Annotated in this window: 37 protein-coding genes, 1 tRNA gene, 1 rRNA gene and 1 pseudogene; 27 read left to right on the top strand and 13 right to left on the bottom strand. The window is 60.7% G+C overall.

Features of this window, described 5'->3' with window-relative positions; genetic code table 11:
- Positions 1 to 666 (bottom strand): 16S ribosomal RNA (locus tag AC2FNJ_RS14885); the annotation flags it as partial.
- A 915-nt stretch (positions 667 to 1,581) separates the two neighbouring features.
- On the opposite strand from AC2FNJ_RS14885, the gene AC2FNJ_RS14880 reads away from it, so the two are divergent.
- Complete coding sequence (locus AC2FNJ_RS14880; protein WP_496765321.1) at positions 1,582 to 2,502, top strand: lipid A-modifier LpxR family protein; 921 nt, start codon at positions 1,582 to 1,584, stop codon at positions 2,500 to 2,502.
- A gap of 513 nt (positions 2,503 to 3,015) precedes the next feature.
- Here the strand turns inward: AC2FNJ_RS14880 and AC2FNJ_RS14875 are convergent.
- Together AC2FNJ_RS14875 and AC2FNJ_RS14870 are read right to left on the bottom strand one after the other, a co-directional pair.
- A complete protein-coding gene (locus AC2FNJ_RS14875; protein WP_496765319.1) occupies positions 3,016 to 3,378 on the bottom strand; it encodes a hypothetical protein in 363 nt (120 codons plus the stop codon).
- Positions 3,379 to 3,400: 22 nt separating this feature from the next.
- Positions 3,401 to 8,272, bottom strand: a complete 4,872-nt coding sequence (locus AC2FNJ_RS14870; RefSeq protein ID WP_496765317.1) for a DEAD/DEAH box helicase — start codon at positions 8,270 to 8,272, stop codon at positions 3,401 to 3,403.
- 254 nt (positions 8,273 to 8,526) lie between these two features.
- Between AC2FNJ_RS14870 and AC2FNJ_RS14865 the strand changes: the two genes are divergently transcribed.
- The 5 genes and pseudogenes from AC2FNJ_RS14865 to AC2FNJ_RS14845 all read left to right on the top strand — a co-directional run bounded on the left by AC2FNJ_RS14865 (position 8,527) and on the right by AC2FNJ_RS14845 (position 14,093).
- The gene (locus tag AC2FNJ_RS14865; protein WP_496765315.1) at positions 8,527 to 9,690 is read left to right on the top strand and encodes a tyrosine-type recombinase/integrase; all 1,164 of its coding nucleotides are present in this window, start codon (positions 8,527 to 8,529) and stop codon (positions 9,688 to 9,690) included.
- Positions 9,691 to 10,091: 401 nt separating this feature from the next.
- Positions 10,092 to 10,295 carry a helix-turn-helix transcriptional regulator gene (locus AC2FNJ_RS14860; RefSeq protein ID WP_496765313.1) on the top strand — a complete coding sequence of 68 codons (204 nt, stop codon included), beginning with the start codon at positions 10,092 to 10,094 and terminating at the stop codon, positions 10,293 to 10,295.
- Complete coding sequence (locus tag AC2FNJ_RS14855) at positions 10,288 to 12,585, top strand: virulence-associated E family protein (RefSeq protein WP_496765311.1); 2,298 nt, start codon at positions 10,288 to 10,290, stop codon at positions 12,583 to 12,585. The genes AC2FNJ_RS14860 and AC2FNJ_RS14855 overlap by 8 nt, the downstream gene beginning before the upstream one ends.
- Before the next feature lie 432 nt (positions 12,586 to 13,017).
- Entirely contained in the window at positions 13,018 to 13,452 is a 435-nt protein-coding gene (locus tag AC2FNJ_RS14850; protein WP_496765309.1) for a hypothetical protein, read from the top strand.
- Positions 13,453 to 14,093: pseudogene (locus AC2FNJ_RS14845) on the top strand (TIR domain-containing protein). It begins immediately after the preceding gene.
- Positions 14,094 to 14,164: 71 nt separating this feature from the next.
- Here AC2FNJ_RS14845 and AC2FNJ_RS14840 read toward each other — a convergent pair.
- Positions 14,165 to 14,240 (bottom strand) — tRNA-Thr (locus AC2FNJ_RS14840).
- 385 nt (positions 14,241 to 14,625) lie between these two features.
- Here AC2FNJ_RS14840 and AC2FNJ_RS14835 point away from each other — a divergent pair.
- From AC2FNJ_RS14835 to AC2FNJ_RS14825, 3 genes are read left to right on the top strand one after another with little or no spacing between them, the layout of a single operon-like run.
- A complete protein-coding gene (locus AC2FNJ_RS14835; protein ID WP_496765307.1) occupies positions 14,626 to 16,155 on the top strand; it encodes a trimethylamine methyltransferase family protein in 1,530 nt (509 codons plus the stop codon).
- Between the two features lie 36 nt (positions 16,156 to 16,191).
- Complete coding sequence (locus tag AC2FNJ_RS14830) at positions 16,192 to 18,663, top strand: GcvT family protein (protein WP_496765305.1); 2,472 nt, start codon at positions 16,192 to 16,194, stop codon at positions 18,661 to 18,663.
- A 21-nt stretch (positions 18,664 to 18,684) separates the two neighbouring features.
- Positions 18,685 to 19,689, top strand: coding sequence for a GlxA family transcriptional regulator (locus tag AC2FNJ_RS14825; protein ID WP_496765303.1), 1,005 nt, complete (start codon positions 18,685 to 18,687; stop codon positions 19,687 to 19,689).
- Between the two features lie 19 nt (positions 19,690 to 19,708).
- Here the strand turns inward: AC2FNJ_RS14825 and AC2FNJ_RS14820 are convergent, their stop codons facing one another.
- The 3 genes from AC2FNJ_RS14820 to AC2FNJ_RS14810 form a co-directional block, all read right to left on the bottom strand.
- Positions 19,709 to 21,241, bottom strand: coding sequence for a heme biosynthesis protein HemY (locus AC2FNJ_RS14820; protein WP_496765301.1), 1,533 nt, complete (start codon positions 21,239 to 21,241; stop codon positions 19,709 to 19,711).
- A 10-nt stretch (positions 21,242 to 21,251) separates the two neighbouring features.
- On the bottom strand, positions 21,252 to 22,364 hold the full coding sequence (locus AC2FNJ_RS14815) for a COG4223 family protein (protein WP_496765299.1): 1,113 nt from the start codon (positions 22,362 to 22,364) through the stop codon (positions 21,252 to 21,254).
- 166 nt (positions 22,365 to 22,530) lie between these two features.
- Complete coding sequence (locus AC2FNJ_RS14810; RefSeq protein ID WP_496765322.1) at positions 22,531 to 23,211, bottom strand: uroporphyrinogen-III synthase; 681 nt, start codon at positions 23,209 to 23,211, stop codon at positions 22,531 to 22,533.
- 129 nt (positions 23,212 to 23,340) lie between these two features.
- Between AC2FNJ_RS14810 and tsaD the strand changes: the two genes are divergently transcribed.
- From tsaD to AC2FNJ_RS14780, 6 genes are all read left to right on the top strand, one after another.
- Positions 23,341 to 24,438, top strand: coding sequence for a tRNA (adenosine(37)-N6)-threonylcarbamoyltransferase complex transferase subunit TsaD (gene tsaD, locus AC2FNJ_RS14805; protein WP_496765297.1), 1,098 nt, complete (start codon positions 23,341 to 23,343; stop codon positions 24,436 to 24,438).
- Entirely contained in the window at positions 24,435 to 25,397 is a 963-nt protein-coding gene (locus AC2FNJ_RS14800) for an NAD(P)H-dependent glycerol-3-phosphate dehydrogenase (protein WP_496765295.1), read from the top strand. Before tsaD ends, AC2FNJ_RS14800 begins: the two co-directional genes overlap by 4 nt.
- 1 nt (position 25,398) lies before the next feature.
- Positions 25,399 to 25,668, top strand: coding sequence for a YciI family protein (locus tag AC2FNJ_RS14795; protein ID WP_496765293.1), 270 nt, complete (start codon positions 25,399 to 25,401; stop codon positions 25,666 to 25,668).
- Entirely contained in the window at positions 25,668 to 26,090 is a 423-nt protein-coding gene (locus AC2FNJ_RS14790) for an EVE domain-containing protein (protein ID WP_496765291.1), read from the top strand. The genes AC2FNJ_RS14795 and AC2FNJ_RS14790 overlap by 1 nt, the downstream gene beginning before the upstream one ends.
- A 39-nt stretch (positions 26,091 to 26,129) precedes the next feature.
- Positions 26,130 to 26,525 carry a DUF1761 domain-containing protein gene (locus tag AC2FNJ_RS14785; RefSeq protein WP_496765289.1) on the top strand — a complete coding sequence of 132 codons (396 nt, stop codon included), beginning with the start codon at positions 26,130 to 26,132 and terminating at the stop codon, positions 26,523 to 26,525.
- Between the two features lie 242 nt (positions 26,526 to 26,767).
- Positions 26,768 to 27,415: a DUF899 family protein gene (locus tag AC2FNJ_RS14780; RefSeq protein ID WP_496765287.1), complete on the top strand. Its 648-nt coding sequence runs from the start codon at positions 26,768 to 26,770 to the stop codon at positions 27,413 to 27,415.
- A 78-nt stretch (positions 27,416 to 27,493) separates the two neighbouring features.
- Here AC2FNJ_RS14780 and ahcY read toward each other — a convergent pair whose 3' ends face one another.
- Both ahcY and AC2FNJ_RS14770 read right to left on the bottom strand, forming a co-directional pair.
- Positions 27,494 to 28,888 carry an adenosylhomocysteinase gene (gene ahcY / locus AC2FNJ_RS14775; protein WP_496765285.1) on the bottom strand — a complete coding sequence of 465 codons (1,395 nt, stop codon included), beginning with the start codon at positions 28,886 to 28,888 and terminating at the stop codon, positions 27,494 to 27,496.
- Positions 28,889 to 29,025: 137 nt separating this feature from the next.
- Positions 29,026 to 29,340 (bottom strand): hypothetical protein, encoded by a 315-nt coding sequence (locus AC2FNJ_RS14770; protein ID WP_496765283.1) that lies wholly within the window; start codon positions 29,338 to 29,340, stop codon positions 29,026 to 29,028.
- Positions 29,341 to 29,547: 207 nt separating this feature from the next.
- Between AC2FNJ_RS14770 and AC2FNJ_RS14765 the strand changes: the two genes are divergently transcribed.
- Positions 29,548 to 30,141 (top strand): HD domain-containing protein, encoded by a 594-nt coding sequence (locus AC2FNJ_RS14765; RefSeq protein ID WP_496765281.1) that lies wholly within the window; start codon positions 29,548 to 29,550, stop codon positions 30,139 to 30,141.
- Positions 30,142 to 30,158: 17 nt separating this feature from the next.
- Here AC2FNJ_RS14765 and AC2FNJ_RS14760 read toward each other — a convergent pair whose 3' ends face one another.
- Together AC2FNJ_RS14760 and AC2FNJ_RS14755 are read right to left on the bottom strand one after the other, a co-directional pair.
- Positions 30,159 to 30,713, bottom strand: coding sequence for an ActR/PrrA/RegA family redox response regulator transcription factor (locus AC2FNJ_RS14760; protein ID WP_496765279.1), 555 nt, complete (start codon positions 30,711 to 30,713; stop codon positions 30,159 to 30,161).
- 84 nt (positions 30,714 to 30,797) lie between these two features.
- Complete coding sequence (locus AC2FNJ_RS14755) at positions 30,798 to 31,418, bottom strand: SCO family protein (protein WP_496765277.1); 621 nt, start codon at positions 31,416 to 31,418, stop codon at positions 30,798 to 30,800.
- 90 nt (positions 31,419 to 31,508) lie between these two features.
- On the opposite strand from AC2FNJ_RS14755, the gene regB reads away from it, so the two are divergent.
- The 9 genes from regB to AC2FNJ_RS14710 all read left to right on the top strand — a co-directional run bounded on the left by regB (position 31,509) and on the right by AC2FNJ_RS14710 (position 44,837).
- Positions 31,509 to 32,906 carry a sensor histidine kinase RegB gene (regB, locus tag AC2FNJ_RS14750; RefSeq protein ID WP_496765275.1) on the top strand — a complete coding sequence of 466 codons (1,398 nt, stop codon included), beginning with the start codon at positions 31,509 to 31,511 and terminating at the stop codon, positions 32,904 to 32,906.
- Between the two features lie 69 nt (positions 32,907 to 32,975).
- Positions 32,976 to 34,490, top strand: a complete 1,515-nt coding sequence (locus AC2FNJ_RS14745; RefSeq protein ID WP_496765273.1) for a PAS-domain containing protein — start codon at positions 32,976 to 32,978, stop codon at positions 34,488 to 34,490.
- Between the two features lie 41 nt (positions 34,491 to 34,531).
- Positions 34,532 to 35,005 (top strand): tRNA (adenosine(37)-N6)-threonylcarbamoyltransferase complex ATPase subunit type 1 TsaE, encoded by a 474-nt coding sequence (gene tsaE / locus AC2FNJ_RS14740; RefSeq protein WP_496765271.1) that lies wholly within the window; start codon positions 34,532 to 34,534, stop codon positions 35,003 to 35,005.
- Complete coding sequence (locus AC2FNJ_RS14735) at positions 35,002 to 36,006, top strand: aminoglycoside phosphotransferase family protein (RefSeq protein WP_496765270.1); 1,005 nt, start codon at positions 35,002 to 35,004, stop codon at positions 36,004 to 36,006. The genes tsaE and AC2FNJ_RS14735 overlap by 4 nt, the downstream gene beginning before the upstream one ends.
- Entirely contained in the window at positions 36,003 to 36,689 is a 687-nt protein-coding gene (locus AC2FNJ_RS14730; RefSeq protein ID WP_496765268.1) for a nucleotidyltransferase family protein, read from the top strand. Before AC2FNJ_RS14735 ends, AC2FNJ_RS14730 begins: the two co-directional genes overlap by 4 nt.
- On the top strand, positions 36,682 to 39,609 hold the full coding sequence (gene addB, locus AC2FNJ_RS14725) for a double-strand break repair protein AddB (RefSeq protein WP_496765267.1): 2,928 nt from the start codon (positions 36,682 to 36,684) through the stop codon (positions 39,607 to 39,609). The genes AC2FNJ_RS14730 and addB overlap by 8 nt, the downstream gene beginning before the upstream one ends.
- Positions 39,606 to 42,965, top strand: coding sequence for a double-strand break repair helicase AddA (addA, locus tag AC2FNJ_RS14720; RefSeq protein ID WP_496765265.1), 3,360 nt, complete (start codon positions 39,606 to 39,608; stop codon positions 42,963 to 42,965). The genes addB and addA overlap by 4 nt, the downstream gene beginning before the upstream one ends.
- A 60-nt stretch (positions 42,966 to 43,025) precedes the next feature.
- Entirely contained in the window at positions 43,026 to 43,346 is a 321-nt protein-coding gene (gene trxA / locus AC2FNJ_RS14715; RefSeq protein ID WP_496765263.1) for a thioredoxin, read from the top strand.
- A gap of 117 nt (positions 43,347 to 43,463) precedes the next feature.
- Positions 43,464 to 44,837, top strand: coding sequence for an MFS transporter (locus AC2FNJ_RS14710; RefSeq protein WP_496765261.1), 1,374 nt, complete (start codon positions 43,464 to 43,466; stop codon positions 44,835 to 44,837).
- 132 nt (positions 44,838 to 44,969) lie between these two features.
- On the opposite strand, the gene AC2FNJ_RS14705 is transcribed toward AC2FNJ_RS14710, so the two are convergent.
- On the bottom strand, positions 44,970 to 45,164 hold the full coding sequence (locus tag AC2FNJ_RS14705; protein ID WP_496765260.1) for a DUF1127 domain-containing protein: 195 nt from the start codon (positions 45,162 to 45,164) through the stop codon (positions 44,970 to 44,972).
- 196 nt (positions 45,165 to 45,360) lie between these two features.
- Between AC2FNJ_RS14705 and hslV the strand changes: the two genes are divergently transcribed.
- Positions 45,361 to 45,927: an ATP-dependent protease subunit HslV gene (hslV, locus tag AC2FNJ_RS14700; RefSeq protein WP_496765258.1), complete on the top strand. Its 567-nt coding sequence runs from the start codon at positions 45,361 to 45,363 to the stop codon at positions 45,925 to 45,927.
- Between the two features lie 9 nt (positions 45,928 to 45,936).
- On the opposite strand, the gene AC2FNJ_RS14695 is transcribed toward hslV, so the two are convergent.
- The gene (locus tag AC2FNJ_RS14695; RefSeq protein WP_496765256.1) at positions 45,937 to 47,178 is read right to left on the bottom strand and encodes an MFS transporter; all 1,242 of its coding nucleotides are present in this window, start codon (positions 47,176 to 47,178) and stop codon (positions 45,937 to 45,939) included.
- Between the two features lie 211 nt (positions 47,179 to 47,389).
- Here AC2FNJ_RS14695 and hslU point away from each other — a divergent pair.
- The coding region (gene hslU, locus AC2FNJ_RS14690; RefSeq protein WP_496765255.1) for an ATP-dependent protease ATPase subunit HslU at positions 47,390 to 48,305 on the top strand (916 nt) is incomplete at its 3' end.

Genomic DNA, 48,305 nt, shown 5'->3' with positions numbered 1-48,305 from the left:
ACTGGTGTTCCTCCGAATATCTACGAATTTCACCTCTACACTCGGAATTCCACTCACCTCTCTCGAACTCAAGACTGGGAGTTTTGGAGGCAGTTCCGGGGTTGAGCCCCGGGATTTCACCCCCAACTTTCCAGTCCGCCTACGCGCGCTTTACGCCCAGTAATTCCGAACAACGCTAACCCCCTCCGTATTACCGCGGCTGCTGGCACGGAGTTAGCCGGGGTTTCTTTACCTGCTACCGTCATTATCTTCACAGGCGAAAGAGCTTTACGACCCTAGGGCCTTCTTCACTCACGCGGCATGGCTGGATCAGGGTTGCCCCCATTGTCCAAGATTCCCCACTGCTGCCTCCCGTAGGAGTCTGGGCCGTGTCTCAGTCCCAGTGTTGCTGATCATCCTCTAAAACCAGCTATGGATCGTAGGCTTGGTAGGCCATTACCCCACCAACTACCTAATCCAACGCGGGCCGATCCTTTGGCGATAAATCTTTCCCCCGAAGGGCGCATACGGTATTACTCTCCGTTTCCAGAGGCTATTCCGTACCAAAGGGCACGTTCCCACGCGTTACTAACCCGTCCGCCGCTCGCCCCGAAGGGCGCGCTCGACTTGCATGTGTTAGGCCTGCCGCCAGCGTTCGTTCTGAGCCAGGATCAAACTCTCAAGTTGAAAGGCCGTTGCCGACCTGTCCTTGACGTTCGAACCTCTGCACATCTTCAGTGCGCTACCGCCTGTTCGGCCACTTGAGCGCGAACAAGCTTCCCCCAACCCGGCTAGGCCAAGGAACGCACCGAAAGTCATCTGTTTGTTGTGCTTCAGGTCTCCTAAGAAACCGAAAGCCACCCAAACAGTGAAGCTGACACTGGATCATCGGGCCGAAACCCTACCAGCGCGACATACAGACATTCAATCCGTCGAAACGAACCAAACCGCCCGCATATCTCTTCAGTCATCCAGCAATGTCAAAGAGCAAAAAAACACCCCAAGCCCAAAAACCAGACCGATACGCCAAATCCTCAGCGCACCCGCCCAACCCAAACTCAAGATGCCCGCCGTCTCTCCAGCGCGTCCCGCAGCCATAAAAGCCACTCCCAACCCAACTTCCATCGCGTCGGTGAAGGGCTATTTACGTACTCCGGCTGGGGCCTGCAACCCCCTTTTTCAAAAAAATCGCGGTGTCGCGAAATTTCTTTGGTATCTGCCTGTTTTCAACGAGTTATGGCCTTTTTCAATGGTTCTCCGCGCACTCCCGCCGGCGTTGCAATGCCGGAACCGACCACCAACGCGCCGACTCGCGGGGCCGGTTTGGTCTCTCCCAGGGCAAGTGGCGCGCCGGATCGCTCGAACACCGCCCGTGCAGAGCGATCGTACATCGGTCGATACCCGAAAGCATCAAGCGAACCTGCAACAGGCGCCTCGGAAAACGCAATCGACTCAACGCGTTCCGGGACATTGGCCCATTTGGCCACTAGAAACAGGTAAACGATCCAACGACCAGCAAAGGCCAGGAGAGGAATGAAACCGATTTCAAGTGCTGTTTTGATCCCGTCGTTTTGGACCGATGCATGCCGGAGCCTCCTTGCGATGGCTGTTTGCCTCGCCTTCGCCGCGCCGGAACCGGTCGCTGCTGATCCGAAACGGGCACAGGACGCAAAGGGAAGAACCCTTTTGGGCGTGGGTTGGATCTTTGACGACGACCTTATCGGAGACGGTTACGACCGCTGGCAGACCTCTTCCCTGACCCTCTCCTTTGTCACGGGATATACATGGCAGGGGAGCTTGCCGCAGGGATTCGGCGACCTGATCGAATGGCGCGGCACGATACAGATGATCTCGCCCGCGGACCTGATCGCACCAAGCGCCAATGACCGTCCCTACGCAGGGGTTCTGGGGATTGGCGCACATAGCCATTTCCAGCGCCGCGGCCTGGAGTACTCCGTGGGCGCAGAGCTGGTGGCGACCGGCGAGCAGACCGGCGTTGGCCAGCTGCAACAGTGGTTTCACAGGGTCATAGGGTCCGAGCCCCCATCGGATGAGGAACTCGACGACCAGATTCCCAACAATTTCTACCCCACCGCGGTCATCGAAATCGGCAGATCGTTTCAACCCGCGCCCGCAATCGGGTTCCGTCCTTTCACGGAGTTCCGGGCCGGCGACGAAACTCTCGCGCGCCTGGGCTTCGACCTGGTATTCGGCCGCATGGGTCAGAAGGAACTGCTGGTGCGCGACAAGGTCACCGGGCAACGCTACCGAACCGTGAAATTCGGGCCGCACGGGTTCAGTCTGGTTGTCGGTGCGGATGCCGCGTATGTCTGGGACAGCAACTTCATCCCGTCCAACCGGGGCGTCGTGGCCGAGAACCACCGAACCCGCGCGCGAGTCGGGCTGAACTGGCAGCAGGAACACTTCTCGATCTTCTACGGCGCGACCTACCTGAGCAAGGAGTTCACGAGCCAGTGGGAAGATCAGGTGGTTGGCTCATTCAACCTGCGGTTTTCGTTCTGAATCGGAGTTGACGACCTGCTGCTGCGACAACGGCCGAGACTCCCGAATTCCGTCGTTCCGAGATGCGAAGCCCGATAGCTTCCTGTCTGGAACGAGATCCCGAAACGAACCGGCTGGCCATGGTGCCGCAGAAGGGACTCGAACCCCCGACCCCATCATTACGAATTGTTTGGCGGTTTCTTTGGACCGTGTTGCACGAGGCCGCGCCACACCTCATAGGACCGTACAATACGTTGTTAAGAAACGCAATTTCTAACTCGCCGCCTTCCACAGTCCCGCACCCGTTCGTCGCCTATTGTACCCCTCTGCCCTACTAATCCCCTACAGATTTGGTTTTGCCCTACTAATTGCGCGCAACCGCGTTCGTTAGGGTGCCTAGCCCTGCTCCCGCTGGGCAAAGCCCACCACCCCGCCCCAAGCACGGCGGCGGCAGGCGCGGGCCGGGTAGGCGCTCTCCCTTGGAGGCCTCTCTGGACCAAGGGGGATTCATTTGGAGAAGCAGAACGCTTGGCTTTAGCCCCTACGACGTTCTATACGCCGTAGCTTCAAGACATGGAGAACTTTGCGCCTTGGGTGGTCGATGGCACGGGTCTCCTGACCTTCGATAATCCAGCGGCTAAGGTTCGGCTCCGCCTTCTGGGTGATCATGCTTTGCTTCTCCGCATCTTCCACACCGCGTTGCACGACAACGCGCACTTCGGTGCCGATCTCGAAGGCGTTTACCGAATGGTTGTGTATGTGGGCTTCGGCGTAATCGCCGGTCATGTTGTCTTTCCAGACAGAAAAGACGTGCGTGCCATCGTCCGCCTCCGCGTGCCACTGGGACCGACCGATGTTAGGCACGCCATGGAAGGAAAAGGCTTCGTGGCGACTCATTGGGCTGTCCTCTTTGCGCGCGTCATGCTTGCCCCTCATCAATATCGAGTTTGGGCAGGCTCCGAACGATCCGCATGGTTTCCAGCGAAACGGTGATGACCCTCTGGAACAATTCCAGCGGGTATTTCGGGTCACCGATGGTTTCGTTGGCGTAGTCGTTGGCATCGTTCACGATGCCGCTGGCCTTGTCGGTTTTGACCACCTGCCGTTCCATAACCCACTCCAAGGCAGGCTTCCCATTCACCACGTAGTCGTATGCCTCTAGCGGGATGTTCTGCATGGTGATGTTGTCGTTGTAGAGGACGGTGGTCTTGTCCTTTTCCTTGCCCTTGCCGCCAAACTTCATCTTCTTAACCCGGTAGAACTTGACTGGGTCGGCCTGAGCCTCGGGGATGAGGTCATGAGTGCCTTCCTTGAACGTAACCATGTACGGTTCGACGCTCTCGAAGTTCACATGCAGGTCACCCAGCGCGCGCCCCGCGTCTCGGAAGGCGGCGAAGTCGGCGAAGGCTTTGACCGCCGGAATGCGGGGAAGTTGCTTGACTAGGTTGTTCTTGAAGCGTTCGCGGTAGTCGGGCGAGTGCAACAGGCCGTAGATGTAATAGAATAGATCTTCCTTGCTGATTGGCTCGCCTGGATAGGCAGCTTGGAAATGCGCAAGACCGTCATCGGTTATACCATCTACCCGTTGAAGCCCATTAGCATCGGAAGGAGTAGCGCTGAAAAGATCGTTACAGTCTTCTCCTTCGAGATAGATATTCAGAGGGAAGAACTCACTACAGTCCATGCTTGCGAAATACAGCCCTGGCATCAGCGAACACATGATCACCGAGAAGTCGCCGCGGAAGCCCCTACTGGGCACCCCGATAGCTAGATTCTTGGTGTCTGGGGACGGAAAAAGCTGGGCGGTCCTATACGCGCTCCAGTTCAGAAAACCATCCGTATACAGCCAAGATTTGGTAAACGGCCTGAAGTCAGAAAGGAAAATGCGCTCTGGGTCTGGCTCATAATGCTTTCCGTTTTCGGCGGCTTTCCGAGTCTTTTGGCACCAGCTAAACTCGCGCGAGTCTGAGCCACTTGCGTCGTTGTCCTTTGCATACTTGTTGTAGGCTTCGGATGCGCGGTCGATAGTTTCCCAGAGCTCGCTCTTCGATGAATTGAAGCACCACGCATCTCGGGTCGTTTGCACACCGCGCGTGTGCATTGAGAATACAGTCGGCTCCGTTGCACCTTTCTCCGAAGATAATATGAAATTGTCAAAGCTGCGATCTACCTGATCCAGCCAGTCGTTGTTTTCGTCCGGTGTAATGGTCTTCCAGCTTTTGGCTTTCGAAATACCCTCAACCGAGCCAAAGTCGCGAATGATAGCCAATTTTTGCTTCTGATCCAGATAGTCGCCGATATCGTGGAAATGGATGTGCCCGTGTTCGGTGGCGTCTGGGTTCTTGACGAGGACAGAAATCGCAATGGGAGCTCGACTGCCTGAGCCAAAAATCTTGCCGCCTTCCTTGCGGGAAAGCTCGCCTGAAGTGCGTTGATTGCCCCGTAAATGGAAGATGTACAGATCGCTGAACTCCTCGGCCAGACACTTGCGCATTCCATCAGCTGAGTTCCCGTCAATCCAGCCTGCGTTGGTTACAAACGCCATCACGCCAGCGTCGCCTATGCGGTCGGAGGCCCATCGGAAGGCTCGGATATAGCTGTCGTAGAGTGCTCTTTTATTCGTATTCTTTGACTCTTCGACATAGCTCGACCTGATGCGTTCATCGAGCCGAACATACTCGATGTTCGCCGCGTTGTCGTTTGCACTGGTCTGCCCCGCTGAATAGGGCGGATTCCCGATGATCACGCGGATATCCAGCGCCTTTTGCTTAGTCCGGCGCTCCGAGTTGTCAGGCAGAAGGTTGGCGATCATGTCGCGTTCCTGCTCGTACATTTGGAACGTGTCGGTCAGCAGGATTCCGGTGAACGGGTGGTAGGGCGCATCCTCACGCAACTCGCCCTGAACCAACTCGTGATACACGGTCTCGATATTGATCGCGGCGATGTAATAGGCCAACAGCACGATCTCGTTGGCGTGAATCTCCTGCTTGTACTTGTGCTCCAACTCCTCGGGCGCAATCAGACCAGATTGCAGAAGCCGCGTGATGAAGGTGCCTGTGCCCGTAAAGGGATCAAGGATGTGAACGCCCTTGGAGCCGAGCGTTTGCCCGAACTGGGCTTTCAACACGTCATTGACCGAATGGATTATAAAATCCACCACCTCGACCGGGGTGTAGACGATGCCAAGTCGCTGGGTCAGTACCGGGAAGGCGTTGCGGAAGAACCGGTCATACAGTTCTGTAATCAGAGTCTGGCGACCTTGCGCCGTAATCACTCCCTCGGCCCGGCGTTCCACGCTGGCATAGAACTTGGCAAGGCTTTCGGATTCCTTGGCCAGATTGTGCTCGTGTAGCTGCCCAAGCACGATTTCCATCGCCCGGGACACCGGGTTTTCCTTGGTGAACTTGCTGCCCTTGAACAGCGCATCGAAGACCGGTTTGGTGATGAGGTGCTGGGCCAGCATCTCGATTGCCTCGGCCTCGCTGATTTCGGGGTTCAGGTCGTCATGCAGTTCTTCGACGAAGGCGAGGAAAGCATCCCGTTCCGGCCCCGGCTTGGCCACGATGGTCTTGATGCGTGTGATGTGGGTTTGGGCTATCTTGGCAATGTCTTTCGCCCATGTATCCCAGTATTCGCGGGTACCACACTTTTCGACAATCTTGGCCATGATGGCGCGCGTGAATTCGTCAAATACGAACTCCCCTTGCACAACCTCGCCACCGTCTGGCCTAGCCTCTGGGCCGTCTTGCCCAATGCCAGCACCGGTCTTTTCCGCCTTGGTCTTGGTGGTGGCGAAGTCGTCCACAACTGCGGTCAGTTCCTTGAGCTCTGTTTCCGAAGAAATGCGGACCAGTTCCACCTTGTCGCTGATATCCTCGCCCAGCTTTGCTTGGTTGATGCGCGCGTCTAGGCGCTCGTCATGGGCGCGTAGCGCATTCAGGATTTGCCAGACGACTTTGTACCGCTCGTTGTCATTAAGTGCTTCCTCGGGCTTGGTGTCGGGCGGGATCGCAACCGGCAGGATCACGTAGCCCAGCTTTTTGCCTTCGGCCCGTCGCATCACCCGGCCAACGGATTGCACCACGTCGATCTGGCTCTTGCGTGGGTGCATGAACATGATGGCGTCGAGGGCGGGTACGTCCACACCCTCGGACAGCACCTTCGCGTTGGTCAGGATGCGGCACGTGTTGTCGTCCGAGTCCGCCTTGAGCCAGTTCAGAAGTTCCTCACGGGCGCTGGCGTTGTAACTGCCGTCTACGTGGCGAACCTCGGTTGCCAGATGCCGCTCGTCTTCGATCAGTTCGTTGCCGGTGTATTCATCTACGACCTTGGCAAACTCGTCCTCGATGATCTTTGATTTCGCGATGCTCTGGCAGAAGGCCAGCGCCCGCTTCATTGGGTGCGGGTCAAATTCAAGGTCGGCAGTCATGTCGGACTTGGTCAGCGCCTTGTAGCAGCCAATAATCTTGGTCGCATCGTCCAATGTAAGCTCGGCACCTTCCTTGAGCCGGTTCTGAATCGTTGTCGAAATCAGCCCTTCGTCCACGGCCAAAACCACCACTTTGTAGTCGGTCAGAAGGTCATTCTCGACAGCCCAGCCAAAGCCCCGGTGGAACAGGTCTTTTCCAAACTTCGCCTCGTCGTCCATGGAGGCCAGTTCGGCGTCGTGATCGTCTGCTTTACGCTTTGCAGCGTCCCCAAAGATACGGGGCGTCGCCGTCATGTAGAGCCGCTTTTTGGCGGCTACGTAGTCGTTGCTATGGATACGGACAAAGGCGCTATCGTCCTCATCCTTGAGCGTAACGCCGGTCGTTCGGTGTGCTTCGTCGCAGACGACCAAATCGAACTCCGGCAATCCGTAGTCCTTTTGGGCACGCGTAAGGACGTCAATCGAATGGTATGTCGAAAACACGACGGTCATCTTGTCCGGGCTGGAAAGGTTGACCTGCCGTGCGATCTTCTCTGGGTCGGTGGTCGCGGGAAATGCCAGGTCATGCACATTCAAGTCGAGACTATCTGCATCCGCATTTCGTCCAACTTTTGTATCCGAACACGCAGAGTAGGCTGTGAAGTCTTCTTGGCAGTCGTTCTTCCATTCCCGAACTGTCTGGGACATGAGAGCAAGCGACGGCACCATGAAAAGTACCCGTTTTCCCTTACCCGCTATTTCTTCGGCAATGCGCAAGCCCGTGAAGGTTTTGCCCGTGCCACAAGCCATGATTAGCTTGCCGCGATCCGCGCTTTCCAGGCCATCGACAACAGCTTTCAATGCTTCGCGCTGGTGATCCCTTAGCTGTTTCTTGGGTGCGAGACTGATCGTGCCCGTTCTTATGAACTGCGACCAGTCAATCCGGCTAGCTTCGAGTTCGCTAATCCCGATGCGGTTCCAGTCCTTCGATAGCTTATCTAGCGTTTCGTTTGCGTTCCGGCCAAATTCTTTACGTGTCGTATCGGCAATAATGAGGCGCGTGAAAGCATCGTTAGACGCCGCAGAAATGAATGTGTCTAAGTCAGGCTTTTGGATCCTGTAGTTCGGAGCGTAGAACTTGCACTGAATGGCCGCATAGCCCGATCCATCTGCGAGGGTTGCGACTAGGTCAATTCCAATATCTGTGCTGCTCCATCCGTTCTCTTTGGCCCATACCGAAAATGGGACGACCTTGGAGTAAAATTGCTTTTGAATATCGTCATTTTCCAAAAAGACGCGAACTAGACGCTCGAAATAGTCACCTTTCTCACGCTCACTGCGTGCCGATTTCCGATAAGAATCCAGTAGTTCTTGCAACTGCATCGCGGTTATTGGCCCCAAAACTCGTTTCTGTCGTTGGCGAGGTGCAACCGGCACCCGCTAGCGCTATTCGTAGCGACTAGAGGGCTATGGTTCCACAGATGTTTGCCTGCTTACGTCGTGCGTTCGCCGCCGTAGGCGCTTGCCTAGACTGTCATTCTTCCAGACGGTTTCGCTTATTGTTTCATAACAGGATGAAAAGTCGAGCTTTTCCTCGACCCATGCTTATACTGACGCGTGGCCAAAAGGAGGTCACGATGCCTAGTTTACGTCTTACCCGCCGTGCAATTGATGAAATCCCCTTCGCCCAGAACGGGCAGGTCCTGTACCGCGACACGATCCTCTCCGGCTTCGGGCTACGCGTTGGCGCGCAATCCAAGGTGTTCTTTGCCGAAGGGCAGGTGAACCGCCGCACGCGGCGCGTAACCATTGGCCGCGCCGATGTTTTTGCGCCCGAGGTTGCCCGCAAAAAGGCTCTTACGATCTTGGGTGACATGGCAGATGGGCACGACCCCAATGCAGAAAAGCGCCAAGAGGCTGCCGAGCAGGTGACGCTTGAACTGGCTCTGCAACGTTTCCTGGAGGTTCGCCGCCTGTCCGAGCATACCGTCGGCCACTATCAGCGTACCGAACGCTTGTATCTCAAGTCGTGGCGCAAGAAGCCGTTGAACGAGATCACCCGCCAAATGGTGCTAAAGAAACACCAAGACATTGGCCAGAAGCACGGGGAGACTACGGCTAATAACGTGATGCGCCATTTCCGGTCGATCTACAATTTCGTCGCCGCCACACAAGACGACTTCCCGCCGAACCCCGTGCAAATTCTGACCCAGGCCCGCGCGTGGTATAAGGAGCGGCGGCGGCAGACAGTGATTACCGCCTTGGACCTGCCCGCATGGTGGGAGGCCGTTATGGCGGAGCCGGAATATTCGCGCGACTTCCTCTTGACCGCTCTTTTCACTGGGATGCGGCGGGGTGAACTGACGAAACTCCGCTGGGAGAATGTGGACCTGAAAAACAAGGTTCTGCACCTGCCGACGACGAAGAATGGGGACGCGCTGAATCTCCCGTTGTCCGGTTTTCTGGCTGACCTGCTGAGCGAGCGCTGGGCACGCAGCAACGGCTCGCCTTGGGTGTTTCCGGGACCGGGCAAATCCGGCCATCTGGTGGAAACCAAGAAGTTCTTGTTGCGTGTGTCTGCTGGGTCTGGGGTTAGCTTCACTCTGCACGACCTGCGGCGCACCTTCATCACCATCGCGGAAAGCCTCGACGTGCCCTACTACGCGCTCAAGCGCTTGCTGAACCACCGAACCAACGGCGACGTGACCGGCGGTTATATCGTAGTGAATGCAGAACGGTTGCGCGAACCGGTGGAGCTGGTGGCGAAACGTATCCTTGAACTGAAAGAGCCGCGCGTCTGAAAATAGCGTGACTCGGCCCGGTGAACGGTGGGGCATGGTGATGGGTGGGTTGCCTTTGGGTAGCCAGGAGGTTGCCCACGCAATCAGAGTCTATAGCCCCTGATCTTCGACTTGTTTACTCGCGCGCGCACCTGAAAGGCAGACTTTGATTGTTTTGGATATGCTTGCACGGCGGGCAGTTTGACGTTGAAGAAACAGTTTGGTTTTGTATTTTAGTTGTGCCTACGAGAGGAGTGCCCCAAGCGCGTAACGACAAACGCTGGGCCGGTGAGAGGCCGGTAGTAGGACGGTGGGATTGTAATGTTCGGTGGTCCCTTAAAGGAACAGTAACCCGCGCCGTAGTCATCCACTAAAACATCTCGCTGCCTCAGCAGTGAGTGTGTTTCAGCTAGGAGACTACGATGGCTGAATCCAATAAACTGAGCCTTATGACGACCGACCAGGTCGCCACCTATACTGGCATGAGCAAATCCTTCTTCGAGAAGCGCCGCTGCCAGAATAAGAAACCCGACTATCTCAAGATCGGCGGACGCGTCTACTACGAGCCGAAATCTGTCGATCAGTGGTTGGCATCTCTTCGCGTGCAGGGGATGGCAGATGACTAAGAATCTGAAACCCAACCCGACCCGCGCCATCGAGTTTATCCGCTGGTTGAACTCTGGCGCTAATCTGCATCTGGAATCCATGGCGAACGCACGCAACGTAGCGCCGAACGCAAAGGCGTTTGGTCCTGACGAGTTCGAGGATGCTGTTTCGTTTGTTGCATCGGGTAACTCCGATGCATCCCAGCGCAACATGTACTTTCTGCCGAATGCTGAGTTCTTGGACGGCCCACGCAAGAAAGCGAACCTTTCGGCGGCGCGCTTTCTGCATGTTGATCTGGACTATAAGGACTATCCCGGAACGCCGGACGAACAGGCCGACCACGTCATAGCCATTCTCGCCAACGAGAAAGTTCGACCTAAGGGAATCCCGATGCCTACCGCCATTTGGGAAACGGGAGGCGGTTGCCACGCCGTCTGGAAGTTAGACGAGCCGCTGGAAATCGAGAAGGCCGAAGAGCTTAACAAAGCCTTGTTGTTTGTTCTGCAGGGCGGACCCGGAACGCATAATGCCGACCGGTTGCTGCGCGTGCCGTGGACGATGAACTGGCTGAACGACAAGAAGCGCGCCTCCGGTCGCGAACCTGCCTTGGCGTGGCACTTCGAGCCGATGGAGCTGAACAAACCGCCCCGGACTTACTCGATAGATGACTTCCGGGTTAAGCTGCCCAAGGAGGTCGCAAAGTCGAATGGTGAGCCTTCGACCTTGGCTGAACCTGTGGCCGAGATCGAGCCGCTGCCGCTGCCCGATCATCTCCACGAGGTCTTTCCGTCGGACCCGGAATGGGTTGAAGCGATCATGACCGGCCAGAACCCGCCCGGCAAAACCTATGCCACGCGTTCGGAGCTGGTTTATGCTGGCACAATCTGGATGCTGTTCCGTGGAATGCAGCCGGGGCATGTGTTGTCGATCATCATGTCGCCGGATGTAGGGATTAGCGCCCATGTGCTGGAGAACCCTAACCCGCTTGCCTATGCGCGCCGCCAGATTACGCGCGCCATGGCAGCGATCGAAGTGCGTTCGCATGGCTGGCCGATCCGTGACGACGATGGCCGTCCTGTCAAGGATGCTCCGCAGAATATTCGTTTCGCGTTGGCGGTGTTGGGTGTGGATGCCCAGCGCAACACCTTTACGCAGTCCGACGAATTCCGTGGCTACGGGTTGGATGGGCGCGATCTCAACGACATCGTCGAGATTCTTTCCAGTACTTTCCGGCGCGAGTTGGATTTTGCGGCCTCTCCGGCGGCGATAAAGCGGGAGCTTTTGGCTGTTGCCCATGAACAAAAGTACCACCCGGTGCACGACTATCTCGACGGGCTTACGTGGGACGGCACGCCGCGCATCGACACATGGCTGACTGACTACTGCGGTGCCGATGATACGGAGTTGAACCGTGAATTCGGCAGCAAGGTCCTGATTGCAGGCGTGCGTCGCATCAAGCAACCCGGCGTGAAGTTCGACACGATGCTCGTGCTGGAGGGGCCGCAGGGTGCTGGCAAGTCGCAAGTGGCACAGCGGCTTGCGGTGCGCGATGAATGGTTCTGTGGCAGCCTTGACCTTAATAGCGACGACAAGACCAAAGCCGAAATGCTGGCGCGGGCATGGGTCGTGGAGTGCCAGGAACTGGACGGCTTGAACAAGTCCACTAGTCAGAAACTCAAGCGGTTCCTTAGTACGCCCATCGACATATATCGGCGGTCCTATGGTCGCGATGCAGATGGATACCGACGTCATTGCATCATCCTCGGTACCACCAACGAGGGGACGTATCTGCGCGACCTGACGGGCAACCGGCGCATCTGGCCTGTCATAGTCAGACGCATCGATCTTGCCCGGTTCAGTGCCGATGTCGACCAACTCTGGGCAGAGGCGGCCGTGCGGGAGGCGGCAAGCGAGACGATCACGATGTCGCCGCACCTTTGGGCCGCAGCCGCCGAGGTGCAGGGCAAGCGGATGGTCGAGGATGCCTATGCAGATGTCTTGGAGGACGCGTTTGCCGAGACCAAGGGCCGCGTTTCCATGGACAGCGTGAAGCTCCTGCTCGGTATCGAAACGGCGCGCATGTCGCCGATGGACACGCGGCGGATCAAGGCAGTCATGGCGAGCCTTGGGTGGGACTACGGCACTCATCGGCTGCATGACCTCGGGCGGCGCGAGAAAGCCCAGCGCAAGGGATTTGCGCGCGGCAGCACCGAGGAGCGGAAGGTGGAACACATCGCCCGACGGGTCGAGGGTGGTGTTGTAGTAATCTACCGCGTCGATTCCCGTCCCGACAGCGAGCCGCCATTTTAGGCCACGTTGCGCACCATGTAACGTAACATAAGGCCCAAACCGGCCTACACTACCCAGCGGGGCGCTACGGTGCCCCGCTGGTTTTTTCTGAACCCTTCCGAACTAAGTTACGGTTACAAGTTACAAAAAACTGTTTGCCATTTGCGACCCGCTCCGGCGCTCCAAGGCGCAAGCAGGACCATGGGTGCAGGGTTGTGCCGCCTGCACTTTGGGCATGGCTCTATGGGCTGCTCCGAGCCTCTGCGGACCTTCTCTTGGCGCAATTTACGTGTAGGCGCTACGGGCCAATATGGAACAGCCTCGAAATAATCGTTGCCTGCAGGCTCATAGGCTACTCAAGAACCGAGTAAAGAGTTCCTATTTCGTTCCAAGCTAAGTGTGTGGTATATCTTGCGTACTTACCGAGTCGCGCACACAAAATAGGGGCTTACCTTGGCAACGGATCAGCCGCAGGACGAGAGCATTCGAATTGCGCATCTAACAATGCTGCAAGGCGTAATCACCCGTATGGGGGCAAACTCCTTCACACTAAAGGCGCTTGCGGCGACCTTTGGAAGCGCCGCTGTGGCGGTAATGGCGACGGGGGGGCAGCCTTCCCCCTACTATGCCGTAGCCGCGATTGTCCCAATGCTGATTTTTTGGCTGATGGACGCGCAATACCTCCGTATGGAGCGAGCATATCGCAACCTCTACGACCATGTCCGTCGCGGCGAAGAGGTTGAGGCCTACAGTCTCAATGCCACACCCTTTATGAGCGACACTGCGTCAACCTTGCGTCTCGCCGTGTCTTGGTCAGTGAGCTGGTTTTACGTTGCGATCTTGCTCTCACTTGGTGCTGTGGCGGTACTCATCTTCAAGGGCATATGAATGAACAGCTTGTTTTCGTCACTGCAGATCCCGACCACAAAGCGGCGCGTGTTCTTCTCATTTCATTACCAGAACGATATTTGGCGTGTGAACCAAGTTCGCCAGTCATGGCGCTACAACCACGAATATTCGCGCGAGGCTGAGGGCTTCTACGACGCGAGTATTTGGGAGAGTTCAAAACGGACCGGGCCAGACACTCTCTGAAGAACCTTATTCGAGAGGGAATCAAGAATACTTCTGTTACCTGCGTGCTGGTGGGGTCGAACACATTTGAGCGCCGCTGGGTTCGCTATGAAGTTGCGCGCTCTGTGGCTAAAGGAAATGGCCTGTTGGCTGTTCAGATACATCAAATGGGGAACCAGCAGGGTTATTCCTCAAACGCAGGGCCGAACCCATTAGACTACATGGCGGTCTACAACGCTGGCGACAGCATCCGTCTGGCAGAATACAAGAACGGGACTTGGATCCGGTACGATGATTACCGCAAGTCGGTCACGCTCCCCTCGACTTGGGTCACGCCGCACGATGCAAACGTGATTAGACTATCTCGGTACGCTAGGCTCTACTGCTACAGAACACACGCTGGCGGTTCCAACTTTTCGTCTTGGGTAAGGCAAGCGGCGGCCGATGTCGGCCGGTAGTACGACCAGCACTCGGATTTAATCTGGCGGACTGTTGTGGTAGGTTAAACTATTGTTTTCTAAGAGAAGATTGGTGCCGCTGAAGGGACTCGAACCCCCGACCCCATCATTACGAATGACGTGCTCTACCAGCTGAGCTACAGCGGCTTCCTGGACCCTACTATGGCCCTACTAGTTCTCCTCGTGTGCCGCGAACTCTTTGGTTTTGCAAGTCATTCTCGCGGGGACCCGCTAATTACGAATGACGTGCTCTACCAGCTGAGCTACTGCGGCGACGCCATGCTCTCTAGTATCGGCGGCGGGGATTGGCAAGCAGATTTCAAGACCGGCGCCATCGTCCCAGCCAGCCGTCGGCTGGACCCGTTCCGGCGGGGCCGCCGCGTTCTCCTATGTCCTGGAATCGCGGTCTAAACGCCTGGATGCGCCGCCATGGCATAGCCTGCATCTATGGAAAAGATTGGTTTTTCCCTGGGTCAAACGGCTTGAGCCACGGAGTATTGTCGCAAAACCCTGAGGAATCGGAGCATCCAGAATGGCCCGACGCGCCCGTGCCAACCGAACACGCCGCAGCGAGTCAGGTATAAGCCCTGCCTCTCCGTATATCCGGCGTACGCTGCCCTATTTCGATCCATTGGACGACGAGTCGCTGGAACGGATCGAGGCGCAGGTCGACTGGATCCTGGAAAACGTGGGCATCGCGTTCCGGGATGATCCCGTTGCGCTGGATCTTTGGCGCAAGGCCGGGATCACTCCGGCAGGTCCGCATGGCGACCTGATCAAGGCGGATGCGAAATGGGTGCGCGAGATGTGCGCCAAGGCGCCGTCCCAGTTCACCCAGCTGGCGCGAAATCCCGCGCGGTCGGTCGTGATCGGCGGCGACAATCAAGTCTTCGCCCCGATCTATGGCGCACCCTTCGTCCGAGATCTGCAGGGCGGACGGCGCTATGCCACCTTCGCGGATTTCCAGAGCCTTGTGAAACTCGCCTATCTGCACCCGAACCTGCACCACACCGGGTTGGTGATTGCCGAGCCGACGGACATCCCGGTGTCAAAGCGGCATCTGGACATGGTGTTGGCGCACATGATCCTGAGCGACAAGCCGCATCTCGGTGCGATCACCGAGATGAGCCGCGCGCAGGACAGCGTGGAAATGGCCGAGATCCTGCACGGGCGGGGCGTGATGGACGAAAACTGCGTCATCCTTGGCAACGTCAATACCAACTCGCCTCTGCTTGTGGACAAGGTCGTGACCGAAGCGATCCGGGTCTATTGTGGCCGGGGGCAAGGCATCATCGTGGTGCCGTTCATCTTGAGCGGGGCGATGGGGCCGGTTTCGACCGCAGCCTCCGTCGCGCAGGCCATGGCCGAAGCGATGATGTGCTGCGCCTTTGCCCAGATCGTGCGGCCGGGCGCGCCGTTCGTCCTGGGCAATTTCCTGTCCTCGATGTCCCTGAAGTCCGGCGCCCCCACGTTCGGCATGCCCGAACCGGTGATGTCGAACTATGCGATCGGGCAGCTGGCGCGACGATCGCGGCTGCCTCTGCGCTGCGGCGGATCGCTGACGGCATCCAAGATCGAAGACGCGCAGGCCGCCTATGAATCCGCCGATTCCATGCATTCGACGATGCTTGCCGGCGCAAACTTCGTTCTGCATTCGGCGGGATGGCTCGAAGGGGGACTGTGCACGGGTTTCGAAAAACTGGTCATGGATGCGGATCGGCTGGGCTCCTATCAGAAAATCCTGGGTCAGGGATTGGATACCGGCGACGAAGCCTTCGCCCGCGATGCCTATGGCGAGGTCGAACCGGGCGGTCATTTCCTCGGCAGCGCCCATACGATGCGCAACTATCAAACCGCATTCTACGAGCCGAAACTCAGCGACAGCGAGAATGTCGAAAGCTGGGAGGAGGCCGGATCAAAGGACATGCGCCAGCGCGCCTTTGAACGCTGGAACGACATGCTGAATCAGTACGAACCGCCGCCCATCGACGAAGCCACGAAGGAAGAACTGACGGCCTATGTGGCCCGCCGCAAGGAAGAGATACCGGACGCCTGGTACTGAGACGCCGCCAACACCACAGATGCAGAGGAAACACCCATGTCCGACACGACTGCCGGGAATGCGTTGAACATACAGGCCGACGACTCGGCACGCGGCAAGCCGCTCCCGTCCCATGCACGGGTCGTGGTGATCGGCGGCGGCGTTGTTGGCTGCTCGATCCTGTTTCACCTGGCCAAGTTCGGCTGGAAGGATGCGGTTCTGCTGGAGCGCAACGAACTGACCAGCGGATCCAGCTGGCATGCCGCCGGCCAGATACACACGATCAGCTCAGACCCGAACATCAGCCGCCTGCAAAGCTACACCATTTCGCTCTACAAGGAGATCGAGGAGCTTTCGGGCCAATCCGTTGGCCTGCACATGACCGGCGGGTTCTATCTGGCCTCGAACAAGACGTGGCATGACTATCTCAAGCGGGAGCGGTCCAAGGCGCGCTACATGGGTCTGCATCAGGAATGGATCAGCCCCACGGAACTGGCCGAGCGTCACCCCCTGATCGACCCGAAACACTACTATGCCGCGCTGTGGGACGATCAGGACGGCGATCTGGATCCGTCGGGGACGACATATGCCTTTGCCAAGGCCGCCCGGCATTACGGCGCGCAATACTTCACCCATACACCGGTCACGGCGACCACCCAAAGACCGGACGGAACCTGGGACGTGACGACCGCCCGCGGCGTGATCAATGCCGAGCATGTCGTGAACTGCGGCGGGCTGTGGGCACGCGAGGTGGGCCACATGGCGGGCTTGAATCTGCCGGTGCAGCCGATGGAGCACCACTATCTGATCACCGAGCGAATCGACGAAATCGCCAATGCAGGCCGCCGCCTTCCCTGCGGCATCGATTATGAGGCCAACATCTATTTCCGTCAGGAGCGCGACGGCATGTTGTTGGGCACGTATGAACCGGTCGGCGTCCCATGGAAGGTTTCGGGTACGCCCTGGGATTTCGGACACGAGCTGCTTCCGCCCAATCTGGATCACATTGCCGACCGCCTCGAGCTTGGGTTCGAGCGCATCCCGGCGCTGGCCAGCGCCGGAATTAAGGATGCGATCAACGGGCCTTTCACGTTCGGTCCCGACGGCAACCCCATGATCGGTCCCGTGCCGGGAATGAGGAACTACTGGTGCGCGGTGGGCGTCATGGCGGGCTTCTGCCAGGGCGGCGGCGTGGGCCTGACATTGGCCGAATGGATGATCGACGGCGAGCCGTCGATCGATGTCTGGGCCATGGATGTGGCCCGGTTCGGAGACTGGGCCTCGCCCGACTGGGGTACGGTCAAGAGCTGCGAGAACTACGAGCGCCGCTTCGTGATGACCTTCCCGAATGAAACGCTGCCGAAAGGCCGCCGCCAGCAGACCACGGCGCTCTACGACCGGATGATCGCAAAGGGCGCGGTCATGGGTCAGGCGTTCGGGTTGGAGCATGTGCTGTGGTTTGCTGACGGTCCCGAAGACGCGCATGAGGCCCCGACTTTCGAGCGCAACCGGTCCTTCGGTTACGTGGCCCGCGAATGCGACGCCGTGCGCGAGGCGGTTGGCGGCATCGAGATCGCCAATTTCGCCAAGCACGAGATCAAGGGGCCTGGCGCCCGGGACTGGCTAGATCGGACGATGGCGGGTTACATTCCAAAACCCGGACGCATCACGCTGACGCCGATGCTTACGAAGAACGGCCGCTTGTACGGCGATCTGACCGTGGCTTGTCTGGACGAGGATCACTTCATGCTGTTCGGGTCGGGCTCGATGCAGGATGCCCACAGCCGGTTCTTTGCCCGCACCCTGCCCGAGGGCGTAACCCATGAGAACCAGACTCAGGACTGGCACGGAATCGCCCTGTCCGGCCCGAAGTCGCGCGACCTGCTCGCGCGCATTACCCGCGACGATGTGAGCGCCGAAGCGTTCAGGTTCCGCGACACCCGACAGACCCATGTCGGTGGCGTGCCGGTGATCCTGAACCGGATCAGTTTCTCCGGTGAGCTGGGGTTCGAAATCTACTGCCGGCCGCAATACCTGATCCGCCTTTCCGAGGCGATCGAGGAAGCCGGCGCGGATCTGGGTTATCGCTGGTACGGCAACCGCGCGCTGATGTCCTTGCGGCTGGAAAAGGGTTGGGGCGCGTGGGGGCTGGAATTCCGCCCTGACTTCAACGCGGTCGAATCCGGCATGGATGCCTTCATCAACTGGAACAAGGACTTTGTCGGCAAGGAAGCGACCATGAAGTTCCGGAATGACGGCGCGGCCCGAAAACTGGTCACGCTGGTCATCGACACCGAGATCGACGTGACCCAGGACGAAGCGGTGCTGCGGAACCAAGAGGCCGTTGGCTATGTCACGTCCGGCGGTTACGCGCATCACGTCGGAAAGTCGATGGCGATGGCCTATGTCGCCTCGGAACACGCGGCACCGGGCACCCGGCTGCAGGTCGAGATCCTTGGTACGTTCCGAGACGCAGTCGTTCAGGAAGGGCCGATCCACGACCCGGCCGGCGCGCGGATGCGTGCATAGCCCAAGACGGAGGACATACCAATGGGCAGGCAAATGAGTTTCGTTTCCGAACAGGTGCAGCCGGTTTCCTTGCCGGCCCCAAAACGGTACGTTCTTCTGCTGCTCGCATCTTGCTCGGCCCTTGACGTCACGGCCGCGGTCGAAGCGCTCAAGGAGGCCAATCGTTCGGACGGCACCGAAAGATACGAGTGGCTCTTGCTCAGCGAGGATGGTCAGCCCTGTCGCACATCCAACGGGATGCGCATGGGCGTGGACGGCGGTCTGATCGAACTCGACCGGCGGGACACGCTGATCGTGTTCGGGGGTGACGGTTGTGCCGATGTCAGCACCCTGCCCGTCCTGTCGTGGCTGCGCCGTCAGGCGCGAAAGGGACTCACCGTGGGAAGCGTCAGCAGCGGTGTCTTCGCCCTGCTCAAGGCGGGACTGGTCCAGGACGAGACAATCGCCACCCACTGGGCCTACCATACATCCCTGAAAGAGACTCATTCGAGCGTCCACGTCGCCCGCTCGATCTTTGAAATCTCCGAAAACCGGTTTTCCTGCGCGGGTGGCCTGGCGACGGTCGATCTGTTCCTGCACCTGATCGCGCGCGACCACGGGCCGGAGGTCGCAACATGGGTTGCAGACAACCTGGTCTGTTCGGCTCCGCGCACGGGTGCGCAGGAACAGACGATTTCGAGCAGTTGCCGCGCCGGCATCCGCAGCGAGAAAGTCGCCAAGGCGCTTCAGATCATGATGGCCACGACCGAGCTTCCGGTCAGCCCCGCCGAAATCGCGGCCCGGGTCGGCATTTCGACCCGCCAGTTGGAACGGCTGTTTCTGCGTGCAGTGGGCGCCACGCCCAAATCACACTACACGCGGATCAGGATCGAAAAGGCGCGCGTGTTGTTGATCCAGACCGACATGAAGCTGATCGAGATCGCGCTGGCCTGCGGTTTCAACAGCGCCAGCCATTTCTCCAAGGTCTACCGCAAATTCTACGGCATCCCGCCGCACGCCGAGCGGGGAGTGTCTTCTGCGGCGTGAGCGCGGAGAACAATTCGCGTCAGCGTCCGGATTTGCCGTTTGCTTCCATGAATTCGGCTTCCGCATCGATGACGCGGGGCGGCTCGATCACCTCTTCGGTGTTCTCGTCCTCGATCTTTTCATCGACCTCTTCGACATCAGCGGCGGCTTGGTCGATGTCTTCGGCCTTGTCCTCCAGCGCGCCGACGATCAGCGGCAGCATGTGAACACCTGTGGCCGACGCGATTTCCGGGGTCTGCGGCGTTTGCCAGGCCAGCGTGTCAAAGCTGTTGCAGTTTTGGCAGACGGGCCTCCACTCGGCATGGATGTCATGACAATTCTCGCAGACCCATTGCGGGCCGCGCGGGGCATTCAGCGCCTTGGCGAGCCAACCCTGAACCACCGCATCCGACGCGCCCTCACCGCGTTCGATGGCCGCCATCAGGGTGTAGGCACGCGCATCGCCCTGCTGCTCGACAAGGTCGCCGAGCGCGCGACGGGCTTCGGGAAAGTCCTCGGCAACGATGTTGAGCTCGGCCAGAATGAGGCGGGTTTCGGGATGCTGAGGGTGAATGCGCGTCAGGGCGGTGAATCGCTTGATCCGGTCGGCGGGCGTTTCGTCGGGAACGATCTCGGCAAAGGCATGGGCCAGGTCGGGATGCGGCTGCGCCTCCCACGCCTTCTTCAAGATCTTTGTGGCGTTGCGCGATTTGCCTTTGGCGATATGCGCGCGCGCGGCCATGGCCGCCGCAGGTACCAGATCGGGAGAAAGCCGGTTTGCCTCGATGGCGCGTTCCTGCTGTTCGAGGGTCGCGGTTTCGTCCAGCAGGTTCTTCGCTTCGGACAAGGCCAACACGGCGTCGCGCCGCTTGTACACGTCGCGCGGCAGCGTTCCGGATTTCAGCTTGGCCGTCAGCGTCGCCCGCGCCCCGGCCCAATCCTGCGCCTGGGTCTGAAGCTTCAGCAGCACGTCCTGTGTTTCCTCGTGCCGGGGTTTGAGCTCCAGCGCCTTTTCGGCCAGCTTGCGCGCGGTTTCGTCATCTCCTTCTGCCAGCTTCTGCTTCATGATCCCGCGAACGCCGACGAACCGGGTTGATTGGTCCGTCACCAGTTTCTTGTAGGTTTCGGACGCCTTGCGGGTGTCGCCGGTCATTTCGGCGGCCTGAGCGACCAGGAGATTGGTCAATTCGGGCTTGTTCAACAACCTTTCGGCCTTGGTCGCCTTGGACATCGCAATGCGCCCCTCACCCGAGGCCAATGCCATCAGACCCTCGGACAGGGCCTGGTATCCGCGCCGCTCTCGGCCGCGGTCAAAGTAGCGCGACAACGCCGTTTCATCTCCGTTGAGGAATTTCAACGTGGCGACCAGCAGACTCAGCAGCTTGAAGAACAGCCAGATCAGAACGACCAGCACCGCCAGCCCGATGACCGACTGAAGCGGGCCCAGCGTGTATTCAGTGCCCGCAACCGTGATCTGCACGCCGCCGCTCGCTTCCATCAGAAACGCCGCGCCCAGCGCCAGAAGGCCGATGATCGCAACAAAAACCAGTATCTTCAGCAATGACCAAAACATGACGGGCCCTTCAGTTCGAGTTCACGCTTTCGACAAGCGCATCGGCGGCGGCAACGGCTTCCTGACGGGCGCGCGCCTGTTCGACCCATGTCGCCATCGCGGTTTGTGCGGCGTCGGGCAACGTGGCGACTTCTTCCAATGCCTTGGACAGATCGCCGGCTACCAAGGCGGCCTCGGCCCGCGACAGGATTGCGTCCGGATCGGACCCGTCGCGCGGGGTCACGGACCTGGCACCGGTCTGGCGTTCCAGGAAGGCGAGAATGCCCGATCCTTTCTCGGCCTCGCGAACATCGGCCAGTGCCGTGCGGGCAGCCGACGGGAATCCGGCGCGCAGGCTGGCCATCGTGGCGACACCATCCGTTGCTGCATCGGTCAGCGCCTTGGGTACATCGACCCCCCCATCACGCAGGTCCGAGACCTGCGCCAGAAACGGCGCGCCAAGATCCAGCTGACTGCGCAGGGTGGAGGCCGCCGCGCGGTTCGCCGCAGCCTGCGCATTCGCCGCCGCCTTGGCTTCCAGATTCTGGGCCTGGGCCAGCATCTTTTCGATTTCCGCCCTTTGATCGGCAAGCGACTGGCGCAGCTTGTCCAATTCGGCCTGGTACGCCGCGGGAACGGCTGCCGAGCCGCCCTCTGCCGAGGCACCCTGCTCCAACTGGGTCAATCGTGACTGAAGCGGTTCCAGTTCCGTTGTCAGTACCGCGATCTGCGACTTTACCTCATCTAGATCGGTCTCAATCGGCTCCAGTTTACCGGATAGATCCGCGACCTGATCCGACAGGCCGGACACATCGGCCGACGCGTCCGCCTGACTTTTGCTGGTCAGGTCTTCGATGGATTTGGCATGTTCCGCGATCCTGGCCTCCAGGGCCGCCACCGACTGACCCAGATCGCTTTCTGCGGCATTGAACAGGTCGCTTTGTCCTGCGACAAAGCCAATCCCTGCGGCGATGATGCCGCCCAACAAGGCCGGCCAGAAACCGCCTCGTTTCTTGGGTTCCGTCTGCGTCGTTTCCGGCGCCTCTGCTTGCGTTGGCATGGCTTCGGCTTCGGCTTCGGCTTCGGCTTCGGCTTCGGCTTCGGCTTCGGCTTCGGAAGCCGTTTCTTGCGGTGTTTCGGTCACGTCAACAGAGTCATCATCCGCGCGGTCTTGCGGTTGCGTGGACTGCTCTTCGGGTCTTGTTTCGGGTTCGGGGATCGTGCCCGGGTCTTGATCCGTCTTCTTTCCACCAGCCACCGCCACTTCCCCTTTGATTCCAGAAAAGTCCTAAACAAGAGACCCATGTAGGTTAGTCCGCGTCCCGCACACCCTCAACCCGCATCAACCGGCTCACGAGTTTTTTCACCGCCATTCGCATTCCGTCCCCATCCGGTTGATCCGCGATCACCAGTTTCTGAAAACTCAACGTTTTCAATGGCATTGCTGCCGCCTCGCTGATCGCGGCAAGCCATAGCGGCGCGCGACCGGTCCAGTTGTCGGCAAATTGTCGCGCGGTTCGGGGCGAAAACAGCGGTGCGACAATGGGTTGGCCATCATCCATCGCCGCCAGTGCGTCTTGGTTGAATGGGCGCAGATCCTGGCCGTAGATCACAAGCTCCTGCGTCGTCACGCCGGCCTGCGTAAGTTTCGCGGCAACTTCGCCGCGACCATGCTCCCCCCTCAGATGCAGCAGCGGCCGGGCCGGCTGCAGCCCGATCAGGGTGGCCACAAGTTCTTCGGCTGTTTGTCCCGCCATCTGCGCGGTCCAACCCGCTCGCCGCGCCGCCTCCGTCGTCTCCGGACCGACGCAATAGGCCGGAAGGGACCGGTTTCGTGTCGCGCCGGCGGCAGCGGCGACGCCATTTGCCGAGGAAAAGATCAGACCCTTTGACCCCGACAGATCGAGGTTTCCGCCGACCTGCCTCATCGCGAGCAACGGAGAGTATATCACCTCCACATCCCGCGGCAGATCCGGCAGCAATTGCGCCACGAACCTTTCCGAGGCGGCGCGAGGGCGGGTCATCAATAGGCGCAAGGTCACTGCTTTTCGTCGCGGGATTGTTTGAATGCGCGCGGGGTGATACCCCGGCCTTCGATCATGATGCAACGGTTCAGGCGGATGGCGCAAACTGTAACGATCATCGGACTGGAAAGCAGCTGCGACGACACGGCGGCCGCGGTCGTGCGCCAATCCGGCGGCGCGCGGGCCGAAATCCTGTCCTCGGTCGTCCACGGGCAAACCGAGCTGCACAGTGCATTTGGCGGAGTCGTACCGGAAATCGCGGCCCGCGCACATGCCGAAAAGCTCGACATCTGCGTTATTCAGGCTCTGAAACAGGCCGGTACCGGGCTGGAGGACATGGACGCCATCGCCGTGACGGCCGGGCCGGGATTGATCGGGGGGGTCATGTCCGGCGTCATGTGTGCCAAAGGTCTCAGCGCGGCCTCCGGGCTGCCGCTTATCGGCGTCAATCATCTGGCCGGGCACGCGCTGACACCGCGACTGACCGACGGTGTCGATTATCCATATCTGATGCTTCTGGCTTCTGGAGGGCACTGTCAGTACCTGATCGCCCACGGTCCCGATCGGTTCACCCGTCTTGGCGGCACGATCGACGATGCCCCGGGCGAAGCGTTCGACAAGACCGCCCGTTTGCTGGGCTTGCCGCAGCCGGGTGGTCCGTCGGTCGAGGCAGAGGCCCGCAACGGCGACGCCGATCGGTTTCGTTTTCCGCGCCCCTTGCTGGACCGCCCCGACTGCAACGTCTCGTTTTCCGGTCTCAAGACCGCACTGATGCGGTTGCGCGACCGGATCGTGGCCGAAAAAGGCGGCCTGACCAGGCAGGACCGGGCCGATCTTTGCGCCGGGTTTCAACACGCAGTCGTCGAAACCCTGGCCGAGAAGACGCGGCGCGCCCTGAACAGCTACGTCGCCGAGTCGCCGCGCCATCCCGTGATGGCCGTTGCGGGAGGCGTCGCCGCCAATTCCGCCATTCGGTCCGCGTTGGAGACGGTCTGCGCGGAACAGGGCACCCGGTTCATAGCGCCACCGCTGGCTTTGTGCACCGACAACGCCGCCATGATCGCCTATGCCGGGATCGAGTTGTTCCGCAGCGGCGCCCGGGACGGGCTGGACCTTGCGGCGCGACCGCGCTGGCCGTTGGACCGCGCCAGTCCTGCGCTGCTTGGCGGCGGGCAGAAGGGGGCCAAGGCATGAGCGTCGCCGTCCTCGGCGCTGGCGCTTTTGGCACCGCGCTTGCCATTTCCTTGGCCGGAAACGGTCCAGTCATCCTGTGGTCGCGGTCCGTGGAGCAGGCCGCCCTCATGCGCGATGCCCGGGAAAACGCCCGGCGTCTGCCCGGCGCCCGATTTCCGGCCTCGCTGACCGTCACCGCAACTCTGGACGAGGCTGCCGCCTGCGACACTGTCTTGTTGGCCATTCCGATGCAGAAACTGCGCGGCGCGCTGACCGAGAACGCAGATGCTCTGAGCGACCGGGTGCTGGTCGCTTGTTGCAAGGGAATCGAGGTGGAATCGGGTCTGGGTCCGCTTTCGGTCATACGGGAAACCCTGCCGAATGCGTGCCCTGCCCTTCTGACCGGTCCGAGTTTCGCGGCCGACATCGCGCGTGGCTTGCCCACGGCCCTGACGCTGGCCTGTACCGATGCCGACCTTGGACGCAGATTGCAGGCGGAGTTGACCACGGCGACCCTGCGGCTCTATCGCACCACCGACACCACCGGCGCGGAACTCGGCGGTGCGCTCAAGAACGTCATGGCAATCGCGTGCGGGGCCTGCATTGGTCAGGGCATGGGCGAAAGCGCGCGCGCTGCCCTGATGACCCGCGGATTTGCCGAGATGCAGCGGTTTGCGGCCCACAAGGGTGCCCGGCCCGAGACACTGATGGGTCTGTCGGGCCTTGGCGATCTGGTCCTGACCTGTTCCTCTGACCAGTCGCGAAACTATCGCTTTGGCCTGTCCTTGGGTCGGCACGAGTCGTTTGACGGTGCGACCACCGTCGAAGGCGTCGCCACCGCGCGAGCCCTGGCCCGGATAGCCCGGGAACAGGATCTGGACATGCCGATCAGCACCGCCGTGGCGCATCTGTGTGATCGTACATATAGCGTTGCGGAAGCGATCCAATACCTGCTCAACCGACCCCTCAAGGAGGAATGACATGCTGATTGCCCTGATCGCCCGCGACAAGCCCGGCGCGCTGCAGACGCGGCTGGACAACCGAGCGGCGCATCTCGACTACATCGCGGAAACCGGCGTCGTTTTTCAGGCCGGGCCACTGTTGGACGGGGATCAGATGATCGGATCTCTGGTGATTCTCGATGTCCCGGACCTGGCGGCTGCACAGGTCTGGGCCGACAACGACCCTTATGCCAAGGCGGGTCTGTTCGCCTCGGTGGAATTGCTGCCCTGGAAGAAGGTGATCGGCTGATGGCGTATTGGTTGTTCAAATCCGAACCCTCTACCTGGAGCTGGGATCAACAGGTCGCCAAAGGCGATGCAGGTGAAGAATGGGACGGCGTCCGAAACTATCAGGCCCGGAACTTCATGCGCGACATGCAGGTGGGCGATCGCGGGTTCTTCTACCACTCGCAAAAAGACAAGGCGATTGTCGGGATCGTCGAAGTCTGTGCCGAGGCGTACCCGGACAGCACCACCGACGATCCCCGTTGGGAATGCGTGGACATCAAGGCCGTGCGCGCCTTTGCGGTGCCCGTGACCCTGGAAAGCATCAAGGCAGATCCTCGGCTTTCCGAGATGGTGCTGGTCAAGAATTCCCGCCTTTCCGTGCAGCCGGTGACGGAATCGGAATGGCGTGCGATCTGCGAGTTGGGGCAGACAAATCCGGATTGATCGGTCATTCTGACTTTCGGGGTTTCAGGAGAGACGAACATGGATCTGTTGAGTGTTCTTGTCGCCACCGTCGCTGCATTTTCCTTGGGCGCTGTCTGGTACAATGTTCTGAGTGACCAATGGATGAGTGCCGCGGGAATCCCCAAAGGTCCAGACGGCAAGCCCGAAGGAGGAATGACGCCGGGCATTTTCGGCGTCAGTTTCGTGATGCAGCTGATCGTCGCCGGAATGATGCGGCACATATTCGCGCGCGCGGGCATCGATGGCCTGGGCGAGGGTTTGGTGGCCGGTCTCGGCATCGGGTTGTTCTTCATCACGCCCTGGATCGCGATCAACAATCTCTATGGAATGCGCCCAGTGCGCCTGACATTGATCGACGGCGGCTATGCCACGTTGGCCTGCGCCGCCATGGGGCTGATCCTGGCTTTGTTCTGAAACAGGGGAAGGCCCTGACGCATCAGAACCTTCCCCGCCCCGCGTGCTCCCATCTCACCACACGCGTTTGGTTGTTTTGGTCCTGACCGTCCTGGTCTGGAACAAGCAGTAACAAAGGACGCGCCGCACTGGCAAATGCGAAGTCCTTAGAATGCGGTTCAAATGCCAAGCATACGTGCCAGTTGATTTTCTGCCCGCTATTGTTTAACATTTTGGTTAATTATTGACACAGGGAGGGTGTGATGCCTGTCAACTTGCCCAACGAAAGCGCGGAATACCGTGCGGCCCGATCGGAATTGCTGACCGCCGAAGCCAACCTGCGTGCCCTCACCGAAGAAGTCGCCGCCCTGCGCCGCGCCATGCCCCCGGGCGGGCGCGTTCCCACGGATTATGTATTTCACAATTCCAAGGGCCAGCCTGCGCCGATGTCGTCGCTGTTCGGGGAACATGACACATTGGTGATCTATTCGCTGATGTACGGGCCCAACGCCGAAAAGGCCTGCCCCATGTGTGCGGCTTTTCTGGATGGTTTGGCGGGACAGGTGAAACACATCACGCGCGAGGTTTCGCTTGCGATCGTCGCCCAGAATTCCCCGGAGAAGCTGGCCGAGCTTCGGAAAACGATGGGTTGGGGAACCTTGCCCCTCTATTCGGCCCAGGGAACCGGGTATCAGCGGGACTATCTTGCCGAAAGCGACGGCGGCGATCAGTTGCCCATTTTGAACGTGTTCCACCGGAACGGCGGCGGGATACACCACTTCTGGAGTTCCGAGCTGTTTTTCGAACCGAGTTCCTGGCACCCGCGCCATGTGGATCCAATGTGGTCCCTGTGGAACCTTCTGGATCTGACGCCGCGGGGGCGCGGTGACTTCATGCCCAGCCTCGGCTGAAGCCATCCAGACTCGTGTCGCGCCAAGAAAAACGCGCCGCGGGATCTCTCCCGCGGCGCGCTGCGCGTCGGTCCGCCTTCAATAGCGGTAGTGTTCGGGCTTGAAGGGGCCTTCCGGATTCACACCGATATAGTCCGCCTGGTCCTGGCGCAGTTCCGTCAGCTTGACGCCGATGCGGTCCAGATGCAGGCGGGCAACCTTTTCGTCCAGATGCTTGGGCAGGATATAGACCTGATTGTCGTACGCCTCACCGCGGGTCCAAAGCTCGATCTGCGCCAGAACCTGGTTGGTGAACGAGGCCGACATCACGAAGGACGGATGCCCGGTTGCGTTGCCGAGATTCAGAAGCCGGCCCTCGGACAGCAGGATGATCCGGTTGCCCGAAGGCATCTCGATCATGTCCACCTGGTCCTTGATGTTAGTCCATTTGTGGTTCTTCAGGTTGGCCACCTGAATCTCGTTGTCGAAATGTCCGATGTTGCCGACGATGGCCATGTCCTTCATCTCGCGCATGTGCTCGATGCGGATCACGTCCTTGTTGCCGGTGGTGGTGATGAAGATGTCCGCGGTCGAGACCACGTCTTCCAGCAGCACCACCTCATACCCGTCCATGGCGGCCTGCAGAGCGCAGATCGGGTCAACCTCGGTGACTTTCACCCGGGCACCTGCGCCACTCAGCGAGGCTGCCGAGCCTTTGCCCACATCGCCATAGCCGCAGACCACGGCAACCTTGCCGGCCATCATCGTGTCGGTGGCGCGGCGGATGCCGTCGACCAGCGATTCCTTGCAGCCATACTTGTTGTCGAATTTCGACTTGGTGACGCTGTCGTTCACGTTGATCGCCGGGAACGGCAGGTGGCCCTTTTCCATCATCTTGTACAGGCGATGCACGCCGGTCGTCGTCTCTTCCGAGACGCCCTTGATCATGTGGCGCTGCTTGACGAACCAGCCGGGGCTTTCCTTGAGCCGCTTGCGGATCTGGTCGAACAGCGCAACTTCTTCCTCCGACTGCGGGTTTTCGATGATCTCGGTCTCACCTTCTTCGACCCGCGCGCCCATCAGGATGTAGAGCGTCGCATCGCCGCCATCATCCAGGATCATGTTTGCGCCGCCCTCGGGGAACTGAAAGATCTTGTCGGCGTAGTCCCAGTATTCCTCGAGCGTCTCGCCCTTGACGGCAAAGACCGGCGTGCCACTGGCAGCGATGGCCGCGGCGGCGTGATCCTGGGTGGAGAAGATGTTGCACGAAGCCCAACGAACATCCGCGCCCAGCGCCACCAGGGTTTCAATCAGAACCGCGGTCTGGATTGTCATGTGCAACGACCCGGCGATCCGGGCGCCCTTCAGGGGTTTGCTTTCGCCATACTCGGCCCGCAGCGCCATGAGGCCCGGCATTTCGGTTTCGGCAATGTCCAATTCCTTGCGGCCAAATTCGGCCAGGGAAATATCCTTAACTATGTAATCAGCGGGCATCAGAAGCTCCATTCCGGCATAACTCGTCCGGTGAGCCCTTAACACTCATCACTGCACATGGCAACTTTGATGACCGGCCGGCGCCTTCGCGCCAAGCGAGGTGTCAAGCGTATGATTTGAATGAGGGATTTCCCAGTTCAGCTGGGTGTGCCCTTTGCCTCTTCTTTCGGAATCGCCTCGAAGAAGTCGGTGCCTGCGGCAACTATGCAACTGATGCCGTTGGCATGGGTCAAAAGCACCGTATACGTGCCTGTTTCTTTCGACGACCAGACTTCCATGACCGACTGCGCCCCGCTGGTCTTTTGCAGGCCACCAAAGGTCAGTTCCTCGGCGTATTTCTCCTTCAGGTTTGCGACGACCGCATCGCGCATTGCGCAATTGGCCGCTTGGGCAGGCGGCGCGGTGGCGGCCATGCCGAATGCCAGTGCGACTCCCAACACGCGCTTGAACATGACAAGCTCCTTTCGCTAGACGTTCCGGTTTGAGGGGGACGCGCCGGGAGGAGTGCACGCCCCCCTCTGCGCTTGATATCGTGATCCACATGTGCCGGTTCAAAGCACGCACCTTCAAGAAGGTGTTGGCAGCATGTGATCAGGATGCCAAACAGGCTACGCCCGAAATGTGGCATGAGCGCGGCGGACAGAAAGAGGCATGGCAGAATGGCAACACAACCCAGAGCGTGGCAAAGAATGCTGTCGGGACGGCGCCTGGATCTGTTGGACCCCACCCCGGTGGATATCGAGATCGAGGACATCGCCCACGGACTAGCGTTTGTCGCGCGCTGGAACGGCCAGACGGATGGCGATTTCGCCTATTCCGTCGCCGAGCATTCCCTGCTGGTCGAAGAACTGTTCGGCCGCATCTCCCCCAAGGCGCCACCGAAATGGCGTTTGGCCGCCCTTTTGCACGACGCACCCGAATACGTGATCGGAGACATGATCTCTCCGGTCAAATCCGCCGTCGGACCGGACTATGGCAAGCTGGACGACAGGCTGGCGGCCGCGATCCACATTCGCTTTGGCCTACCGGCGGAAATTCCTGCGACCGTGAAGAAACAGATCAAGCGGGCGGACAGGATCAGCGCCTGGATGGAGGCGACGCAGATTGCCGGGTTTTCTGAGGCCGAGGCGACGAAGTTCTTCGGGCGCCCGGACAAGGCGCTGATCGACGGGCTTCACATCAGACTGCGCCCGCCGGTCAAGGTGCGCACCGCCTATATGGCGCGCCACCAGGAATTGATGGATCAGGTTTGAAGGAAGAACCGCGCTGGCTAGCGCGGGCTGCGCTTTGCCAGAATCCGCTGCAAGGTCCGGCGGTGCATGTTCAGTCGTCGCGCGGTTTCCGAAACATTCCGATCGCACAACTCATAGACCCGTTGGATATGCTCCCACCGCACGCGATCGGCGCTCATCGGGTTTTCCGGCGGCGGCGGCAGTTCGTCTTCCTTGGCCAAAAGCGCATTGGTGATGTCGGTCGCGTCGGCGGGTTTCGACAGGTAGTCCGTGGCGCCGATCTTGACCGCGGCGACCGCCGTTGCAATCGCCCCGTATCCCGTCAGCACCACGACGCGGCTGTCGGGCCGCTTGTCGCGCAGCACCTCGACGACATCCAGACCGTTGCCGTCCTCCAACCGCAAATCGACAACGGCAAAGGCGGGCGGCCTGGCCGTGGCGATGGCCCGCCCTGCGGCGACCGAGGAAGCGGTTTCCACCTCGAATCCGCGTTTCTCCATGGCCTTCGCCAGACGCCGCAGAAACGGCTCATCGTCATCGACCAGCAACAACGACTTGTCCGGTCCGATTTCAAGCTGTGGGGTGTCGGCCATGCTTTTTCTTTCTGCGGTTATCCGTTCTTTGCCTGTGGGCGAGTATTACCAGCACCTTGCCAAAGGTCAAACTCGGTATCGCGGTCACATGTTTTCCAGAAAGCAGCCGATCTTGTCCGCCATCTCTTCGGCGGTGTCTTCGCGTTTGAAGAACTCCACGAACCCGTGTTCGGGCAGAACCAGGTAGGAAAAGGTCGAATGGTCCACCAGGTAATATTCGTCGCTCTTGTCATGCGCCTTGTAATAGGTCTTGTAGGCCTTGCTGGCTGCGTGGATCTGTTCCGGCGATCCCGTCAGGCCGATCATCCGCTCGTGCAGATTGTAGGCAAAATCGCCGACCACCTCGGGTGTATCCCGATCCGGATCGACCGAGATGAAGATCGGCGTCACGATCTGGCCCCGCGCCTCCAGGATATCCACGGCCTCGGCATTGCGGCTTGTATCAAGCGGGCAGACATCCGGACAGAAGGTGTACCCGAAATACAGAAGCGACGGGCCGGTGATGACATCCTTGTCGGTCACGGTCTCTCCCTTGGCGTTGACCAGTTCGAACGGCCCGCCGATGGAACCCGCCCCGCCGGCGATCTGACTGGACCGGCACTGGGCGAACTGATCGTCCGACCCTCGCCCAAGCGTCATTACCCATGTCGCGCCCAAAACGGCGACAAGTACGGCAGCGGCGAGAATGGCATATGTTCGGGTCATGGGATCTGGGCCTGACAGTCGAGTTGTTGATCGTTCCGGCGCGGACACCTATCAAGGTAGTCAGCGGTTGCAACAGGACATAATCGACCGATGTCGGATTCCAATATCAGTCTTTGGCGCGGACAGGAGCGCAGCAGCTGGATTCGCCTGCGGACGCTGATCCTGCTGCGCTGGGTGGCCATCTTTGGACAGATCATCGCAATCACCGTTGCGCAGCGGATGTATGACATCCAGCTGGAACTGGGATTGTGCTATTTCGCCATCGGCATCTCGGTCATGGGCAACCTGACGGCGATCTTTCTTTTTCCCGAAAACAAGCGGCTTTCGGAATTCGAGAACTTTCTGATGGTCCTGTTCGACCTGCTGCAACTGTCCTTTCTGCTGTATCTGACCGGGGGCCTGCATAACCCGTTTGCGCTGTTGCTGCTGGGGCCGGTCACGATCTCGGCCAACGTGATGAACCTGCGATCCACGGTCATCATAGGCGGCGTCGCAATCATACTCGTGACTCTTCTGGCCGAGTTTCATCTGCCGCTCAGAACCGACATGGGTTTCATTCTGCGCATCCCCGACATCTTCGTTTTCGGAAACTGGGTGGCCCTGGTGATCGCCATCGTGTTTCTCGGCGCCTATTCCTATCGCATCAGTTCCGAGGTCCAGTCGATGTCCGAGGCCCTGGCGGCCACGCAGATGGCACTGTCGCGCGAGCAGAAGCTGACCGACCTTGGCGGCGTGGTGGCAGCGGCCGCGCATGAGTTGGGCACGCCGCTGGCCACGATCAAGCTGGCAAGTTCGGAGCTGATCGAAGAGCTCGATGACCGGCCCGACCTGCGCGACGATGCCGCCTTGATCCGCGAACAGGCGGATCGGTGCCGTGACATCCTGCGGAACATGGGACGTGCGGGCAAAGATGACCTGCATCTTCGGCAGGCGCCGTTGTCCACCGTCATCCACGAAGCAGCCGAACCGCACGTCCATCGCGGCAAGAACGTGCATTTCGAGGAAGGCCCCGGCCAGGGCGGAGATGTTCAGCAGCCTTCGATCCTGCGCAAACCCGAAATCATTCACGGTCTGCGAAACCTGATCCAGAACGCGGTCGATTTTGCGCGCGCGAACGTGTGGGTCGAGGCGGAGTGGACCGAAAACTGGATCGTCGTCAGCATCATGGATGACGGCCGAGGTTATCCCCCTCAGATGATCGGCCGGATCGGCGACCCGTTCGTTCGCCGGCGGCGCGCCGAGTCCGACCAAAAGGCGCGTCCGGAATACGAAGGTATGGGGCTCGGGCTGTTCATAGCCAAGACCCTGCTGGAACGCAGCGGCGCCGAGCTCAAGTTCGCCAATGGCGCCGATCCCTACCAGACGCTCTGCGACCGGCCGGAACGGCGCGGCGCGATCGTCAAGGTTCTTTGGCCGCGCAACCTCATCGACGCGCAGACCGGCGACAACCCGGTGCCATCGGGACTGAATCAGCAAATCCCGGTCTAGTTAACGCCACGTTAATCTTTTTCACCCATTCCTCGCCTATGGCCGTTTGGACAGGGGCAGAATGCAGCCATGGCTGACTGGATCGTTCTGGCGGGGATCTGCCTGCTTTCGTCGGGGCTGGCAATCATGTGGCTTTTGCCCCGACGAACCCGGCGGGATACGGATTTCGGGCTGCTGACGCCGGGATCGCTGCACGACTCGGTCTTTCTGTTCGATGGCGAGGATCTGATCACCCATTCGGATGTCACCCTTGCCGGCTACGAAACCGTCGAAAGCTGGAGCGACTTGCGCGAGTTGCTGCGGCGCAACTTCCCGACCTTTCCCGAGAGTCCGGACGCCGTATTCCGACAAGGCACTATCGTAGTTCCGGCCATCGACGATGCCCATGACCGCGACGTGTTCTGCGAATGGATCGATGGCGTCGTCCGGGTTCAGATCCGCGATCTGTCGGGCCAGGCAAGCGGCAAATCGGTCCGGCGCGCGGACAACGGCTCGATGAGCCTCGCCATGGACAAGGCGCCGTATCCCGTTTGGCTGATCGATCACGACAAGAACGTCCGGTGGTGCAACGCCGCGTACATCGCTCTGGCCAGAAAGATCCGGGGCAAGGAGACCGATCTGACCAACTGCATCTTTCCGCCGGTCGATGAAGAGATGCACGGCGGCGGCAAGACCCGGGTGCCGGTTTCGATCGAAGGTTCGGACCGCAAGCTGTGGTTCGACCTCAGCGTCGTCGGGCACCAGGACGGAGTCCTGTGTTATGCGGTCGATGTCAACGCGATCGTCGAGGCCGAAGTGGCTCAACGCAAATTCGTGCAGACCCTTGCCAAAACCTTTGCCCAGCTGTCGACCGGCCTGGCGATCTTTGACCGCAACCGGCAACTGGCCCTGTTCAACCCCGCGCTGATCGATCTCACGACCTTGCCTGCGGATTTCCTGAGTTGCCGCCCCAGTATCTCAAGCTTTTTCGACCGGCTCCGCGATCAGAACATGATGCCGGAACCCAAGAATTACGGGGGTTGGCGCAAGCAGATGAATGACCTGCTCGAAGCTGCCGCCGACGGCCGGTATCAAGAGACCTGGTCGCTGGCCTGCGGGTCCGTCTATTCCGTCAGTGCCCGCCCGCATCCCGATGGGGCCGTCGCCTTTCTGTTCGAGGACATCACCGCCGAAATCACGCTCACGCGCAGGTTCCGATCCGAGCTGGAGCTAGTGCAGGCCATATTCGACAAGCTGGTGGACGCCATTGCCGTCTTTGCCGCCGACGGTTCGCTTGTGTTTTCGAACCGTGCCTATCACCGCCTTTGGGGGTCCGATCCGGAAACCGAGCTGATGCCCAGCACCGTTCTGGATGCCACGCGGGAATGGCAGGAGAAATGCGCGGCCACGCCCATCTGGGGAGAGATCAGGGACTTCGTCGGCATGCACGAGAACCGGGCCGAATGGTCGTCGCCCATCCGGACCCGCGACGGTGTCGCGTTGACTTGCACGGTCAGCCCAATCCAGAACGGTGCAACGGTCATCCGGTTCACACCGGATGAGGTTGGATCGGCTCTGCCCGCGCTCGAGGCCGCGAACGCCTGAACCGGCTTGCAGCCGACCTTCGTCACGGCCATTGTGACGCCATGAATTCCGCCCCGCTGACACGCACTTTCACCACCCCGGATGACACCGCAGACTTTGCCGCCCGGCTGGGCGCCGCGCTTTCGCCCGGCGACTGCATCCTGCTGTCGGGGGGCATCGGCAGCGGCAAGACGCACTTTGCGCGCGCCCTGATCCAGTCGCTTCTGGCGACGCCCGAGGATGTCCCATCGCCGACCTTTACGCTGGTACAGACCTACGACACCGCCAAGGGCGAGATCTGGCACGCGGATCTCTATCGTCTGACGACCTGGGAGGAACTCGAGGAACTCGGCTTGGCAGAGGCGTTCGATCATGCGATCAGTCTCGTCGAATGGCCGGACAAGCTGGGGCTTCTGACTCCGGATTCGGCTCTGACATTGACGTTTTCGCCCGACCCGACCTCCGAGGGCGTACGGCATCTGACATTCGAATGGAGCGATCCGAAATGGTCACCGTTGTTGGACAAGGCAGCATGACGAACCGAACGGTCCTGGCCGAGGCCCTGATCGCGCGAACGCCCTGGGCCAAGGCGACCCGGAAACCCCTGGCGGGCGATGCCAGCAATCGCCGATACGAAAGGCTGACCGATCCCGAAACCGGTCGAACGGCCGTCCTGATGGATGCACCGCCCGAACTGGGCGAGGATGTGCGCCCATTCGTGACCATCGCCAATCATCTGCGCGCGGCCGGGCTGAGCGCACCGGAAATCCATGCCGAAGATTCCGAGTTCGGGTTTCTGCTGCTCGAAGACCTGGGCGACGACCTGTTCGCCCGCCATTTAATGAAACATCCGGACCAGGAACGCACACTTTACGAGGCGGCGACGGACGTGCTCGTGACCCTTCATCGCGCACCATTGCCGGCCCTCGAAAGCTACGGGCCGACTCTGATGACCGAGCTCTCGGCGCTGGCCTTCTCCAAATACGCCGGCGGGATTCTCGGCACAGATTGCGGCGCCGTGATCCGCAGTTTCATGGAGCGGTTCGAAGATGTCCTGCACCGCGACGTGCACGGGCCGAAGGTTCTGGTGCAAAGGGACTATCATGCCGAGAACCTGATCTGGTTGCCCGACCGGAAAGGCCCGGCGCGGGTGGGCCTGCTGGATTTCCAATGCGCGATGCTTGGTCATCCCGCCTATGACCTCGTGTCCCTGCTTCAGGATGTGCGCCGCAAAGTGTCGGGCGCGGTCGAAATGGCGATGATCCAACGCTACCTGGATGCCACCGGGATGGATGAGCACAGCTATCGCACGGCCTATGCCGTGCTTGGCGCCCAGCGCAACCTGCGCATTCTGGGTGTCTTCGCAAGACTGGCGACCGAGCGCGGAAAACCGCATTACGTTGATCTGATACCTGCGGCATGGGCGCATCTGATGCGTGACCTCGAGCATCCCGCGCTTGCACCGGTTGCGGGTCTCGTGCGGGAAAACCTGCCGCCGCCGAGCCCGGAAAACCTGGAAAGGTTGCGATCGAGATGACCGCCGGTCCCAAGGCAGTGATGCTGTTTGCGGCGGGTTTCGGTACGCGCATGGGCGCGCTGACACGCGATATGCCCAAGCCACTGATCCGGGTCGCTGGCCGGCCCCTGATCGATCACGCCCTGGATATTGCGCGCGGCATCGGTCCGGTGCGCATCGTGGCGAATGTCCACTATCTGCCGGAGCAACTGGCCGAACATCTGGAGCCCAATGGCGTTGCGCTGTCCCGTGAGGAACCGGAGATTCTGGACACCGGCGGCGGCTTGCGTGCGGCCTTGCCGCTGCTTGGCCCGGACCCGGTCTTTACTCTCAATACCGACGCGATCTGGGTCGGGCCGAACCCGCTGGAGCTGCTGCGCGCGGCCTGGGATCCGGACAAGATGGACGCCCTGTTGATGTGTGTGCCAATCGCACGGACAAAGGGGCATACGGGAACGGGGGATTTCGCGGTGGACGAACACGGTCGTATCGTGCGCGGTCCGGGCCTCGTCTATGGCGGCGCGCAGATCGTGAAGACGGACGGCCTCGCCAGTTTTCCTCAGAAATCCTTTTCCCTCAACCTGCTTTGGGATCGGATGCAACGCGACGAACAGCTGTTCGCTCTGAGCTATCCCGGCCAATGGTGCGATGTCGGCCATCCCGCCGGCATTCAACTGGCCGAAGGCATGTTGGCCAATGTTTGAGCCGCAAGAGACACCGCGCGTGTTTGCCATGCCGCCGGGCGTCGATTTTCCAATGGCCCTGGTCGCTGGCCTGACAAGCCGCCTGTCCGCGTCCCCGCCCGAGGCCCTCGCCCGCGTACAGCTGATCGTCAACACCCGGCGAATGGCGCGGCGAATCCTGGATGTGTTCGACCAAGGTCCAGCCCGCCTGTTGCCACGCATGTCACTGGTGACCGACCTGGGCGAAAACGCCGATATGGCCCGCTTGCCTCCACCCATTCCACCGCTGCGCCGTCGCCTGGAATTGACGCAGCTGATCGCCAAGCTGCTGGAACAGCAGCCCGACCTCGCTGCCCGTTCCTCTGTCTTCGATCTGGCCGACAGCCTGGCAGCGCTGATCGACGAGATGCAAGGCGAAGGTGTGTCGGCAGAGGCGATCCGAAGGCTGGATGTCAGCGACATGTCCGGTCACTGGGCGCGGGCACAGGCGTTCATCGGTATTGCCGACAAATTCCTGTCCGCGCACGAGGACGCGTTGGACGTACAGGCCCGGCAACGCCGCGTCGTCGAGAATCTGATCCACCGCTGGCAGGCGGCCCCGCCGCGGCATCCCGTCATTCTGGCCGGTTCGACCGGCTCGCGCGGCACGACCCTGATGCTGATGGAGGCAGTCGCGCGCTTGCCGCAGGGCGCCGTCGTTCTGCCCGGTTTCGATTTCGATCTGCCCGATCACGTGTGGTCGGGACTCGATGAGGCGCTTTCGTCCGAAGATCATCCGCAGTTCAGGTTCCGGAAGCTGATGCGCAACCTGGGGCTCGAACCCTGTGAAATCCTGCGCTGGACCGACGATCCGCCCCCTTCCCCGGCCCGCAACCGTCTGATCTCGCTGGCTCTGCTCCCGGCGCCAGTCACCGACGCCTGGATGACGGACGGTCCGCGCCTGACGGATCTCGGCCCCGCCATGGCCAACGTGACGCTGGTCGAAGCGCCATCCCCACGGGCCGAGGCACTTGCCATCGCTTTGCGCCTCAGACAGGCGGCCGAGGCGGGTCAAACCGCCGCGCTCGTCACGCCGGACCGGATGCTGACGCGCCAGGTCACGGCCGCGCTGGATCGCTGGGGCATCCTGCCGGACGACAGTGCCGGCCTGCCCTTGCAGCTGTCGCCGCCGGGACGGTTCCTGCGCCATGTCGCAGGTCTGTTCGTGAAGCGGTTGGATGGCGAGGCTTTGCTGACGGTTCTCAAACACCCGCTGTGTCACGATGGTGGCGACCGGGGCGCGCACCTGCTGCACACGCGCGATCTGGAACTGGACCTCCGCCGCAATGGCCCGCCCTACCCGGACGCGGAAAGCCTGACCGCCTTTGCGACGCAAAGGAACATCCCCGAGGGATGGATAAACTGGCTTGTCGCCCATTTCTGCAATCAGCAGGTGCTCGGAGAGAAGCCGCTGGCTGAATGGGTGCGGCATCTGCGCGGCCTGGCCGAAGCGATTTCGGCCGGCAGCAGCGGATCTCCCGGGACGCTTTGGGACAAGAACGCTGGACAAAAGGCGCTGTCCGTCATCACCGCGCTGGAAAAAGAGGCCGCGCATGGTGGCGCCATGACGGCCCGCGACTTTGCCGATCTCGTCGGCGCGTTGCTGGCCGGCGAAGAGGTCCGCGACCGGGACGCGCCGCATCCCGGCATCATGATCTGGGGCACGCTGGAGGCGCGGGTGCACGGCGCCGATCTGCTGATCCTCGGCGGGCTGAACGAAGGCACGTGGCCCGAAGCCGCCGCGCCGGACCCCTGGCTCAACCGGCAGATGCGGGACAGGGCGGGCCTGTTGCTGCCGGAACGGCGCATCGGCCTGTCGGCCCATGACTTTCAGCAGGCGATCTGTGCACCCGAGGTTTGGCTCACACGGGCCACCCGATCGGACGACGCGGAAACGGTTCCGTCGCGCTGGCTCAATCGCCTGACCAACCTTTTGCAGGGCCTGCCTGGTCAAGGCGGGCCAGACGTGTTGGCCGCCATGCGCAGCCGCGGCCGACTGTGGCTGAACTGGTCGGAACAGCTGGAGGACGCACCACGACTTGCGCCTGCGAACCGCCCCTCGCCCTGCCCGCCTGTACCTGCGCGACCCAGACAGCTTTCGGTGACTGAAATCAAGCGCCTGATCCGGGATCCCTATGCGATATATGCCCGGCATGTGTTGCGACTGAGACCGCTCGATCCGCTGGTTCAGGCACCAGACGCCCTGTTGCGCGGTATTGTCATCCACGAGATACTCGAGGATTTCATTCGGGACAGCGTTCTCGATACCGCCTTGCTGACGCGCGAAAATTTCCTCAAACGCGCTGATATGCTCTTGGCCCAGCATGTGGCATGGCCGACGGCGCGCAAGCTGTGGTTGGCACGGCTGGATCGTATCGCAGACGCCTTCTTGGCCAGCGAGGCCGCGCGGCGGGCCGATGGCGGCCCGGCCGCATTTGAAGCCGACATGAAAATGCGGCTTGACCCTCTGGACTTTGCGATTGTCGGCCGCGCCGACCGGATCGACCGGACCAGCCGCGGTACGCTGCGGATCTATGATTACAAAACCGGCAACCCTCCGACGGAAGCGCAGCAATCGAAATTCGACAAGCAGCTTCTGATCGAAACGGCGATTGCCGAAACCGTCGGGATCGAGGGGTTCGACCCGGCGCCCGTGGCCGAGGCGGTGTTCATCGGCATGGGCGGGCGGTACAAGGAGGTTCCCGCCCCGATCGACAAGGAACCGGCCGCTCAGGTACTGGCCGCGTTTCGAAAGCTGATTTCCGCTTATTTAGAGCCTGATCAGGGTTACTCGTCCCGGCGCATGCTGCACAAGGACAGCGATATGGGCGATTACGACCACCTGGCCCGCTTCGGCGAATGGGACCGCAGCGATCCCCCGCATCCCGAGGTGCTGACGTGAGCCCCCGCGACGACGCCACCGAACGCCAGGTGCAGGCGGCACGCCCCGACGCCTCGACCTGGTTGGCCGCGAATGCCGGCTCGGGCAAAACCCGCGTTCTGACCGACAGGGTTGCCCGCCTGCTGCTGAATGGCGTGGAGCCGCAGCATATCCTGTGCCTGACCTATACCAAGGCCGCCGCCAGCGAAATGCAGAACCGGTTGTTTCGGCGGTTGGGCGAATGGGCCATGCTGGACGATGCCAAGCTCTTGTCCCAACTCGACGCGCTGGGCGTTGAAGGCGCCATCGGCGCGGCGCGTCTGGCTCATGCCCGCACGCTGTTCGCGCGGGCCATCGAAACCCCGGGCGGGCTGAAGATCCAGACGATCCACTCGTTCTGCGCCGCCCTTCTGCGCCGCTTTCCGCTGGAATCGGGCGTCAGCCCCCAATTCTCCGAGATGGAGGACCGGGCCGCTGCCCTGTTGCGCGCGGAGATCCTCGAGGACTTGGCGGAAGGCCCGCATGGGCAGCTCGTGGATGAGGTCGCGCGGTTCGTGACCGATACAGGCTTTGAGTCGTTGACCCAGGCCCTGACCCAAAAGCGGGAGGCCTTTGCGCCTCCCTTGGGCTGGACCGAACTGCTTTCGCTGTTCGGCTTGCGGGCGGGGTTTGATGAACGGGCCTTGATTGGCGCGGTGTTTCTGGGGGGTGAGGTTGAACTGATCCGGTCCATCCTGCCGGTTCTGCAGGAAAGCGGGGGCAACAATGCCAAGGCTGCGGCAAAGCTGTCGGCAGTTACAGCGCCAGCTACGGGCGCTCTGCCGATTCTGGAGGACGCGCTGCTGACCGGCCCTTCCGCCAAAGAGCCGTTTTCGGCAAAGATCGGCAGCTTTCCCACGAAAGCCCTGCGCCAAGGGGCGCTGGCCGACAAGATGCCTGCGCTCGAAGCGTTGATGCATCGGGTTGAACACGCCCGCGAGGCACGCTTGGCGTTCTCGGCAGCCCAAAAGTCCCTGGCCCTGCACAAGTTTGCCTCGGTATTCCTGCCGGAATACGAACGTCGCAAACAGCTGCGGGGTTGGCTGGACTTTGACGACTTGATCCTGAAGGCGCGGCGGCTGCTGAATGATCCTGCCGTGGCGCAATGGGTGCTTTACCGCCTCGATGGCGGGATCGACCACATCCTCGTGGACGAGGCGCAGGATACCAGCCCGGAACAATGGGACGTGATCGAAAAGCTTGCGCAGGAATTCACCAGCGGCGAAGGCGCGCGCTCTGGCGTCGAACGTACGATTTTTGTCGTGGGTGACAAAAAGCAGTCCATCTATTCCTTTCAGGGCGCAGATCCCGAAGCTTTTGACAGGATGCAGGCCGAGTTTGGGCGGAAACTGAAGGATTCAGGCTCTAAACTGTGGGATTTTTCGCTGGAATATTCGTTTCGCTCGTCCGACGCGATCCTAAGGCTTGTCGATCTCCTGTTCGACTCGCGAAGCGAAGCCGGGTTCCGCAAGGAGTCGCAGCATCGCGCCTTCAAGTCCGATTTACCGGGCCGGGTGGATTTGTGGCCCGTGGTCGAAAAGGCCGAGGACCGGGAAGAGGGCGACTGGTCCGACCCGGTGGACCGACCGGCCGCCCACCACCACACAGTCGTTCTTGCAAGGCAGGTGGCGACCGCGATCAAGTCCATGATCGACCGAGGTGAAACCATCCCGGATGACGGCGACTTGCCGGGAACCTATGTGCGCCGCAAGGTCCGCCCCGGCGACTTCATGATCCTCGTCCAGCGCCGCTCGGACCTGTTTGCCGAGATCATCCGCGCCTGCAAAGCGGTAGGTTTGCCCATTGCCGGGGCGGACCGGCTGAAAGTGGGGGCGGAGCTTGCGGTCAAAGACCTTGCTGCGATGTTGAGATTTCTGGCCACGCCCGAGGACAGCCTGTCATTGGCAACGGTTCTCAGATCGCCTCTTTTTGGCTGGAGCGAGCAGCAGCTGTTCGATCTCGCGCATCGCCGCCAGGACAAGTACCTTTGGACCGCCCTGCGCAAGCGCGAGGCCGAGTTTGCCGAAACCTTGAGCGTTCTGAATGACTTGCGTGGTCAGACCGACTTTCTGCGCCCCTACGATCTGGTCGAGCGCATACTTACCCGCCACGACGGGCGCCGAAAGCTGATCGGGCGGCTGGGCCCGGAAGCCGAGGATGGGATAAACGCGCTTCTGTCCCAGGCGCTTGCCTACGAACGCACGGACATTCCCAGCCTGACCGGGTTTCTGGTGTGGATGCAGACCGACGATCTGGAAATCAAGCGCCAGATGAGCGGCCTCGGCGACATGATCCGCGTCATGACGGTGCACGGGGCGAAGGGGCTGGAGTCGCCGATCGTGATCCTGCCCGATACCGGAGCGCGCAAACCGCCGCGGGACGCCGAAATCATGATGGCCGAGGGTGTGCCGCTATGGCGCGTGGCTGCGGACGAATCGCCCCGGCTGATCGCGCAGGCGCGCGATGCGGCGCGCAGCCGCGAGGAAAACGAGCGGCTTCGGTTGCTCTACGTTGCGCTCACTCGGGCAGAGAAGTGGCTGATCGTGGCTGCCGCCGGCGACGTGGGCAAGGAGGACGCAAGCTGGTACCGCATGGTCCAATCGGCGATGGAGCGGGCAGGGGCGACGCGGGTGCCGGGCAGCGAAACCCGCAGGCTGGAACATGGCGACTGGGACGGCTTGCCGCTGATCGGGCGCGCGCCGTCCGAACATGCAACCGCGCCGCTTCCCGCGGAGTTCGGGAGCCCCGCACCCGTACCTCCGGAACAGTCCGAAATCCTCAGCCCCTCGGATCTCGGCGGGGCCAAGACATTGCCCGGCGACATGGGTCAGGACGAAGACGCCGCCAAGCTGCGCGGAACGCGCCTGCACTTGCTGCTGGAACAACTGCCGCAATTCGACGCCATCGACTGGCCCTTGGTTTGCGCCAGGCTTCTGCCGGATATGCAGGAGGAGGAACGAAACACCTTGCGGCGAGAAGCCGAGGCGGTGCTGACCGCCGCCGAATTGGCAGATGTCTTTGCGCCAGGCGCGCTTGCCGAAGTGCCTTTCACCGCACCCCTTGGGGCACATCGGGTTCATGGCGTCATCGATCGGCTGATCGTGCGGGACGATGAGGTGCAGGTCATTGATTTCAAGACGAATGCGGCGGTTCCGGCAACGCCGGACGACTGTCCGGACGGCCTCTTGAGGCAGATGGGCGCCTATGCGCAGGCGCTGGCCCAGGTGTATCCGGGCCGCACCGTCAGAACCGGCATACTCTGGACCCGAACGGCCACCTTGATGTGGTTGCCACACGATCTTGTGACGGACGCGCTGAGCCGCACCCAGATATCTTGACCTCCTATAACGTGGCACATACGTTCTGTGTCCAAGCGTATTCCCTTCAGGAGACAGAAAATGTCCACCGTAGCCGTCACCGACGAAACTTTCGACGCCGAGGTCAAGAACTCGGACATCCCCGTTGTGGTGGATTTCTGGGCCGAATGGTGTGGACCCTGCAAACAGATCGGCCCGGCGCTCGAAGAACTGGCCGTGCAGTTCGACGGCAAGGTCAAGATCGCCAAGGTCGATGTGGACAGCAACCCGAACGCGGCGGCGGCCATGGGCGTGCGCGGCATTCCGGCGCTTTTCATCTTCAAGAACGGTCAAGTGGTTTCGAACCGCGCAGGCGCCGCTCCCAAAGCCGCGCTGCAAAGCTGGATCGAAGAATCGATCTGAGCCGGGTCGAAAACACAAACAACAGTGGGCGCCCCTGAACGGGGCGCCTTTTTTGCGCGGTCCGCCACATGAACACCGTCGCTTGGGAGGCGAACGGGTGTTACACTCGGACCGGGCATGAACGCACACAGCAACTCTCGGTGGTGGATCGTTGGCGCCATGGGCGCCATCCTGGGCGTCATCTTGCTGGATGAAACGGTTGTCGGCGTAGCCCTGCCATCCATACAGCACGAGCTTGCCCTGTCCACGCTTGACGCCCATTGGGTCGTCAATGTCTACCTGCTTGTCCTTGCGGGGCTTGCCGCCGCGGCCGGACGGCTCGGTGACATCCTGGGCGCGCGTGCGCTGCTCAATGCTGGATTGCTGGTGTTCGGCGCGTCTTCGGCGCTCGGCGGCTTCGCCGACAGCGGTGCCGAACTGATCCTGGCGCGTATGGCGCAGGGTCTTGGGGCAGCCCTGATCTTTCCTCTGTCGCTGGTTCTGATCACCCAATCCTTCGAGGAAAGCGAACGCGGCGTTGCCTTGGGGCTGTACGGCACGATTGGAACCTGTTTCATGGCACTCGGTCCCTTGGTGGGCGGATTGCTGACCGAGTACCTGTCCTGGCGTTGGATCTTCTGGATCAACCCGCCCATCGTGCTGATCGTGGCCGCCATCACGCTGACCTTCTGGCGCGATCCTCCGCGCGAAAAGGAAGCCGGGTTCGACTGGAAGGGGTTGGTCCTGCTGACCGGCGGGCTGGGGCTGTTGGTGTTCGGGATCATGGAAGGCCCGGATCGCGGCTGGTCGCAGCCGGACGTTCTGGTGCCGCTTGGCCTGGGTGCAGCGATGCTGTTCGGATTCGTGCCCACGGAGCGGAAAAGCGCAACGCCGCTGATCGCGGTTCACCTGTTTGCCGACCCGAACTTCCTGGCCTCCAATCTCATCGTGTTCACGGCGCAGTTCGTCAAGATCGTGCTGCTGGTCTTCGGGGCAATGTATTTTCAGCTCCGCATGGGGTTTTCCCCTTTTCTGTCGGGGCTTGCGCTTTTACCGGCGGTCGTGCCGCAGATCGTGATCGCCACGGTTGCCGGGAAGGCTGCCGACCGCTTCGGCTCGCGCCGCCCATCGCTGGCCGGCACGCTCGGCGCTGCCATCGGCGTCACCATACTGGCATCCGGTGTCGCCTGGCAGAACACGCCCTTGATCTATTTCGGCCTGCTGTTCTGGGGGTGTGTCGTGCCGTTCCTTTTCGTACCCCCGCGCCGCGCCGTGATGACATCGGTTCCGGCCAGCATGCACGGCCAGTCCGGCGGTATCGTGATGAGTTGCCAGCTTTTGGGTGGCACCATAGGCATGGCCGCCGCCAGCACGATCTTTGCGGCCACGAATTCGATCGCGGCCGTCTTTTTCATGGCCGCCGCGGTGGCCGGTGTGGTCTTTGTCTACGGTTACTTTGCGCTCCACCGGGACATGCCCGCTCGGCCCGGCCAGACCACCGCCCGCCAGTAGGCAATTTCCCGAATGCGCTGGATGCCCAACCACGCAGTCACGACATGACCTGTAAGAAACCTCGCACAAAAAAACGAAAAAGCCGCTCTGTTTCGAGCGGCTTTTTGAATTTCGTCGGGCATTGGCCTCGCGTCAGAATTTGGCGACGTCTTCCCGGGTCAGGCCGATATCGTCCAACTGGGCGTCGGTCAGCCTCGAAAGCACCCGGCGGGTCACACGGGCCTCATTCCATTCGATAATGACGTTCTTGGCTGAAATGATTGCGTCCACTACATGGAGAACGGTGACTGCTCCGAGCGGCGCATGGATGTTTGCGGTGGTTGCCATTTGCGCGATCCTTCTGATGAAACAGCCGACCCCTCGTCGGTTGTGAGGCTCATCTAGGTGCACCGCGGCCGACTCACAAATGCCGGTTCGACAGCCCCGAGATGCAATTCCTGCATATCTTGCGGATTCCGGGCGAACCGGTTGCGCCCGAACCTGACCCGGCCCATAAAGTGCTTCCAACCGCACGGAGGCATTCATGGCAGACAACGACTTTCCTGGCTGGCACGGCACCACGATCATTGGCGTGAAGAAGGGCGGTGAGGTGGTGATCGCCGGGGATGGTCAGGTCAGCCTGGGTCAAACCGTGATCAAGGGCACCGCACGCAAGGTGCGCCGTCTTTCGCCGGGCGGATTCGAGGTTGTCGCAGGGTTCGCCGGGTCCACCGCGGATGCCTTCACATTGCTGGAACGACTTGAAGCCAAGCTCGAGGCGATGCCGGGCCAACTGGCCCGGGCCTCGGTTGAACTGGCCAAGGACTGGCGTACAGACAAATACCTGCAAAAGCTCGAAGCGATGCTGATCGTGACGGATGGCAAAGACCTTTTGGTGATTACCGGAGCCGGGGATGTTCTGGAACCGGAACACGACGTCGCCGCCATTGGCTCGGGCGGGAACTTTGCATTGGCCGCCGCACGCGCAATGATGGACAGCGGCAGGACGGCCGAACAGGTCGCGCGCGAGGCAATGGCGATTGCGGCCGATATCTGCGTCTACACCAACGGAAACCTGACCGTCGAAACCATCGCGGGCCGTTCCGGCTAGGTCTGCGGCCTATCCCAGAAGCGCCTTCACCTCTTTGCTGCGCCAGGTCCGATACATGCCCATCAAGCCCAGAAAGGCGGCAATGGCCACGATGTAATAGGGCAGGCGGATGTCGATGCTCATCAATCCACCTCCGATCAGCGACATGATACCGCCGGCCAGACAGAAGACAGCCGTGGTCACGCCCATGACCCAGCCCTGATCCGCCTCGCTGACGCTAGATGAAAACAGCCCGAGAACCGTCGGATAGGACACGCCGAAGAGGAAGTAGAAGAAGAAGACCGGAACATAGGACAGCACGCCGGTCGGGCTGAAGGCAAAGGCAAGGCCGCAGACGAACATCGTCGCCAGCGACACCCGAATGATCGCGAACTTGTTGAACCGTTCCTGTGCCGGCTTCACGAGGAACGTGCTCGAAAACGCGAGCGCAAATCCGATCACCACCATCGCGACGCTGCCGCCGATGACGCCATAGCCGAAGGCGCTGGTCAGGAAGTTGTCCACGAACACGTAGAAGGTCACATTGGCGATCATGAAAAAGACGTAGACCGGGAGAATCCGCAGGACCATCGGATGCTGCCCCACCGCAACGAGGCTGTCGGTAATGTCACGGGGCCGGAACACGAAGGGTGTCCGCTCGGTTCTGGCGTCTTTGAAGAACCCGATCACCAAAAAAATGGCGATCAGAACCAGCACGAAGGCCCCATAGAACGGGGTCTTGAAGGTCGCCACGCTGCCGAGCAGCGCCTTGTCCGACAGGATCGCGCCGATGATCGGACCGCCCACAAGGCCGAAACTGACGCCCGTCACGATATAACCCATGTTCCGGTCGCGATCCGCCTCATCCGTGCTGCCGTCGATCATCGCGGCTTGCGCGATCGGCTGGTTTCCGGCGGTGAAGCCGGTGACGCTGCGCCCGAGGATCAAGAGCAGAAGGCTGTTGAGATAGAGCGACAGAATTGTGATCGCATAGCCCAGCAGCGCCCCGCCAAGACAGATCAGCAGCGCATTCTTGCGCCCGATCGAGTCCGACACCTTGGACACATAGACGACACCCAGAAACCAGGACAGGAAGAAACACCCGATCACAAGGCCATAGTAGAAATGGCGCGTACCCACTTTGGTGGATTCGGCCAGAAATCCCGAATCCGTTTCCATGATCAGCGAGTTGATGATCGGAAACACGAGGCCCTGACCGATCAGATCCACAAAAACGACGAACAGCAAGGTGATCTTGGCGATTGTGGACATGCGGGACTCCGGCTCAACTGGTCAGACTCCGAACCTAGCAAAACAACACGGTTGCACCTAACGGATTGTCCAGCCGCCGTCCCGAAACCGTTTGCAAAGCGAAAGCTCCGTTGCTAACCACCGCTCGCACGCGCATCCGGACGGGTTGTTTTGGCCATGCCCATGCCTACCTAAACTCGCACGGAACGCCGCCGACCGAGAGGAGTTGCTTTTGACCGACCTGACCCCGCGCGAGATCGTATCCGAACTCGACCGTTTCATCATCGGACAAAAGGATGCCAAGCGGGCCGTGGCCGTCGCGCTCCGCAATCGCTGGCGGCGCAAGCAACTTCCGGATGACCTGCGCGAAGAGGTCTATCCGAAGAACATCCTGATGATCGGACCCACCGGCGTCGGCAAGACCGAAATCAGCCGCCGGCTGGCGCGGCTGGCCCGCGCACCCTTCATCAAGGTCGAGGCGACGAAGTTCACCGAGGTGGGCTATGTCGGCCGCGACGTCGAACAGATCGTCCGCGACCTGGCGGATGCGGCAATCATCCAGACCCGCGAATTCATGCGCGAGGATGTCAAGGCCCGCGCCCACCAGGCCGCCGAGGATCGTGTCATCGCAGCCATCGCCGGCGAGGAAGCCCGCGAGGGAACACGCGAGATGTTCCGCAAGAAACTCAAGGCCGGTGAGCTTGATGACACGGTGATCGAGCTTGAAGTTGCCGATACGTCCAATCCACTGCCCATGTTCGACATCCCCGGTCAGCCCGGAAGCCAGATGGGCATGATGAATCTTGGCGACATCTTCGGGAAGGCGTTCGGAGGGCGTACGGTCAAGCGCCGCATGACGGTCGCGGAAAGTTATGGGATCCTGATCGGGGAAGAGGCGGACAAGCTCCTGGACGACGAAGCCGTCACCCGTGCCGCGCTGGAGTCGGTTGAACAAAACGGCATCGTCTTTCTGGATGAGATCGACAAGGTCTGCGCGCGCGCGGACGCACGGGGCGCCGATGTAAGCCGCGAAGGGGTGCAGCGCGACCTGTTGCCGTTGATCGAGGGCACGACGGTGTCCACCAAACACGGCCCGGTCAAGACCGACCATATCCTGTTCATCGCCTCGGGTGCGTTCCACATCGCAA

Source organism: Ruegeria sp. BHSB196 (assembly GCF_059613135.1).
The sequence above is the reverse complement of the archived record's forward strand: the minus strand, read 5'-3'. Positions and strand labels throughout refer to the sequence as shown.

Bases quoted from the DNA above. Each gene is read 5' to 3' on its own strand.
- AC2FNJ_RS14865 (WP_496765315.1), top strand. From the start codon at position 8,527: ATGCCTAGTTTACGTCTTACCCGCCGTGCAATTGATGAAATCCCCTTC.
- AC2FNJ_RS14860 (WP_496765313.1), top strand. From the start codon at position 10,092: ATGGCTGAATCCAATAAACTGAGCCTTATGACGACCGACCAGGTCGCC.
- AC2FNJ_RS14755 (WP_496765277.1), bottom strand. From the start codon at position 31,418: ATGACCCGAACATATGCCATTCTCGCCGCTGCCGTACTTGTCGCCGTT.
- hslV (WP_496765258.1), top strand. From the start codon at position 45,361: ATGGCAGACAACGACTTTCCTGGCTGGCACGGCACCACGATCATTGGC.
- AC2FNJ_RS14835 (WP_496765307.1), top strand. From the start codon at position 14,626: ATGGCCCGACGCGCCCGTGCCAACCGAACACGCCGCAGCGAGTCAGGT.
- AC2FNJ_RS14735 (WP_496765270.1), top strand. From the start codon at position 35,002: ATGACGAACCGAACGGTCCTGGCCGAGGCCCTGATCGCGCGAACGCCC.
- AC2FNJ_RS14880 (WP_496765321.1), top strand. From the start codon at position 1,582: ATGGCTGTTTGCCTCGCCTTCGCCGCGCCGGAACCGGTCGCTGCTGAT.
- AC2FNJ_RS14870 (WP_496765317.1), bottom strand. From the start codon at position 8,272: ATGCAGTTGCAAGAACTACTGGATTCTTATCGGAAATCGGCACGCAGT.
- AC2FNJ_RS14710 (WP_496765261.1), top strand. From the start codon at position 43,464: ATGAACGCACACAGCAACTCTCGGTGGTGGATCGTTGGCGCCATGGGC.
- AC2FNJ_RS14770 (WP_496765283.1), bottom strand. From the start codon at position 29,340: ATGTTCAAGCGCGTGTTGGGAGTCGCACTGGCATTCGGCATGGCCGCC.
- AC2FNJ_RS14730 (WP_496765268.1), top strand. From the start codon at position 36,003: ATGACCGCCGGTCCCAAGGCAGTGATGCTGTTTGCGGCGGGTTTCGGT.
- AC2FNJ_RS14855 (WP_496765311.1), top strand. From the start codon at position 10,288: ATGACTAAGAATCTGAAACCCAACCCGACCCGCGCCATCGAGTTTATC.
- tsaE (WP_496765271.1), top strand. From the start codon at position 34,532: ATGAATTCCGCCCCGCTGACACGCACTTTCACCACCCCGGATGACACC.
- ahcY (WP_496765285.1), bottom strand. From the start codon at position 28,888: ATGCCCGCTGATTACATAGTTAAGGATATTTCCCTGGCCGAATTTGGC.
- AC2FNJ_RS14875 (WP_496765319.1), bottom strand. From the start codon at position 3,378: ATGAGTCGCCACGAAGCCTTTTCCTTCCATGGCGTGCCTAACATCGGT.
- AC2FNJ_RS14830 (WP_496765305.1), top strand. From the start codon at position 16,192: ATGTCCGACACGACTGCCGGGAATGCGTTGAACATACAGGCCGACGAC.
- AC2FNJ_RS14790 (WP_496765291.1), top strand. From the start codon at position 25,668: ATGGCGTATTGGTTGTTCAAATCCGAACCCTCTACCTGGAGCTGGGAT.
- AC2FNJ_RS14780 (WP_496765287.1), top strand. From the start codon at position 26,768: ATGCCTGTCAACTTGCCCAACGAAAGCGCGGAATACCGTGCGGCCCGA.
- AC2FNJ_RS14760 (WP_496765279.1), bottom strand. From the start codon at position 30,713: ATGGCCGACACCCCACAGCTTGAAATCGGACCGGACAAGTCGTTGTTG.
- regB (WP_496765275.1), top strand. From the start codon at position 31,509: ATGTCGGATTCCAATATCAGTCTTTGGCGCGGACAGGAGCGCAGCAGC.
- tsaD (WP_496765297.1), top strand. From the start codon at position 23,341: ATGGCGCAAACTGTAACGATCATCGGACTGGAAAGCAGCTGCGACGAC.
- AC2FNJ_RS14765 (WP_496765281.1), top strand. From the start codon at position 29,548: ATGGCAACACAACCCAGAGCGTGGCAAAGAATGCTGTCGGGACGGCGC.
- addB (WP_496765267.1), top strand. From the start codon at position 36,682: ATGTTTGAGCCGCAAGAGACACCGCGCGTGTTTGCCATGCCGCCGGGC.
- trxA (WP_496765263.1), top strand. From the start codon at position 43,026: ATGTCCACCGTAGCCGTCACCGACGAAACTTTCGACGCCGAGGTCAAG.
- AC2FNJ_RS14745 (WP_496765273.1), top strand. From the start codon at position 32,976: ATGGCTGACTGGATCGTTCTGGCGGGGATCTGCCTGCTTTCGTCGGGG.
- AC2FNJ_RS14785 (WP_496765289.1), top strand. From the start codon at position 26,130: ATGGATCTGTTGAGTGTTCTTGTCGCCACCGTCGCTGCATTTTCCTTG.
- AC2FNJ_RS14800 (WP_496765295.1), top strand. From the start codon at position 24,435: ATGAGCGTCGCCGTCCTCGGCGCTGGCGCTTTTGGCACCGCGCTTGCC.
- AC2FNJ_RS14825 (WP_496765303.1), top strand. From the start codon at position 18,685: ATGGGCAGGCAAATGAGTTTCGTTTCCGAACAGGTGCAGCCGGTTTCC.
- AC2FNJ_RS14795 (WP_496765293.1), top strand. From the start codon at position 25,399: ATGCTGATTGCCCTGATCGCCCGCGACAAGCCCGGCGCGCTGCAGACG.
- AC2FNJ_RS14820 (WP_496765301.1), bottom strand. From the start codon at position 21,241: ATGTTTTGGTCATTGCTGAAGATACTGGTTTTTGTTGCGATCATCGGC.
- AC2FNJ_RS14695 (WP_496765256.1), bottom strand. From the start codon at position 47,178: ATGTCCACAATCGCCAAGATCACCTTGCTGTTCGTCGTTTTTGTGGAT.
- AC2FNJ_RS14705 (WP_496765260.1), bottom strand. From the start codon at position 45,164: ATGGCAACCACCGCAAACATCCATGCGCCGCTCGGAGCAGTCACCGTT.